Source organism: Serratia rubidaea, from assembly GCF_016026735.1.
Taxonomy (GTDB): Bacteria; Pseudomonadota; Gammaproteobacteria; order Enterobacterales; family Enterobacteriaceae; genus Serratia_B; species Serratia_B rubidaea.
The window spans coordinates 1373147-1429086 of record NZ_CP065640.1 but is presented as its reverse complement, the minus strand read 5'-3'; the positions used below and the strand labels follow the sequence as shown (position 1 = coordinate 1429086).

Below are 55940 nucleotides of genomic sequence, written 5' to 3'. Positions count from 1 at the left end.
AGGGCGCCGTGCGCGCCCTCGCGAGTTTATGGCTGCTGCTGACTGAGCGTTTGCCCGTCTTTCGCCGTGGCCTGCAAAGTTCCCCGCACGGAATCCCGGAACGGCCCGTCGCTGTTTAACAGCCCCTGCAACTGCAACTGCAGGTTGCCGTCGCCCTCCAGCGGCACCGGCTGCCAGCCCCACTGCTGCAGGGTGTTGAGCGGCACCGAACGACCGGACAGCGACAGCGAAAACGGTTTGCCTGGCAGCTGCATCACGCTGGCCTTGGCATCCAGCAGGCCATCCGGCATAAAGGCGCTGAGTTCGGTAACGGCGATCTGCCGCGGGTCCGCCGTCAGCGCCAGCGAGGGCCTGCGGACGTCGATTTTATTGAACGTCGCTTCGTTGGCGCTCAGGTTCAGCGAGCCGGACCAGATCCCCCACTGACCATCGCGTGCCAGCAGCAGGCTGCTGCCGTAGCCGTTCAGCGCCGTTAGCTGGAACGGAAACGCCGGATTGATATCGATAATCAGGTTGCGGTTGGTGGTCAGCTTGTTGACATATACCTGCGACAGCCAGGCCGGCAGCGGCCTGAGCCACAGCTCGCGCCAGTTCTGCGGCAGAGTATACTCCAGCGCCGCGACGGTGACGTCGTCCAGCTGCAAGCGTTTGGTGGCGCGCAGCCAGCTGCCGCTGGCGCGCAGCAAACCGCCTTCCCAGCGCGAAGTAAACTGCTCGATGGCAACGCCGGCCGGCGACAGCCGCGTACTGATAATCGGATCCACCAGATGGAAGCGGCCGTTGATGATATCGCTGGCGTTGGCATTGAACGCGCCGTCCTCGCTGCGCCAGTTCCCCTGTTGCAGGGTGACGTTCTGCAGGGACAGGTCGAGATCGTTAAACGCCCACGCTTTACCTTCCAGACGCGCATCGATCAGATCAAAGCGTTTCAGCGTGATTGGCGGCAGGGTGGTTACGCGCTGCCAGAACTGCTCCAGCGACAGCGGGGTTTGCAGGCGCACCTTGTTCAGGCGCAGGCGTTCTACCAGCCAGCTGCCGTCGGCGGCGCGCGTCGCCTTGCCGGTGAGATCGCCCTGGGCGAGGTTGGCGCCGAAATCTTCCAGCAGCAACTGATGGTCTTTGATTTGCCCCTGTATCAGCGCCTGTGAGGCGGGAATGTCGTTCAGGGTCAGCGAACCGGCGCTGAACTGGAAGCGGTTGTTATTGCCCAGCAGTTCGCCGGGCTGAGGCCGCCATGGCGTTATCCCGGCGTTGACGCGCTGCGCGTTGAGCCGCCAGTCGGCGTCGCCGGCGTGCACGGCCATATTGCTCAGCTGCAGCACGTCTGCCTGGAGCGGCAGCGCCGCAGCGTCAGGCTGCACATTGAGCGTGCCGTCGCGCAGCGTCACGCTGTGGAAGTAGCGCGGGTTAGTGATCTGCCGCAGGCTGAGGCCGAGATCGACGCGCTTGGCCGCCAATGCCTGCGGCTGGTTGGCGCGCGCCAGCGTGACCTCTTCCAGGCTGACCTGCGTTGGGTTATCCCAGGAGTGGGTGATTTTGCCAAGAGAGAGGCGGTAGTCGCCGCGCTCGCTCACCCAGTCGCCGATCTGGCCGGCGGCCCAGCGGCTCTGCCCGACCAGATACAGCAATACGATGATGATTGCCGCCGCCACCAGCAGCCATAGCAACAGTTTCCCGATAAATTTCATCGCCTGCCCACCCCAGCGCTCAAAAAAGATACCCCGTTTATGCCGTAATTGGCCGGCTATCTCAAGGGTAATGGTCTGAGTGGCAATAAAAAACGGCCGCAGGCGGCCGTTTTAGACGATAAGCGTGGGCTATGCGGCCCGACGGCAGGATTATTCCTTCTCTTGCGGGAACACCAGGTTCAGTACGATGGCGGTGATCCCGCCGGCGGCGATGCCGGAGGAGAGCAGGGTTTTCAGCCAGTCTGGGGCGAACTGCAAAATCAGCGGCTGCTGGGAAACGCCCATACCGACCGCCAGCGACAGCGCCATAATCATGATGGCGCGGCGATTAAGCTTCTCACGCGAGACGATGCGCACGCCGGACGCGGCGATGGTGCCGAACATCACGATGGTGGCGCCGCCCAGTACCGGCTCGGGAATATGCTGCACAAAGCCGGCGACCGCCGGGAACAGGCCCAGCGCGATCAGCATCAGCGCCACCACAAAGCCGACGTAGCGGCTGGCGACGCCGGTCAGCTGGATCACGCCGTTGTTCTGGCCGAAGCAGGAGTTCGGGAAGGTGTTGAAGACCGCCGACAGCATGGAGTTCAAACCGTTGGCCAGCACGCCGCCCTTCAGGCGTTTCATATACAGCGGGCCGCGCACCGGCTGCTCGGAGACGTCAGAGGTGGCGGTGATGTCGCCGATGGTTTCCAGCGAGGTGACCATAAAGATCAGCATCAGCGGCAGCAGCAGATTCCAGTCGAAGCCCAGCCCGTAATACAGCGGGGTAGGGATGGTGATGGGCGCGGCGTTGCTGACGGGCTGGCTGGCGGGCAGCATATCGAGCGCCCAGGCCAGCAGATAGCCGACCGCCATGGCGATCACCAGCGAAGCGACGCGCAGATAGGGATTGCGCTGACGATTGAGCAGAATGATCACCGCCAGCACCGCGCCGGCCAGCAGCAGATTTTTGGGCGCGCCGAAGGTGTGATCGTTCATGGCGGCGTAGCCGCCGCCGATGGAGGTCAGGCCGACCTGAATCAGCGACAGGCCGATGATCATCACCACAATGCCTGAAACCAGCGGCGTAATAATGCGGCGCGCCAGGTGCAGGACGCGCGACAGCAGAATCTCGGTGCAGGAGGCGACCATCAGGGTGCCGAACAGCGCCGCCATCATGGTCGGCACGTCTGCGCCGCCGTTTTTCAGCGCCATGCCGCCCATAATCAGCGGCGATACGAAGTTAAAGCTGGTGCCCTGAATCGACAGCAGGCCGGAGCCGACCGGACCCCAGGTCTTGATTTGTAAAATGGAGGCCAGACCGGAGGCGAACAGCGACATGCTGATAATGTGCTGAGTATCCTGCGCCGGCAGCCCTAATGCCTGGCAGATCAGCAGCGCCGGCGTGATCACGGCCACGAACATCGCCAGCAGGTGCTGGCCGGCGGCAAACAGCGTTTGCGGCAGCGGCGGGCGGTCTTCCAGACGGTAGATCAGTTCACTTTTGGGCGAGGCGGCGGAGGCGTTTTGCGCGGGTTCAAGCTCGGCGGATTGCATGGTCATGGTGTGGCACTTTTCCGAAACGGCAAAGCAGGCATTTTAATCGTCTGGGCACTAAAAGCAAACGGTTGCTCTTTGCTTTTCTTCCCCTATTATTTTTATTAATGTCGCATTTTCATGCATTTTTTCTTGTCTTCTCAGCGTTTTTTCCTTCTAATCCTGCATTCATCAAGTTTAAAAAACTCAGTGGTTTTATATAACTTATTAATAAAATTGGATTTTTCCCCTCACACGGAGTACCTAGATGTTTCATCTTGATACTTATGGCACGTTGGTTGCCGCAACTCTGGTTTTGCTCCTTGGGGGCAAGTGCGTTAGAAGCATTCCTCTGCTCAAAAAATACACCATTCCCGCCCCCGTCGCCGGTGGTTTACTGGTTGCGCTGTTATTGCTGATTTTAAAACAGACCGTTAACTGGGAAATCAGCTTCGATATGTCGCTGAAAGATCCGCTGATGCTGGCCTTCTTCGCCACTATCGGCCTTAATGCCAACTTGGCGCGGCTGCGCGCCGGCGGTAAGGCGCTGGTTATCTTCCTGTTTGTGGTGCTGGGGCTGCTGGTGGTGCAGAACGCCATCGGCATCGGTATGGCGAAGATGCTGGGGATGGACCCGCTGATGGGCCTGATCGCCGGTTCGATCACCCTGTCGGGCGGCCACGGCACCGGCGCCGCCTGGAGTAAACTGTTTATCGAGCGTTACGGCTTTGAAAACGCCACCGAAGTGGCGATGGCCTGCGCCACCTTCGGCCTGGTGCTGGGCGGCCTGATTGGCGGCCCGGTAGCGCGCCATCTGGTTAAACGTTCCACCCCGGAAGGTTCGCCGGATGACAGCGTCCAGCCGAGCGGCTTTGAGAAGCCGGAGAGCGGCCGCCTGATCACATCCTTGGTGATGATTGAAACCATCGCGATGATCGCCATCTGCCTCAGCCTTGGCCAGCTGATTGCCGGCCTGCTGAGCGGCACGGTGTTCGAGCTGCCTAACTTCGTCTGCGTACTGTTTGTCGGGGTGATCCTCAGCAATACGCTGGCATTTACCGGCTTTTATACCGTGTTTGAACGTGCGGTATCGGTGCTGGGCAACGTCAGTCTGTCGCTGTTCCTGGCGATGGCGCTGATGAGCCTGCGCCTGTGGGAGCTGGCGTCGCTGGCGCTGCCGATGCTGGCGATCCTGGCGGTGCAGACGCTGGTGATGGCGCTGTACGCGATTTTCGTCACCTACCGGGTGATGGGCAAAAACTATGACGCGGCGGTGCTGGCTGCCGGGCACTGCGGCTTCGGGATGGGCGCTACGCCGACCGCGATCGCCAATATGCAGGCGATTACCGATCGCTTTGGCCCGTCGCATCTGGCGTTTCTGGTGGTGCCGATGGTTGGGGCGTTCTTTATCGATATCGCCAACGCCATCATTATTAAGCTGTATCTGCTGCTGCCGGTCTTCCCGGCGATTGGCTGAGTCAGGCGGGGGATGTTACCCCGCAGGACGGCAAAAGGGCGCCTTATCGGCGCCCTTTTTTATGCGTTGGAGTAGCGGGCTTTTTCCGGCAGCCAGCGCTCGATCAGCGCCTGAGCATGGTCGGGATAGTGCTGGTGGATATGGCGCGCAACCCGCTGGACTTCCGGGATCATCGCCTGGTCGCGCAGCAGATCGGCGACTTTGAATTCGGCACTGCCGGTCTGCCGGGTGCCCAACAGCTCGCCGGGGCCGCGGATTTCCAGATCGCGCTGGGCAATCACGAAGCCGTCGTTGCTGTCGCGCAGCACCTGCAGGCGTTTTTGCGCGGTTTTACTCAGCGGCGTTTTGTACAACAGCACGCAGTGCGAGGCGACCGCGCCGCGGCCTACGCGGCCACGCAGCTGGTGCAGCTGCGCCAGACCCAGCCGCTCCGGGTTTTCAATAATCATCAGGCTGGCGTTCGGCACGTCGACGCCGACCTCGATCACCGTGGTGGCGACCAGCAGCTGCAGTTCGCCCTGCTTGAAGGCCTGCATCACCGCCTGTTTTTCCTGTGCTTTCATCCGGCCGTGCACCAGCGCTACCTTCAGCTCCGGCAGCGCCGTCTTCAGTTCTTCCCAGGTGGCTTCCGCCGCCTGCGCTTCCAGCAGCTCGGACTCTTCAATCAGCGTACAGACCCAGTAAGCCTGGCGCCCTTCCTGCAGGCAGGCGTTTCTGACGCGTTCGATAATGTCCGCCCGGCGGGTATCCGGGATCGCCACGGTGGTGACCGGCGTGCGTCCCGGCGGCAGTTCGTCAATGACCGAGGTATCCAGATCGGCGTAGGCGGTCATCGCCAGCGTACGCGGGATCGGCGTGGCGGTCATGATCAGCTGATGGGCATGGAAGCCCTGCTCTTCACCTTTTTCCCACAGCGCCAGACGCTGGTGGACGCCAAAGCGATGCTGTTCATCGATGATAACCAGCGCCAGCCCGTTAAATTGCACCTGTTCCTGGAAGATAGCGTGGGTGCCGACCACCATGGAAACCTGGCCGCTGGCGATCGCTTCCTGCTGCGCGATACGCGCCTTGCCTTTTTGTTTCCCGGCCAGCCAGCCGACCTCAATGCCCAACGGCGCAAACCATTGGCGGAAGTTATTCGCGTGCTGTTCCGCCAGCAGCTCGGTCGGCGCCATCAGCGCCACCTGTTTGCCGTTAGCAATAGCGCGCAGCGCCGCCAGCGCCGCCACCAGCGTTTTCCCAGAGCCGACGTCGCCCTGAACCAGGCGCATCATCGGGAAATCTTTTTGCATATCCGCTTCGATATCCGCCACCACGCGCTGTTGCGCACCGGTCGGCGCAAACGGCAGCTGGGCCAGAAACGCCTTTTTCAAGGCGTCGTCCGGCAGCAGCGGCTGGGCGTGGTAGCTCTGCGCGCCGGCACGTACCGCCAGCATGCTGAGGTTGTGCGCCAGCAGCTCTTCCATAATCAGCCGTTTCTGCGCCGGGTGCTTGCCCAGCTCCAGATCGGCCAGCTGGATATCCGGCGGCGGACGATGCAGCGTATGCAGCGCCTGCGGCAGGCTCATCAGCCCGCCGCTCAGTTCCGGCGGCAGCAGTTCGGTAATGGCGCAGGTGTCCAGCAGCTCCAGCGCCTGATCGGTCAGCTTACGCAGCGTCGCCTGGCGTACGCCTTCGGTGGTGGGGTAGACCGGCGTCAGCGACGCCTGCAGCTCAACGTCGTCATGCTCGCCCTGCAGGCGGTATTCCGGATGAATAATTTCCGCACCGTGGTTGCCGCGTTTGATTTCCCCGTAGGCGGTGACCCGGCGTCCGGTCGCCAGGCTGTTTTTCATCGCCGCGTTGAAATTGAAAAAGCGCATGGTGAGGATGCCGGTGCCGTCGCTGATTTGGCAGGTCAGCATGCGGCGGCGACCGAAACTGATATCGCTGCGCAGCACTTCGCCCTCTACCGTGGCGAAAATGCCCGGCAGCAGGTCGTTGATGGGGTACAGACGGGTGCGGTCTTCATAACGCAGCGGCAGGTGCAGCAGCAGATCCTGAATGGTGTCCAACCCGATTTTCGCCAGTTTGGCGGCCTGGCTGGCGCCAACGCCGGTCAGCGTGGTGAGCGGAACCGCATCCAGCAGGCGGCCTTTCATCTGCGCACCGTGGCTTGCATGGTGGCCCACCATTCGGCGTCGGCGACCACTTCGCCGTTTTCATCGATATGCGGGCGCGGCAGGCCTTTGCGCTTGGCGACGTTGGCCAGCACCGGGTAGCCGCCTTCAAACAACAGACGCTGCTGCTCTTCGTCATCCAGCATGCTGCGATCGCGGCGGTACATGCCGGCGTTCTGGCGCTGCCGCTGTGCTTCATACAGGATCAGGGCGGAAGCCACGGAGACGTTGAGCGACTGCACCATGCCGATCATCGGAATGATAATGTCCTGGTCGGCCAGCTGCAGGGCTTCTTCGGTGATGCCGGTTTTCTCCTGCCCCAGCAGAATACAGGTTGGCCGGGTGTAATCGATATCGCGGAAATCCACCGCGCGGTCGGAAAGGTGGGTCGCCAGGATCTGCATGCCCTGGCCCTTCATATGCTGCACCGCATCGCCAATGGTCGGGTGCGTTTTTACGTTGACCCAGCTGTTGCTGCCGGCGGCGGAAGAAACCAGCGTGCGCATGCGGGCGGTTGGCCAGACGGCGTGAACCTGGTGCACGCCGACGGCGTCGGCGGTGCGGATAATTGCGGAGACGTTATGCGGTTTGTGAACCTGCTCCAGACAGACCGTCAGATCCGGTTGCCGGGTGGCGAGCATTTCACAAATCCGCGCATAGCGTTCGGGGCTCATAGGCGCTAGTTTCGGTTACGGTTAACTTTAATCACATCCGGCATGATACGGATTTTACGCATGATATTTGCCAGATGGATGCGATCGCGAGTGGTCAGGCGAATAAAGGCGCTGTAGACCCGGCCGTCTTTCTCTTCGGTATTCAGGCTTTGAATATTGGACTCGGCAGCATTGATCGCTGCCGTCAGGTTGGCCAACGCCCCCTGATGATTGAACATGTCCACTTTGATCTCGGCGATGAATTCCTGCTCGGTTTCCTTATCCCACTCGACCGCCATGAATTTTTCCGGCTCTTTCTGGTAACCGCGAATGTTACGGCAGGATTCATGGTGGATCACCAGCCCTTTGCCCGGGCTGACGTGGGCGATAATCGGGTCGCCCGGGATCGGCCGGCAGCACTTGGCAAAGGTGATCAGTACGCCGTCGGCGCCTTTGATCGCCAGGTTGCGCACGCCGGAAGAGGCGCCGAGGCTGGATTGGTCACCCTGCAGGTTTTTCGCCACCACCACGCTCATGGCGTTGCCGAGGCCGATTTCCGCCAGCAGATCGTCCAGCGTCGCCAGCTTCATGCGCTCCAGCTCGTGCTGAATGTTTTCCTGCGGGATTTCGGCCAGCTTGCGGCTGCCGCCCAGCGCATGGTTCAGCAGACGACGGCCGAGGTTGACGGAGTCGTCGCGCTTGAGGTTTTTCAGCATCTGGCGGATTTTGGCGCGTGCTTTCGAGCTGACGACAAAGTTCAGCCAGGCAGCGTTTGGCCGCGCCCCCGGTGCGGTGATGATTTCCACCGTCTGGCCGCTGGTAAGCGCCTGTGACAGCGGATAAGGCTGGCGATCGACGCGGGCGCCGACGCAGGCGTGGCCGATATCGGTATGCACGGCGTAAGCGAAGTCAACCGGCGTGGCGCCGGCCGGCAGTTCGACAATACGGCCTTCCGGGGTGAAAACGTAAATCTCATCCGGGAACAGATCGGATTTGACGCTCTCGATAAATTCGAAGGAGCTGCCGGCGCTTTGCTGCAGTTCCAGCAGGCTTTGCATCCAGCGCTGGGCGCGGATTTGCGCGGTGGTGCCGCTTTCGCCCTGTTCCTTGTACGCCCAGTGCGCCGCCACCCCCATTTCCGCCATCTGATCCATATCTTCGGTACGGATCTGCACTTCGACCGGCACGCCGTGCGGCCCGATCAGCGAAGTATGCAGCGACTGATAGCCGTTGGCCTTGGGAATGGCGATGTAATCTTTAACCCGTCCCGGGCGCGGTTTGTATAGGCTATGCACCTGGCCCAGCACGCGGTAACAGGTATCCACTTCCTTGACGATCACCCGGAACGCGTAGATATCCATAATTGAATGGAAGCGCTGCTCTTTCAGGTGCATCTTGCAGTAAATGGAATAGAGGTGTTTTTCCCGTCCGCTGACGCGGCAGGCGATGCCGGCCTCGGTCAACCGTCCTTCAATTTCGGAAAGAATCTTTTGGATCATTTCCTTACGGTTGCCGCGCGCGGCTTTGACCACTTCCTTGATGACGCGGTAGCGGTTGGGGTAAAGCGCCTCAAAACCCAGCTCTTCCAGCTCGGTTTTCAGGTGATGGATGCCCAGGCGGTGCGCCAGCGGGCTGTAGATTTCCAGGGTTTCACGCGCGATGCGCCGGCGTTTGTCCGGGCGCAGCGAACCGAGGGTGCGCATATTGTGCGTACGGTCGGCCAGCTTGATCAGCACGACGCGGATATCCTGCACCATCGCCATGATCATCTTGCGGAAGTTTTCCGCCTGCGCTTCTTTTTTATCCTGGAACTTGAGCTTGTCGAGCTTGGATACGCCTTCAACCAGTTCGGCAACGCTTTTGCCGAACAGCTGTTCCATATCCTGATAGGTAGCCGGGGTGTCTTCAATGACGTCATGCAGCAGGGCGGCCATCAGCGTCTCGTAATCGAGACGCATCTCCGCCAGGATGCAGGCCACGGCGACCGGGTGAGTAATATAAGGCTCACCGCTGGAGCGTGTCTGGCCCTCGTGAGCATCACGTGCGACGAGGTATGCCTGTTTGAGGCGCTTAATTTGCTCCTCAGGCAGGTAACGTTGAATCAGCTGGTTAAGGCTTTCAAACAGGTACAAGGCAGACTCGCTATTTAATTAACGACGGCCTTCAGCAATCGCGGTAACCGCCTGAATTTCTGCGGCTTCCTGCTCTTGCTGCTCCTGGCGCTCACGGACGTCGAGGATCTGGCTGTTGATCAGACCTTCTTCGATTTCGCGCAGCGCGATAACGGTGTACTTATCGTTCTCTTCAGGAACCAGCGCGTCTTTGCCGCCGACCTGGATTTGACGTGCCCGACGAGCAGCGACCAACACCAGGTCAAAACGGTTACCAATTTTCTCTACAGCGTCTTGAACAGTTACGCGTGCCATATTTGTGCTACTCCACAGGTGACGAAAAGACTGGGCATAATACTGAAACTGTCTTCAGTCTGCCAATAGTTTGCTGATTAAAGCGTCATGTCGCAGCATTTGCCGACCTAAACGCAAGCGCTCGGCGCGAATAATGGTTTTCAGATCGGACAGCGCCAGATCGAAATCATCGTTCACGATTAAATAATCATACTCCGCATAGTGCGTCATTTCCGCTACCGCCTGCGCCATGCGCTTGGCGATCACCTCATCGGAGTCCTGCCCGCGGCCGCGCAGGCGGCGGCCCAGCTCTTCCTTCGACGGCGGCAGAATAAAGATGCTGCGCGCCTGCGGCATTTTGGCGCGAATTTGCTGCGCGCCCTGCCAGTCGATATCCAGGAAAACATCGACGCCGGTCGCCAGCACCTGCTCGATAGCCGCGCGTGAGGTGCCGTAATAGTTGCCGAACACTTCGGCATGCTCAAGGAAGGCATCCTGCGCAATCATGCGGCGGAATTCGTCGTGCGACACAAAGAAATAGTGTTCGCCATGATTTTCACCCGGGCGACTGTCGCGCGTGGTGTGTGAAACCGACACCTGCGTGTCGTACAGCGGTTGGGTCTTTAACAAAGCCTGAATCAGACTTGATTTACCTGCGCCGCTGGGTGCAGAGACAATATAAAGCGTGCCTTGAGCCATGATGATGTTCGTTGATAGCGGTTGATGTGCCAATTACAGCAGATGTGTATTTTCTCCGCACAGTATACACGGCTAACGCCGCTGATGCAGCGTTTGCACGCATTTTGCCCGCGGCTTTGGGGGAAAAACACGGCAAAAATTGCAAACTGCCTTGCGTATCGCGTTATTTTGAGGGTTTTGCGCAAAAGAAAATTTATTTTGCCATGCGTTTCGCAGCCGATGAGTTTATGCGTCGCCGCCGTGCGGAAAAGCGGTTTTACTGCATCGCATCAGGGAGGAAGGAATGAAAGGACACCTTTTTTACGGCGCCGTGTTTTTTATTCTCGCGATGGTCATCTCCGCTTGCGTGCAGGCGGAAACCTGTCCGCACTGGCCGGCGGAGCGGCTGCGCAACGAACTGAATGCGTTGGAAGAGCAGCTGGCGCGTTGGGATGCGGCCTATTACCAACGCGGGCAAAGTTTGATTAGCGACGAACTCTATGACAGCCTGCGGCAAAAGCAGCAGTTTTGGCGGGTTTGCGCCGGGCGGGCGGGGGAGCCGCCGCTGCCGCTGTTGCCGGCGGGAAAAATGCCCCATCCGGTCGCTCATACCGGGCTGCGCAAGCTGACGGACCGTCGGGCGGTTGCCCGCTGGCTGGCGGAGCGCCGTGACGTGTGGCTACAGCCGAAGATCGACGGCGTGGCCGTAACGCTGGTGTACCGGCAGGGCAAGCTGGCGCAGGCGATCAGCCGCGGCGACGGCCGGCAGGGGGAAGACTGGCTGGAGAAGGTCAGGGCGATCCCCGGCGTGCCGTCAACGCTGGCGGGCGCGCCGGACTTTTTGGTGCTGCAGGGGGAACTGTTTCTGCTGATGACCGGTCATCGCCAGCAGGCTTACGGCGGCGTCAACGCGCGCGCCAGCGTTGCCGGCGCACTGATGCGTAACCGGCCCTCGGAACGGCTGGCGCAGCTGGGGATTTTCATCTGGGCCTGGCCCGATGGCCCGCCCGAGATGTCGCAGCGGCTGGCGCAGTTGGCGGCGTGGGGCTTTACGCTGGTGCGGGACTATACCCGGCCGGTGAGCTCGGTAGAGGACGTTATCCGTTGGCGTGAAAGGTGGTTTGCCAATCCCCTGCCTTTTGTCACCGATGGCGTGGTGCTGCATCAGGCTCGTTCGCCGTCCGGGCGCTACTGGCGTAATAAGCCGGCGCTGTGGGCGGTAGCGTGGAAATATCCGCCGGCAGAACAGGTGACGCGCGTGGAGCGGGTGATGTTCCGCATTGGCCGCACCGGCAAAATTACGGTGGTGCTGGCTTTGGATCCGCTGCAACTGGACGATAAATGGGTGCGACGCGTTAACATCGGTTCGCTCGCCCGCTGGCGGTTCTGGGACATCGTGCCCGGCGATCAGGTCGCCGTCAGCCTGAAGGGACAGGGGATCCCCCAGGTGACCCGCGTGGCGTGGCGCAGCGTGGAACGGCCTGTGCTGACCGCGCCGGATGCCGAGCGCTATCACGCGTTCAGCTGCTTTACCCCGCAGGCAGGTTGCCGGCAGCAGTTTATCGCGCGGCTGGTGTGGCTGAGCGGCCCGCAGGGGTTGATGATGAACGGCGTCAGCGAAGCCAGCTGGCGCATGCTGGTCGAACACGGACGGGTGAAAGAACTGGCGGACTGGCTGACGCTGACGCCGGAAAGCCTGCGCACGCTGCCGGGGGTGGGTGATAAGCAGGCGCAGCGTCTGCATCAGCAATTTATGCTGGCGCGGCGGCAGCCGTTCCAACGCTGGCTGCTGGCGTTGGGGGCGCCGCTGTCGGCCGAACAACTTGCCGGGGTGACGGGGTGGCAACAGACCAAAAGGCTGCCGACGCATATATGGCAGCGGCAGGCCGGCGTCGGCGATAAACGGGCGGCACAGTTGGTTGCGTTCTTCCGCCAGCCGGCGCTACAGCGCGTGGCAAACAGCCTGCGGCAGCAGCATATCGCCGGCTTTGCCGACGATGCGCTCAGTGATCCGGATGTTGATAATTGAACACGGGCAACCCGAGCCGGAAGCGCAGGGCAAGCAGGCGTGCTCCCAGGCCGGCAAACAGCGTAATCAGCACCACGACGTTATGCGGCAGGTCGAAGTGCTGCAGGCCGATATACAGCCAGGCGGCAGCGAAAGCGATACCGCCGTAAATCTCTTTCTGGAATACCAGCGGGATGCGGTTGCAGAACATATCACGCAGCACCCCGCCGAACACGCCGGTGATCACCGCGGCAATGGCGGCGATAATCGGGCTGTGGCCCATATCCAGCGCCACCTGCGCGCCAATAATAGAGAATACGATCAGGCCAACGGCATCCAGCACCAGAAACAGCCGGCGCAGATGACGCATCAGCGGGGCGAGCCAGGTGGTGACGATGGCGGCAATGGCGACAATCACGATGTATTCTGGGTGTTTAACCCAGCCTAGCGGATAATGGCCAAGCAGGACATCGCGCACCGAACCGCCGCCGATGGCCGTGGCGGAGGCGATGATCAGCACGCCGAACAGATCCATCTGACGACGCCCGGCGGCCAGCGCGCCGGTCATGGCTTCGGCGGTGATGCCAATAATATAAAGAATGCTCAGTAACATGAGGAAATTCGCTGTGCGGCTAGAATAGAACTTTTAACTGAAGGGTAATGACCATCTGATTATGCCGCCACTGAGTTTTTCTCACCGATAGCCATTCGGATTACTATAACTAATGCCTTAGTGCGTATTTTTCTTTGCTTACAGCATTGTTGTCGGTTGTTATTAAAACTCAGGCATAAATTATTTCGTGCTGCTTTCCCGGGGAAACTATTTACACAATAGCCCACGCCGTGCGGCGTGGGCCTGCCGTTACTTCGCCTGCGCCAGAATATTGCCCTCCCAGCCTTTCTGCGCGTAGTCATTCAGGTGCTTGATTTGCCGTACCGGCTGGCCTTGGCTAAAGTTGATATCGTGCAGCGATACCCAGACCTGCGAGGCCGCGAAGGTTGATTTGAAATGGTATTCGCCGTGGCTCAGGTCGGAAATGGCGGTCCAGTAAGTGCCGATGCCTTTATTTTGTTCCGGGCGCTTGCTGTATTTTTCATACATATCGGACACTTTCTGTTCGTCAGGTTCTGCCGGCGAGCCGATGGGGTAAGCCACATTGTTAATCACCGATAAAATAAATCCCTGAGCCTGATTCTTGTTATCCGGCTGCGGTAGGTTTTGCAGATCGTAGCTGGCGCGCACCAGGCGCTCATCCGCTTCCAGCCCGCCGGGAATGTCGCTGCGTTTGGCATTCTGATATTTAGCCAGATTTTTCAGCTGTTGTGCGTAAGACGGCGGGTTGGTCATCACCCGGTAGTTTTTGTCGTGATAAACATTAACTTTGCCGTTATCAATCTCGATAATCGCTGAATCACCGCTAACGTCTTCAATGGCGATATGTTTGGTGTCGGAGGCGTAATCGATCGGCAGGCGCGCGGCGACCAGGCGCACATCGTTACGGATCGCATTTACTGCCTGATCGACGGTTGCGTAATTGTCCAGAATGTAGCTGAGCCAGGCGCGGCTTTCGAGAACCGGTTTATCCTGATTGTCCTGTTGAACCTGGCTGCCGTTCATATAAAACAGCGTGTGCCCCGCCAACCCTTTTTCATTCATGCCATCCATCGGGAATACGCCGTCGGCATAGACCACTACGCTGCCGTAACGGGTTTGCCACTGTGCGGCATTGGGATTGTCGCCGCCGTTATGCGCCACGCCGCGCGGGGTGATCACCAACGCGGGATCGACCGGGCCGAAGAAATCCAGATTACGGGCGCTGACCATATAGCCGGGGTACATATTCATAAACGCGCGGGTGCAGGCCTGTGCGCCGGTGGTCAGGCTGGCGCTGAGTATCGCGCCGGCCAGCAGCGCCGATGCGCTGGAAGCGAATTTTTTCATGTTATCTCCTTACCGTTATGTGAGGGGTACCCGGGAAGAGTAAGGCGTTGGCCGCGCGGTCAAGAGTGAGTTAATGGGGGAAAATCCCCCGAACCGGACAGGAACAGCCGTGGGAAAGATTCGATTTTCTTTAGCTCAGATAGAGGCGTTCGCCAGCGTGTGCGAGAGCGGTAATTTAACGCGGGCAGCTAAACGCCTGGGCAAGGACCGCACCACCGTCGGCGAACTGGTCGAGTATCTGGAGCTGGATTTAGGCTATGCGCTGTTCGATCGCCATACGCGCCCGCTGCGGTTAACGGATGCCGGGCAGCGCCTGTATCGTCAGGCGCGGCTATTCCTGCAGGAAGCGGAAACCTTTTGCCAGCTGGCGGAGCATATTCCGCAGCAGGTTCGCCAGCGCGTGGTGCTGTGCTATGACGCGTTTACGCCAAGGCAGTTTTTGAGCGCGCTGTCGGCGGCGCTGTATCAGCAGGGTATTGCGTTGGACCTGCGCATGATGGAAAGGGCAGAGGCGGAAGATCTGTTGGCCGACGGCGCGGCGCACCTTGGCGTCTATCAGGCGCTTAACCGCAGCATCAGCGATCGGTTTAAATGGCGAGCGCTAGGGGCGCTGGAGATGGCGGTGTATGCCCGTGAGGGGTTCTTTCCGGACGCCTGTCCGATTCCGCTGATTGCGCTGGCTGCGCACACTCAGCTTATCCCGTTCAGCGACCTGCCGGATGCCATGGCTAAGCGCTTACAGATCTCTGACCGCATCAGGGTAATCAATGAATTGCCGCTGCTGCAGGCGGCGCTGAGCGCCGGGCAGGGCTGGGCATTTTTACCGACGCATTTTCAGGCACAGCAATGGCCGGCGGTAAGCCGGCTCGACACCGAGCTGGGCCAGAGCGGCCTGACGCACCCGATGGTCGCGCTCTGGAAGCCGGGCGCCGATGATGAGTTGCTGCGGTTGATTGAACAGGTGCAGCGGATATACCGCGAGGAATCTTAGGGGGGCGGTGGAGAATGTTGCCGGGATCGCCGCTGATTTTATCCTGAAATAGCAGATATTCGTTGTGATCCCATTGCCACTCGGTGATGAAAGATTTAGGTTATGCCTGAATGTATTACGATCACATTAATTATGAATGGAACATGTTAGGGAAATCGTTAACAAACCCTGTAATGCTAAAGGGTTTGTCAATTTATTAGTGCTGGTGGGGATTATCATGGGATTAGCCGATGTTGCTCTTTGGTTTAATATAATTGTCACGTGTTCTTTGCTCATCGTTGTTTTTTATGGCGTGAGGAATACGTTAAGATCTAGTAAAAAAAACGAGTCTATTATGAATAGTGGTCAGGAGGTGGAGGCCATAGTGATTGATGCAAAGCCACATGATAACCAAACTGCAGATGGGCGTCTGTTTATTTCATTATTAATCGAGTTTACCATTGGAGATGAAAAAATATCCACCAATAAAGATATTAATATTTCGGCATTTTATGCTGAAGAATATAAACCAGGTAAATTGATTACTATAAAATACCAAAGGAGCAATCCGCAGAATATCATTGTTGTTGGCAATGTTAATAACTAGTATTCTGTTGTATGTGGGCATGGGTGCTAAGCCGGTGGAACGAACATTAACAGAACATGTCTGTATATATCTGACATTTACTGGGAGGTAGAGTGAGTTTTATTAGTCAATATTCAGGGCTGATCATTATGGCAGCGCTTGCCTTAACGTTTTTGATGATTTTTGGAACGCTAAGAGGGCTGAAGGGACAGGGAGATGATCTTAGCAAAATAAAACACTGGTTAAGTAAAGACAGATGGAAAGGTGAGATAAAAGAAGCATTATTGGTAAGTTGGCGGCAGACTAACGCAACTAATAATCTTGACTATTATTTTGTCTTCACCTTTGAGATGAATATTGATGGGGAAAATAAACAGTATAGTGCTGCTTCAGTCGTTAGGGTATCAGAGGTTCCTAAATTAAAACCAGGCTTACCGATCATCATTAAATATGATGGGGTTCCGCCAGGAAAAATTTCAGTAATGTCTGTTGATTATGGGTGAGTAATTTCTCACATAAGAAGGTTTTTATGGGTTTTATCTCAGAGCATCCGTTTATCTTTGCGTGGTCAGTTATCTTTATTCTTGTTTTTATTTCTATAAGGGGACTTAGAGGTCAAAAGGACGACATTAAAGAAATTAAAAATTGGATTGGTAGAGATTTATGGAAAGGTAGTGTCACCACTGCCAGACTCATCTCATGGAAACAGCTGCAGGCGACACACAATATTGATTACTTCTACTCGTTTACTGTTGAAAGCGAGTTGGACGGTAGCTTAAAGCAGTACAGCGCTGCAGGAGTGGTTAAAGCTTCGGAGGTTGGCAAATTGCGGAAAGGGTTAGTCGTGACGATAAAGCATCAAGGCGTACCCCCTAAGAAAATCGCCGTTATTGGCGTTGATTTTGACTGAGCAATAACGTGTTAATACCGCATTTTACTGTCTTCAGTAAGCTGCATCGCTATATCGTACACTGTTTACCAACTGCTTGAATAACATACGTAGCGCATAGCGTTATCCTTATATTACAGGTGGCCGGTGCTGCGGGATGCGGTTATTGACCTATGTTATCGATAGTTACGCGGAGCAAAACACCCGATCTTTATAGTGTTATAAATAAACGTGACGATATTCATCATATTCTGATTCTATATTTCACTATCGTGCCCTATCCTGATATAAAGGCGATTCTTTACTATCGCATTACCGTTGTCAGGCAAAGGACTACCGTCATGTTAGATCGCATTACCGTTCAGCTACCCATCCCCGGGCTGCTTTTCTGGAAACTCTCCGGGCGCGAGGCGTTATCGGAGCCGTTTGAACTGAACGTAACGTTGCTGAGTACTGATGCACGTATCGATCGCAGCAGCCTGTTGGGGCAGCCGATTACGGTGACTATCCCGACGCGTTCTCTGATGGGTAAACGCTACCTGAACGGCAAGATAACCCGCGTGGCGGTCAATGCGGTGGAACTGTCCGGTACCCGCTATGCGGAATACCGCCTGACGATGGAGCCGGATCTGTGGCCGATGAAGCGCGACCGTAACCTGCGTATTTTCCAGGGCCAGACGGTGCCGCAGATCGTGAAGAGTCTGCTGGGCGAAAGCCAGGTGAATGTGGAAGATCGGCTGACGGGCAGCTATCGCCCATGGGAATACTGCGTGCAGTATCAGGAGAGCAGCCTGGCGTTTATCAGCCGTTTGATGGAGCTGGAGGGCATTGCCTATCACTTCAGCCATGAGGCGGACAAACACACCCTGGTGTTGACGGATGCCCCGCTGCAACAGCAGCCGTTCAGCGGTTACGAGAGTATTCCCTACCATGTTACGCCTTCCGGCGGCAGTACCGACGAAGAGGGCATCAGCCAGTGGGCGCTGGAAGACAGCGTCACACCGGGCATCTACAGCCTGGACGACTACGATTTCCGCAAGCCCAACGCCTGGCTGTTCCAGGCGCGTCAGAATCCGGCCTCGCCGTCACCGGGCAGCATCGATGTTTACGACTGGCCGGGACGCTATGTGGAACATGGCCACGGCGAGTTCTATGCCCGCATCCGTCAGGAACGCTGGCAGGTGGATCACCAGCAGATACAGGGAACTGGCACTGCCGTTGGGCTGGCGCCGGGTTACACCTTTGCACTGCTGAACGCGCCATTCTTCAGCGATAACGGCGAGTATCTGACTACGGCGGTGCACTACCAGTTTGAAGAGAACCGCTATGCCAGCGGCGACAGCGGGGGAAGCGTTCACCGGCTGGACTTTTCGGTGATCCCATCCTCCGTCGTATTCCGCCCGGAGCAGGCGACGCCTTGGCCGCGTACCTACGGCCCGCAGACCGCGAAGGTAGTGGGGCCGCAGGGCGAATCCATCTGGACCGATAAATACGGCCGGGTGAAGGTGAAGTTCCACTGGGACCGTCTGGCGAATGGCGATGACACCAGTTCGGGCTGGGTGCGCGTTTCCAGCGCCTGGGCCGGTCAGGGGTTTGGCGGCGTGCAGATCCCGCGCGTTGGTGACGAAGTGGTGATCGACTTTATCAACGGCGATCCGGACCGCCCAATCGTGACGGGCAGGGTATATAACGAAGCCAGCATGCCGCCGTGGGCGCTGCCGGCAGCGGCCACCCAGATGGGCTTTATGACCCGCAGTAAAGACGGGCATCTTGATAATTCCAGCCATCTCTATTTTGAAGATAAACCCGGTGCCGAAATGCTGTCGATGCATGCGGAAAAAGATATGCGGGTTTCGGTAGAGAATAATAAAGATGTGACGATCGATGGTACTCGCACCACCACCATTCTTAAAGAGCAGAAGGATGACGTAACGGGGGATGCGGTCTTTAATTATCACGCTACCCGCACCACGACGGTGGATAAAAAGGAAACGAAAACCTTTAAAGACGGTGAAAAAACGACGATCACCAATGGCCGCGATCTTGAGATCACCAGCGGTGGTGATCTGGTCAAGGTTAAAGATAAGCGTGATACCACCATTACTGGCGATGAAACACATCATGTAACCGGCAAGATCACGCAGGATTTTGATAGTGGGCAGGTCACTAATATCAAAGCTGGTGGCAAGACGGAAACCATTACTGATGGTGGGTTAACCGTTAATGTCAATGGTGGTGACTGGACGCAGGATGTTACTAATGGTGAAATACATATCTCTAGTCCTAATCTAATAAAAATAAGTAGTACTTCTAAAGTTTTTATAGATACACCGGACTTTGTTCATAATGATAAAAATAAAGAAATAAAATCTAGCAAAGTTAATGAGTTTATAAAGGATCATACTTCGTTTAAATCGGTAAATGCAGCTGTAACGGGGGTTAGTGTCTCATTAAATGGATCTGCAATCAGTTGGACTCCCCTGACTATATCGACATCTCTAACTAGTGTAGTTACTGAACCTATGAATTATGTACGATCTCTTAGTCGAATAGAAAATTCATTGCAGAACGTTGCTCTTAGTGCAATACATATTTTTATATGAAAGGAGGATATGTGAGTTTTATCTCAGAGTATGCATCTATGGCTGTTTGGATAGTTGCAATAATTATTGTGTTTGTCTCTTTTAAAGGGATTAAAGTAAATAAAGAAGGACAGGAGGAGATAAAAAACTGGAGTAGCCAAAACTTATGGAATGGAGATGTGGCCTCTGCTAAATTGGTCTCGTGGAAACAGTTACAGGCAAAACACAATATTGATTATTTCTATTCGTTTACTTTTGAGTGCGATTTAGATGGTGGTACAAAAAAATATAATGCTGCGGCAGTTGTCAAGGTGTCAGAAGCAAGTAAGTTAAAGAAAGGATTGAATCTAACAATAAAGTATCAAGGGGTTCCTCCAAAAAAAATAGCAGTTATTGGTATTGATTTTGAGTGAAATAAAAATTTCAATTTTTATATTATTACTAATAAAGGTTAGACAAAATCATATAGCCGCAAGTTTATCGTAAATGAAAGGCTATATCTTGAAAATTATCAAACCCTGCATCTTGGCATATTAACGCTGGCAGGGTAATAATCACCTTATTGGTGGAACTGGAGGAGTTGCTGGGAATTCTACTAGGCTTAAAATTTTATTTATCATAGTAATATTAATCTAAGTCAGATTTTACTAACTCTGATTTTATAGGATAGGCTATGTGGGATATGGTAAGCACAATATTTAAGGTTTTATTAGGTGTTGTTGCTGTATTTTCTATTGGGCGTTTTTTATATTGTGATATTATTCCCCAGTTTAAAAATGGAGCAATGCAAAGCGATGTTATAAAAAATGGCCTTGCAGTTAACGCCGATATTATTTCATCCAGCCAAACAAGTTATTGGGGGGGAATAAACCTATATATAAATTAACGTTTAGGTTTAAAACTATGGATAATGTAGAAGTTGAGTCGAGTCTAACAAAAGCGCTTTCTTTCGAAGAGATAGAGCGGTTTTCTCCCGGTAATGGAACAACAATAAAGTATGATCCAAAGAATCCGAAGAGAATAGCATTGTTTGATAAGCCTCTAATATTAGGTGATAACTAATCAATGCGTGAAATGAGTATTTGGTCTTATATCTATCAATAGTATATGTTATTATAAACTTTATCTCCCTTAACGTCTTTAATAAAAACAATTTAATATAATAGCATGAGGAACATGATGGGGAAATTTTCAGAAATTTTCGGATGGGGGGTGTTTTTTGCGATATTAATATTTTTTGTCATTTATTTTTTTCAAGGTTATATTTTGCATTTGATGATAAAAAAAGATCCTGTTTATTCTGTGGCACATATCGTAAAGTATTTTCCTAGAGCACCGAATGATCTTGGGAAATTGGATATAGTGATGACTTACACATTTTCTGCCAATAATATTAATTATACTAAAGATAATCAGACGCTAAATATCGACACTACGGACCTTGATGAGTATTATGTTGGTAAGGAAATACCCATTGTATATTATCGTGTCAACCAAAAATATAGTAAAATCGATTACTATCACGCAAGTTTGAAGAGATAATGAATGTCCTGATGTTTGAATAATAAGTTGAGTAACGAAGGATAATAAATTTAAATGTCGTGGGGATAAATATATACCATAGGAGTTATAAATGACTGACTCAGCGCTATGGGCTACAATTTTTAGCATTTTTCTTATTGGGTGGGTTATATACATTATATTTAAATCTAGTTCTGATGATAAAAAATACAGAGCTGAAGGTATAAAGATTGAAGCAAAAATTATTAATAAAAAAAACATCGGGGCATCTGGGACTGGGAACATGAAATTCTATATGGAGTTAGAGTTTCCAACTAATGATGGCATTGTTATAACCCATGCTAAACGTTTCTTCACACCAGAAGATATGGTAAAAATCTTGAGGAATAATACGGTTGCCTTGTATTACCTACCTGAAGATCCCGAAAAAGTTTATCTGGTTCCTGGGGATATGGAGTGATAGTGATCTCACCTTCTGGGAATTGGAAAGCGATAAGTTTCAGTTTATCCTTATATTTGTATGCGTAAGTATTGAAATGAGAATTTCTCGAACTTATTGCATAATACAGAGCTTCCCCATTAAGATTAGGAAAGTATGGATTTCATTATTAAATTTATACATATTATAATTGTAGCATTCGTTATTATTGCAATAGGTTATTCCCTTGTCAGAAACCGTATAAGTAAGACTGTTGAAAAAGAGATACTGAATAATCCATGTTATACTGAAGCAACTATCGTAGATATTACCCCCGGGACTCCATCAAATATTGGCATTGTTAGTATCCATGTTGGTTACCGCTTCACAACAGAAAATGGGGATACTTTTGAAAAGGATGATGAACTAATAAACATTAAAACAATGGATTTACAAAAATATCAAGTGGGATCCGGGATACCTATTGTTTATGCCAGAAATGAACCATCAAAAAACATGTTGAATATGAGGGATGCGATGAAAGATTTCAAGCGAAAGTAATTAATTATTATCTGGTAAAGGCTATTTATGTTTGATTTCATTAAGTCTATGACTGAAAGATCATGGTTTGCCTATGTTGTCTTGGCTATTATGATTATGCTTGGGTTATATTACTTGTATTCATTTGTTCAGGATAATTATCAACGCATTACAATGGAAAGAAATCAAGAAGAAGCAAGAAGAAATGGCATCCAGGGAACAGCTGTTATTATAAGTTCAAATTTAACACCTGAACTTCAGGATGTTCTTGTGAAAAAGAAGAAAAGTCTTGATTTAACAATTAGTGTGACAGGACCTGATGACATTTCTTTTGAAGTAAGAACAACACATTTGGTTAATCCGTTGATGCTGGATGATTATCGTATGGGGAAAAAATTGGTTGTTAAATTTGTGCCAGGAGATAAAGAGAAAACAGTAATTATTGATAATAATAAAGTCAAATGATGGTTTTAGGATGGATTATACCTGATTATTTTTGGGTTACATTAATAATAGCAGTTGTTATCATTATTGTAATAGCTTACTGCTATAAAACTGGTGCCACTTATGACCGATTCAAAAAAGATGGGGTTCGTACAGAGGCTAGAATTTTGAATATGGAGAAAATAGGAGCGACAGGAACGGGAAATACAAAGCTTAAGATGGATATTGAGTTTGATACTGACTTAGGACGGGTTACTACAACAGCTAAAGAATATATTTCCCCTCAGAATATGGTAAAGATAATGAGGAATAATACGATTTATATTTATTATATGCCTAATAACCCAAAGGAAATATTTTTGGCTCCATTTGAAATGAAGTGATAGTGTGTTTTTATGTGCGGTGGCATGACTAATTTTAATACTGACTTTTCTAATGGTTAAAAATGAATATTTCTTATTTTACAACTTACCCTTTATTGGCTATATCTTTCATCGCCATGGTTTTTTTTGTATATGCACTAATTCGTGGAGGGAGTGGGGTTAAAATTAGTCCACAAGATGCCGTTGATACACAAGGAGAGATTGTTTCGATAAGAAGTTCAAGTGGCGAAAACTCTGCGTTTGTTAACGTTTTGATTACAGTTAGGTTTAATACTTTTGATAAAAAAATCATTACAAGTGAAGGCAGGGCAGTTATTGATGTAACGAAACTAACAGAATATAAAAAAGGTGATTCAATACCATTGACATATTCAAGGGTTGATCCTAAAAAAATCAAGATAAAAATAAAATCCCCATTGGATAAATAGTGTCTTTGTATGAAAAAGAATTGGGAATATAATTGCGGAAAGTAAAATGAGCAATGCATTTATTATAATAATGGTAATAATCGCGCTGGTGTTCGGAGTTTTCCCCATGGCACGCTTCCTCTATACGAATTTTATCCCATATTTAAAGGATAGTTTTTCTCAGGATGCAGTTTTAAAAAATGGTATGGTTACGGATGCTGAAATTGTTAATACAGTTCAAACAAGTAGTTGGGATGGTAATAAACCTGTTTATAAACTTACGTTCCGGTTTAAAACAAAAGAAGATGACCTTGTTGAATCAACAATAATGAAGCCTTTAACTTTCAAAGAGATTGAAACCCTTAAAGAAGGCTATATAACTACAATAAAGTACGATCCTGAATATCCGAAAAAAATAGCCTTGCTTGATAAGTCATTGATTCTTGTGGATTAAATGATTCGTGGTATAGATAATAGATGTTTGAAATAAAAACCAGTGCTACTGGCAGGTTGGATATGTATGGTTACTATCCCAGCTAAAGGAAATATTGCCGATAAGGATAAATGATGGCTATCCTGGAAGCCGGCAATATTATATTAACGTTTACCATTATCTTGGTATGTTATTATTTTGCCAACAGAGTTATCAAGGGTTCCCGTCGGCGTGAACAGGGGATTATTGAACAGGGCGCAGATGTGTACGTTACTATCCTGTCGCTAAAGCAAAGCGGCCTGTTTATTAACAATAACCCTGTTATTGAGATGGACTTACGGCTAGAGAATCCTGAAAGCCAAGCCGTCTGGATGCTGGAAAAACACCGTGAAACCGTGCCGCAGATCGCCCTTTCGGCTTATCAACTGGGATTGGTATATCAGGCAAAGGCTAATGGTAAAAATGATTTTGTCTTTATTAAGGATAACTCTGGGAAACCCGTTGCTGTTAGTTATTGATGTTATTTATCAATAGCTTTCCCCATATGTTTTTAGAAAACACAGTGAGCTGTTGATCGTTCTCGTTAATGGTTAAGCCAAGTTGAATATGACAGTTTATTTATTTTTTATCTCGTGGAATGTCGCGCATGGTTTTTCTGTTAACTTATCACCTTGAGAATGATATTCTCCATGCAAACGATTAGCGGATGATTATTTCAGGCATGGTAAAACCCTCCGATGAAAATTATCAAACCCCTGCGCCTTAGCGTATTAAATCGCCCTTATCGCTGGCAGGGCCATAACCACCTTGGCGTTTCGGTGATGGCGCTGGCGGATATGGGGGAGGCGCCGCAGCTGCGGCCGGAAGTCGAGCTGTGGCAGCTGGCGGCCAGCGAGCTGCAGACCAGCGGCGGGGTGATTGATATGGCGATCCCCAAAGCCCGGGCGGAATTTCTGGCCACGGGTTATGCCTACAGCCATCACCAGTCGGATAAAACCGCCGTTGCGGCGCGTATCGAGATCGAAGGTCTGAGCAAAACCCTGGCGGTATATGGCGATCGCTACTGGGCCGGAGACCGGGCAACGCCGCCGCAGCCCTTTGAACAGATGCGTCTGGACTGGAGCCGCGCCTGGGGCGGTGAAGGGCATGAGGAAAACCCCCATGGCGTTGGCCTGCATCCGGTGGCGGTCGGCGGCTATCAGCTTCGTCCGTTGCCTAATATCGAATCGATGCATGAGCGCATCACCTCTGCCGGTCAGCAGCCGGAACCGGCGGGTTTTGGCGCGCTGGATCTGCTGTGGCCGCGACGCTTTAAGCGCATGGGTAAAAAATATGACGCCCGCTGGCTGAAGCAGGATTTCCCCGGCTTTGCCCGGGATATCGACTGGCGGGTGTTTAACGCCGCCTCGCCCGATCAATGGTGGCAGGAGCGTGATGCGCTGCCTCCTCAGGCGCGCTGGCGCATCTGGAATATGCATCCGGAACGGCCGCTGCAGGAGGGCACGCTGCCGCCGTGGCAGGCCCGCTGCTTTATCAACCGTCAGCGCGGCGATGAAACGCTGTTTGAAGAAATCGCGCTGCGCGCCACCACCGTCTGGTTCTTCCCGCATCTGCAGCAAATGATCCTTATCTGGCAGGGCAACACCCGCATCAACGAAGATGACGCTGCCGATGTGTTGCAACTGATGCCTGCGTTGGAGGGCGTCGGCGCTGCCCGTTCGATCAGCCACTATCGCAAGGTACTGAGCCAACGGATGGATAAAGAGCGCGGCGCGCTGTTTGCCTTCCGGGAAAAGGACCTGGTTCCGGAAGCGGCCATCGGTCCCTGGATCGACAGCGAAATAGAACAAAGCACCAGCCCGATGCGCGACAATATGAAAAATCGCGCCAATCTGTTGCGTGAACAGCATCGGGCACGGCTGGAGGCCCAGGGCGACAGCGTCGATGACCTGCTGCCGGCGTTTGAAGAGCCGGAGATCCCGCCGCTGGATGAACTGCCGGCGTTTATCGACAAGCTGGAGCAGCAGGCGGAAGCGCAGCGTCTCGACGCCGAGGAACGCAAGCGCGAGATGGAGGCCCGCTTCCCCGAGGCCGCAGAGGATGAAAACGCCCCCCGGGGACCGGAAACGATGCAGCGTATGCAGGATATGCTGCACCAGAATAAGGACGCCCTGAGCGAGAAGAAGCTGGCGCAGAGCCAGGCGGCGCTGCACCAGATGTACCTGATGTCGGTACAGAGCCAGCCGCCGGCCCGGCGTCTGAAGGGCGACCTGGCGCAGATCATCCGCAGCCGCGTGCAGCGCACCCTGGAACAGGGGGGCGATTTCAGCGGTATGGATCTGACCGGCGCGGACCTTTCCGGTATGGATTTGCGCGGCGCTAACTTCAGCCAGGCGCTGCTGGAGTGTGCCGATCTCAGCCACAGCCGGCTGGATGGCGCCTGTTTGCGCGAGGTGATGCTGGCGCGCTGCGAACTACACCACAGCTCGCTGCGGGAATGCGATCTGGAGGGCGCCAGCCTGGCGCTGGCCCAGTGCTGCCACAGCGACTTCAGCGGCGCGCGCTTTAAAGAGACCCAGCTGCAGCAGACGCTGTTCGACGATTGTATCTTTGACGATGCCGTGCTGGATGGCCTGCTGTTGCGCGAGACCTGGCTGACCCGCTGCCGTTTCCGGCGGGCGCGGCTGGATAGCTGCATCTTTATGGAGCTGACGCTGCCGGCGCCCGATTTCAGTTCTGCCCGGCTGCATAAAACCACCTTTATGAAAACTACGCTGGAGGCGGCCAGCTTCAGCGGCGCCAGCCTTGAAAGCTGTTCCTGGGTAGAGAGCCACGCCGAGCAGGCGCGGTTTGACGGCGCGACGCTGGTGACCTGCGCCGCGGCCTCGGAGAGCGTGCTGAACGGCGCCGATTTTAGCAACGCTACCCTGAAGCAGTGCAACCTGCGCCAGACGCCGCTGCGCGGCGCCCGTTTCACGCTGGCGAAGCTGGAAAACAGCGACCTCAGTGAAGCCTGCTGCCAGGGGGCCGATTTTACCCGGGCAAATCTGGTCGGCAGCCTGTTTGTGCGCAGCGACTTCCGGCAGGCCAATTTCAGCGATGCCAACCTGATGGGGGCCATCTTGCAAAAGAGCCTGTTGGGCGGCGCCCGTTTTAACGGCGCCAATCTGTTCCGGGCCGACCTTTCGCAGGCCATTACCGACGATGCAACCAGCCTGAACGGCGCCTGGACCAAACGGGTTAAAACGTTGCCAGGCCGTGACGGAGAAACAGTATGACCAATCTTGGCGCAGCGGATCTGCAGCAGCGGGTGAAGGGCGGTGAAGCGATTAGCGAGCTGGTGCTGGATGGGCTGGACTTGCGCAACTGCGACCTGTCTGGCGGCATCTTTCAGGAAGTCTCGTTAAACGGCGCCGATCTGCGCGGCGCCAACCTGCATGAAGCGGTGTTCACCGAATGCGAGCTGAACGACGTGCAGGCCGACGGGGCGCAGCTGACGCAGACGGTGTTTAACCAGTGCGCCATGGCGAACCTACGGGCCGCCAATACGGCGCTGCGCGAGTGCGTCTTTAACGATTGCGAGCTGACGGCCAGCGATTTTTCTGACGGTCAGCTTGATACCACCCAGTTTATGCGCTGCAAGCTGCAGCAAAGCCGTTTTAGCCGCAGCGCGCTGGATCGCAGCACCTTCTTTGAAACGCCGCTTGATAAGGCGCAGTTTACCGAGTGCCGCCTGCAGATGACCACGTTTTACGGCATTGATTTACGCGCGGTCGAGCTCGACGGCGCCAGCTTTGAGCGGGTGGTGTTCTTTGAATGCGACCAGCGTAATAAAAGCTATGTCCGCCAGCAGTTTACCGGCTGCCAGTTTACCGATAACCGCCTTGACGAGGCGGACTTCAGCGGCGCGCAGCTGACCCAGTGCAATTTTAAAGGCGCTTCGCTGCAGCGGGCGAACCTGCGTCAGGTCGATGCCCGTCAGGCGCTGTTTATGGAGGCCGATCTGAGCGGCGCCCAGTGCCAGGGCAGCCAGTTCGATCAGGCGATCATGGTCAATGCGCTGCTGAGCGGCGCCGACTTCAGCCAGAGCCGGCTGTTTCAGAGCATTTTGCAGCAGGCCGTCGCGGTGGCGACCCGTTTCCGCTTCTGCGATCTGACCTATAGCGATTTTTCCGGCTCTGACCTGCGTCAGGCGGATTTTACCGACGTCCGTTTTTCCCGCACCCGCTTTCACCGTGCCCGTCAGGACGGTGCGCACATCCCGAATCGCAAGGGGATGCTGGAATACGATGAAGAATTACTGGCCGCCGAAGCCTGGAGCGCTCAGCGCCAAAGCCGCGGTTAAGGAGAGGTGATGAACAATATCAATCATAAACTGGCTCAGGCGGCGCTGCCGCCGCTGCAGGCCGCTGGCCGGGTAACCCACTGTTTTGCCGACGGCAGCCTGATGGTGGAGTGTGAAGGCCGCGGCTGGCACTGCCGCCGGGCGGCGAGCTGCCTGATTGCCCCGGCGGTCGGGGACAGCGTGCTGATCGCCGGGGCGGCTGACAAGGCGTGGCTGCTGGCGGTGCTGGAACGGGCCGATGAAGGCAGCGCTGAGCTGTCGCTGCCGGGGGATCTGCACATCCGCAGCGCCGGAGAACTGAGCCTGAGCGGCGCCACCCTGAAGGTGGCGGCGCAGCAAGGGGACTGCCACATCGGCGAGATGAACTACAGCGGCGATAAGCTTTCCGCCTGGGTCAGCCTGACCCGTATGGTGGGCAAACGCGCCGAGTCGGTATGGCAGACGGTGACCCAGGTCAGCCAGAACCTGTTCCGCCATACCCGCAATACCGAGCAGGTGCGCGCCGGACAGGTGGATATCCGCGCCGATGGTTACGCACGTCTGCACGCGCACAACACGGTGATTACCTCTAAAGCGATCACCAAAGTCGATTCAGAACAGATTCATATGGGCTAAGGAGGCCGCGATGTTTGCCAACTGCCAACTGATGGGCGTCGATCTGGCCTTTCCGGACGTGTGCCTGACCCCGATGCCCGCGCCGACGCCGATCCCCTATCCGGATATCGCCATGGGGCCGACGGCGATCCCCAACGCGCTGAACATTCTGTTTATGGGCATGCCGGCGCACAATATGGCGACGGTAACGCCGCTGACCAACGGCGATAACGCGGGCGTCGCCACCGGCGTGGCGTCCGGTACGGTGATGGGACCGTCGCGCCACCTCACCGGATCGTTTACCGTCCTGCTGAAGGGCACGCCGGCCACCCGGCTGACCAGCGTCAGCCTGCAGAACTCCACCAATACGGTGGGGATGCGTATTGTGCCCAGTCAGTTTAAGGTGTTGATGCTGGCGCCATAAGGCGCGGCATAAAAAAACGGCTTCCGCAGAGCGGAAGCCGTGATAGCGGTGGTCGGCGGTAGGCCAGCCAGTGCGCGATTACTCGATGTTCTGAATCTGCTCGCGCATTTGCTCGATCAGCACCTTCAGCTCAATCGCGGAGGTGGTGACGTCGGCATTGATGGATTTGGAGGCCAGCGTGTTTGATTCGCGGTTGAACTCCTGCATCATAAAGTCGAGACGACGGCCAACGGCCTCTTTTTTCTTCAGGATATTGCGCGTTTCTTTTACGTGCGCCTCCAGGCGGTCCAGCTCTTCGGCCACGTCGATACGCTGCGCCATCAGCACCAGTTCCTGTTCAAGACGGGTGTTTTCCAGTTGTACCTGCGCTTCTTCCAGCTTGCTCACCAGACGCTCGCGCTGCCATTGCAGAATATTCGGCATCTGCGCACGCACCTTGACCACTTCTTCACCGACGGCGTCCAGACGCTGTTCGATCAGCGCTTTCAGCGCGGTGCCTTCGCTTTCCCGCGCGGCGATAAAGTCATCCAGCGCGCCGTCCAGCGCCTGCAGCAGCTGGGCGCTGATGGCGTCCAGATCCTGCTCCTGCGCGGACATCACGCCCGGCCAGCGCAGCACGTCGATTGGGTTGATTTCCCCTTCGTCGCTTTGCATTTTCACCCAGTTGGCGGCTTCCACCAGCTGCTTGGCCAGCTTTTCGTTCAGGATCAGCGAGCTTTGCGCGCTCGGGTCCAGCTCAAAGCGCAGGTTGCACTCCACTTTACCGCGCGTCAGGCGGCCGCGGATGCGTTCACGAATCACCGGCTCCAGGCTGCGGAACTGCTCCGGCAGGCGGATATAGGTTTCCAGGTAACGTTGGTTAACGGAACGCAGCTCCCAAGCTGCGCTGCCCCATTCACCCTTGATTTCACGCCGGGCGTAGGCGGTCATGCTGCGGATCATTGTGCGTACCCGAATTAAGAAATGATGGTTCGATTATAGCGTTGCCGCCGCAGGCAAGATAGGCATAACGTCACGATGCGGCAAGATCGCCGCGTCGCGCGCTTATCGCGTCGCGTTGCTGCAACCGGCGATATTTTGGGTATAATGCGCAGCCAATGATGATTTAACGTCGGAGAAAGCCCCATGCGTCCAGCTGGCAGAGCACCACAACAAGTTCGCCCCCTGACACTCACCCGTCACTACACGAAACACGCTGAAGGTTCAGTGCTGGTTGAGTTTGGCGATACCAAAGTTCTGTGCACTGCCACGGTTGAAGATGGCGTACCGCGCTTTCTGAAGGGCCAGGGGCAAGGCTGGATCACCGCAGAATACGGCATGCTGCCGCGTTCGACCCACAGCCGCAACGCCCGCGAAGCGGCGAAGGGCAAGCAGGGCGGACGCACGCTGGAGATTCAGCGTTTGATCGCCCGCTCGCTGCGTGCGGCGGTCGATCTGAAAAAGCTGGGTGAGTTCACCATCACGCTCGACTGCGACGTCCTGCAGGCGGACGGCGGCACCCGCACCGCCTCCATCACCGGCGCCTGCGTGGCGCTGGCCGACGCGCTCAATGCGCTGGTCGCCGCCGGCAAGCTGAAGGCTAACCCGATGAAGGGCATGGTGGCCGCCGTTTCCGTCGGCATCGTAGACGGCGAGCCGGTCTGCGATCTGGAGTATGTGGAAGATTCCGCGGCGGAAACCGATATGAACGTGGTGATGATGGAAGATGGTCGCATGATCGAGGTGCAGGGCACCGCAGAAGGCGAGCCGTTCAGCCATGACGAACTGCTGGCGTTGCTGGCGTTGGCCCGAGGGGGCATCGACACTATTTTCCAGGCGCAGAAAGCGGCGCTGGCAGAATAATTTTTAAGGCGACTGAGAAGTCGCCTTTTTTACGCCCGGCGATCGGGCGCAGTATCAATCAGTATCAAGACGAGGAGAAGCAGTGATGAAAGCCTACCAGCGCCAGTTTATCGAGTTTGCGCTTAACAAGCAGGTATTGAAATTCGGCGAGTTCACCCTGAAATCCGGCCGTACCAGCCCATATTTCTTCAACGCCGGCCTGTTCAATACCGGGCGCGACCTTGCGCTGCTGGGGCGTTTTTATGCTGAAGCGCTGGTGGATGCCGGCATTGACTTCGATTTGCTGTTCGGCCCGGCGTATAAAGGCATTCCGATCGCCACCACCACCGCCGTCGCGTTGGCCGAACATCACGACCGCGACGTGCCTTACTGCTTCAACCGTAAAGAGGCGAAAACCCACGGTGAAGGCGGCTCGCTGGTCGGCAGCCCGCTGCAGGGTCGCGTGATGCTGGTGGATGATGTCATCACCGCCGGTACTGCAATTCGTGAATCCATGGAGATTATCAACGCCAGCGGCGCCAGCCTGGCCGGCGTGCTGATTTCCCTCGACCGTCAGGAGCGCGGCCGCGGCGAGGTATCAGCGATTCAGGAAGTCGAGCGCGATTATCACTGCAAGGTCATCTCTATCGTCACGTTGCAGGATCTGATTGCCTATCTGGCGGAAAAACCGGAAATGGCGGAGCATCTGGCGGCGGTGCGCGCCTACCGCGAGCAGTACGGCATCTAACTTGCGCGGCTGATGATATAACAACGCCGGGCATGCCCGGCGTTGTCTTATTGCAGCTGTGCCGCCAACAGCGGCCAGCGTCCTTCAAACTCTTCCGTCGGGCGGTAGCGGAATTCGGAACGCACATAGCGTGACAGCATGCCCTCGCAGAACGCCAGCAGCTGGCTGGCCAGCATGGTTTCATCCACGATAAAGCCTTTGCCTTCCCGCAGTTTGCGTTCCTTCAACACCTGGCGCAGCTGCGCTTCGATGCGTTCAAACAGCTGGTTAATCCGGCCCTGCAGGCGATCCTGTTCAAACATCAGCGCGTGGCCGGTCATAATCCGCGTTAATCCCGGGTTGCGCTCGGCAAAGCTGAGGACGAGCAGCAGAATCAGCCGCAGGCGGCTGAAGGTCTCTTTTTCATCCTGCAGGATCAGGTTGATACGCGTGATCAGGCTGTCTTCGATAAACTCGATCAGGCTGTCGAACATCCGCGTCTTGCTGGGAAAATGCCGGTACAGCGCGGCTTCAGAGACACCGACATTCGCAGCCAGTTTTGCCGTGGTGATGCGCTGGCTGCCGTCGCTGGATTCCAGCATCTGGGCTAACGCCTGCAGTATCTCCTCGCGCCGATTCCTTTTGGTATTTTCTTTTTCTGCCATGTCTGATAAGACCCTTGCTAAAACGGCTTGGACTTTGGAAACCCGGCACCGGCCGCGCCAGACGCTATTCTGTGCGGCTTATGTGATAGCTTTTTTACGGTGTGGGGTCAGCGGTCTTTATGACCGGTTTTCTTCGCATTGCCTGGCCTGCGGCGGTGATATGCCCCATGGTGTGGGCACTCAACGCTGCCGGCTGCCGGGAACCCCGTCGCTGAGCTCTCCATAGCCTGCGGCGGACGAGGTTTCAGGCGGCTTCCGTGCCGGCCATCCTAATGCGGTCGTGCTTATTGGCGGCCCGAGTGGCCGAAGCCGCCTTCACCGCGTTCGCTGCTGTCGAATTCTTCGACCAGGTTGAATTCAGCCTGCACTACCGGTACGAAGACCATCTGTGCGATACGTTCGCCCGGCTCGATGGTGAACGCCTTTTGCCCGCGGTTCCACACGGACACCATCAGCTGCCCCTGATAGTCGGAGTCAATCAGGCCGACCAGGTTGCCCAGCACGACGCCGTGCTTATGGCCAAGGCCGGAGCGCGGCAGGATCACCGCCGCCAGATTGGCGTCAGCGATGTGAATGGCCAGACCGGTCGGCAGCAGGGTGGTTTCCCCCGGCGCCAGCTCTACCGCGGCGTCCAGGCAGGCGCGCAGATCGAGGCCTGCAGAACCCGGCGTGGCGTAAGTCGGTAATGGAAAATCCTGACCGATACGCGGGTCGAGAATCTTAACGTCGATTTTTTTCATCATAACGGCTGACTATCTCGTCTATTAAACGTTGGCCAAGGAGTGCTTTATCGCTAAGCGCCAGGCGCTTTTCCCCATCCTGCCAAAAAAGGTGTAAGGCATTGGTATCACTGTTGAAACCCTGCCCTGCAAGCGATACATCGTTGGCGCAGATTACATCCAGTTTCTTGCGCGCCAGTTTTTGTCGCGCGTATTCTTCCACATTCTGGGTTTCGGCAGCAAACCCAACGACAAACGGTCGATTTTTGTTCATGGCGGCAACGCCGGCGACGATGTCGGGGTTTTTTACCATCTTGATGGTGATCTCATCACCCTGTTTTTTAATTTTTTCATCGGCCACCAGCGCAGGACGGTAATCCGCTACGGCGGCGCAGGAGACAAAAATATCCTGCTGCTGCGCCCGTTGCTGCACGGCCTGCTCCATCTCCAGCGCGCTGATGACGTCGATGCGAGTCACCGACGGCGGGGTCGGCAGATCCACCGGCCCGGCGATCAGCGTGACCTGTGCGCCGCGCGCCGCGGCGGCGGTGGCGATGGCAAAGCCCATTTTGCCCGAGCTGTGGTTGCTGATAAAGCGCACCGGGTCCAGCGCTTCGCGCGTCGGGCCGGCGGTGACCATCAGCTTCAGGTGCGTGAGGTCCTGCGGCGTTGAGAAGTGGCGGTTCGCCAGATCGACCAGCTCCAGCGGATCGAGCATCCGGCCCGGGCCGACGTCGCCGCAGGCCTGGCTGCCGCTGTCCGGCCCCCACATCAGCATGCCGCGCGCCTGCAGGGCGCGCAGGTTGGCCTGCGTCGCCGCGGCGCGGTACATCTGTTGGTTCATCGCCGGCGCGGCGGCGATGGGGGCGGCCGTCGCCAGGCACAGGGTGGTGAGTAGGTCGTTGGCCATGCCGGCGGCGACGCGCGCCAGCAAATCCGCCGTTGCCGGCGCCAGAATCACCAGATCGGCCCACTTGCCCAGCTCGATATGGCCCATGGCGGCCTCTGCGGCGGGATCCAGCAGATCGTCCGACACCGGATGGCCGGAAACCGCCTGCAGCGTCAGCGGGGTAATGAACGACTGCGCAGCCTGGGTCATCACTACGCGTACTTCGGCGCCTCTGTCGCGCAGGCGGCGCACCAGCTCCGGGCATTTATACGCTGCGATGCCGCCGCTGATGCCCAGTACGATATGTTTGCCGGAAAGTCCCGTCATCGTCATTGTCCGATTGAAAACCGAAAGATGCGCCATTTTAGCATACTCGCCGCGCGGATGAGCGTTTCTGCATAACCTGGTGGTCGTTACATTGAGCTTTGCGCAGTACATCGCAAGCTTATCAGGCCGCCGTCGTTAACCCCCGCCCCGCATGGCATGATGTCTGCGCAGGGAGGACGAATCATGAATAATCAAAGTCTGGCGCCGTGGCCGGGAGAGCTGGCGCCCAGGGAAAAGTTGCTGCGTGACGGCGCGGCGGCGCTGTCGGATGTTGAACTGCTGGCGATTTTTTTACGGACCGGGTTTCCCGGCGTGCACGTGATGTCGCGTGCGGAACAGCTGCTGCGGCAGTTTGGCTCGCTGCATCGGCTGGTGTCGGCGGATTATGCCCAGCTATGTGCTCAGAAGGGCGTGGGGGATGCCACCTACAGCCAGCTGAGCGCCACGTCGGAGCTGGCGTTTCGCTGCTTTTCCAGCCGCTTGACGCAGGAGGACGCGCTGCTGAACCCGCAGGTTACCCGCAACTATCTGCAAAGCCTGCTGACGCATCGCGAGCGGGAGGTTTTCCTGGTGCTGCTGCTGGATAACCAGCATCGGGTCATCCGCCATCAGGAAATGTTTGCGGGCAGTATCAGCAGCGTGGTGGTTCACCCGCGGGAAATTGTGCGCGAAGCCTTGAAGGCGAACGCCGCCGCCATTATTCTGGCGCACAATCATCCTTCGGGGCGGGCCGAACCCAGTCAGGCAGACCGTCAAATTACCGAGCAAATCGTCAGCGCCTGCCAATTATTGGAGATCCGGGTGCTCGATCATCTGGTTATCGGCAGGGGGGAATGCGTCTCTTTTGCTGAGCGCGGCTGGCTTTAGGAAAAAATTTCGCGATCCTTGAGGGATCTTTAGCTGTTCGGGACTTGAGCACTTACGCTTCAGAGCGTATACTACGCCACCTTTGAGAATCTTGGGTTTGGCGTTAAGAGCCTATCTCAGCAGGTTTCTGACCTGATGTGTGGTTTCTGACCTGATGACGAGAGTCTCCTCAGTATGAAGTTTGCTGAGATGGGCTCTAAAGCCTGACGAGGCGGCCATACCCTATACGAAGCTCGAGCTGATTTGATTTTTGGAGAATAGACATGTCCCGAGTCTGCCAAGTTACTGGCAAGCGCCCGGTGAGCGGTAACAACCGTTCCCACGCAATGAACGCGACCAAACGCCGTTTTCTGCCAAACCTGCACTCACACCGTTTTTGGGTTGAGGCTGAGAAGCGCTTTGTAACTCTGCGTGTATCTGCTAAAGGTATGCGTATTATCGATAAGAAGGGTATTGAGACGGTTCTGGCCGATCTGCGTGCCCGTGGTGAGAAGTATTAAGGAAAGGAACTGAATCATGGCTAAAGGTGTTCGCGAGAAGATCAAGCTGGTTTCTTCTGCTGGTACTGGTCACTTCTATACCACCACGAAGAACAAGCGTACTAAGCCGGAAAAACTGGAACTGAAGAAATTCGATCCAGTTGTCCGTCAGCACGTAGTCTACAAAGAAGCTAAAATTAAGTAATTCTTAGTTTAGTGGATTAAGTAAAACCCGGCTTCGGCCGGGTTTTTTGCTTTTTGCCCGCCGTACCCGGCCGTGCATCACCGTTGTTCCGCCCACGGGGATTCACAGCGCCGCCGCCAGGCAGTAATCTGGACGTTGTAGGGCAACCGAATGCGAGAGGAGCGCGCCGTGCCAGAATTACCAGAAGTTGAAACCAGTCGCCGCGGTATTGAACCGTATCTTGTCGGACACAGCATCCAGTACGCCGTGGTGCGCAATGCGCGTCTGCGCTGGCCGGTCTCCGAACAGATCCTGGCGTTGAGCGACCGGCCGGTGCGCAGCGTCCAGCGTCGCGCCAAATACCTGCTGATTGAACTGGATGCCGGCTGGATTATCGTCCACCTCGGCATGTCGGGCAGCCTGCGCATGCTGGCGGAAGAGAGCGAGGCCGGCAAGCATGACCACGTCGACCTGGTGATGAGCAACGGCATGATTCTGCGCTATACCGACCCACGCCGTTTTGGCGCCTGGCTTTGGTGTGAGGACCCGGCAACCAGCAACGTGCTGGCCCATCTGGGGCCGGAGCCGCTGAGCGAGGCGTTTGACGGCCGGTATCTGTTCGAGAAGTCGCGCAATAAGCGTACGCTGATTAAGCCCTGGCTGATGGATAACAAGCTGGTGGTGGGCGTGGGGAATATCTATGCCAGCGAGTCGCTGTTTACCGCCGGGATCCTTCCGGACCGCCCTGCGGGATCGTTGAGCCTGCCGGAGGCCGAGCTGCTGGCGACAACGGTTAAGGCCGTGCTGCAGCGCTCGATCGAACAGGGCGGCACCACGCTGCGTGATTTTCTGCAGTCGGACGGGAAACCGGGGTATTTTGCGCAGGAACTGCAGGTCTACGGACGCGCCGGCGAACCTTGTCGGGTCTGCGGCACGCCGATTGAGAGCGCGAAGCACGGGCAGCGCAGCACCTTCTTCTGCCGCCGCTGCCAGCATTAAGCGTTAGCTGGACGCCAGTTTGTCCAGCAGCGCCTTGGTGACGACATCCGGCAGGAACGGCGAGATGTCGCCGCCGTGGCGCGCCACCTCTTTCACCAGCGAAGAGGAGATAAACGACCACTCTTCCGACGGCATCAGAAAAACGCTTTCCAGGGTGGGCATCAGGTGGCGGTTCATATTGGCCAGCTGCAGTTCATATTCGAAATCCGACACCGCCCGCAGCCCGCGCACCAGGATATTGGCGTTTTGATGCTCGGCAAAGTGCGCCATCAGCTCGCTGAAGCCCAGAACTTCCACGTTATCCAGATGCGCCGTTACCTGCGTCGCCAGTTCAACCCGTTCATCCAGCGTAAACAGCGGCTTTTTGCTCGGGCTGGCGGCAATGGCCAGAATCACGCGATCGAACATCCTTGACGCCCGGGTCACCAGATCCAGGTGGCCGTTGGTCATGGGGTCAAACGTTCCGGGGTAGATGGCTTTGCTGGTCATGATTTACTTCTCTGAATAGTTGCGGCCCAACGCCCACAGTGCGGCGTACTTATTAAAGGTATATTGCGCGTTGACCACGGCTAACAGCAACCCCTGTTTACCGTCGAGAAAGCCGGCGCGCAGCAGCCAGGTCTTGCAGAAGGCGCCAAGCGTGTGGGTGAGGATGGAGAAGTAACCGCAGCGCTTGCCGGCGGTATGGCGCTGCGTCGCCCATTCCTGCGCGTAATGAAGCTGCTTGCGTTGAAAGGCAAAAAAGTCGCGGCAGGTCAGATGCAGCAGATCGCCCTGTAACGGCACGATGCGCGCGCCGAGCGTATTGAGCGACTCGTGCACCAGATCGTCGTTGTAGCGGTAGCGTTCACGCGCGTACAGGCGGTTGACGCGGTCCGGATACCAGCCGCTATGGCGCATGAAACGGCCAAGAAACAGGTTGCGTCGTCCCAGGCTGTAAACCCGATCGTCATCCGCGGCGCTGAGCACCTGCTCGATGGCGCGACGCAGCTCCGGCGTTACGCGTTCGTCAGCGTCGATCATCAGCACGTAATCGCAGCCGGCGTAGCTTTGCGCCAGCTGACGCTGTTTGCCGAAGCCCTGCCAGTTGCGGTTGACGAAGACTTTTGCGCCCAGGTTTTCGGCAATGGCTACCGTATCATCCTGGCTGCCGGAGTCCAGCACGATGATTTCATCCGCCCAGCTGACCGACTGCAGGCAATCCGGCAGCAGCTCGGCTTCGTTTTTGGCGATCATCACGACCGACAGGCTTTTGCGGTTTTCCATCAGTGGCTCCGGGGCGGCAGATAAGGCTCCAGCAGGTGCAGCAGGCGCTGCAGCGCGCCCTGGTTCTGATACAGCACTTCAACGGCGTGGCGGCCGTAGTAACGGCGATAATCCTCATCGGTCAGCAGCGTCTCCACTTCTTTGACCAGCGAGTCGGTATCGGTGACGGTAATCAGCCCTTCGGCCTGAGAGAGCTTGCCGCAGATATCCTTAAAGTTAAAGGTATGCGGGCCCATCAGTACCGGAATGGCGTGCGCCGCGGCTTCCAGCGGGTTATGCCCGCCGCGTTCCACCAAGCTGCCGCCAACGAAGGCCAGATCGGCAATGCCGTACAGCAGCATCAGTTCGCCCATGGTATCGCCGATCACCACCTGGGTGCTGCTGGAGGGAATTTCACCGCTGCTGCGGGTGGTGTAGCTGAAGCCGGCCTTTTGCGTTAACTCTTTGGCGGTCTGGAAGCGTTCCGGATGGCGAGGCACCAGGATCAGCAGCAGGTCAGGGTGCTTTTCCAGCAGCTTACGGTGCGCCGCCAGCAAAATAGTCTCTTCCCCTTCATGCGTGCTGGTGGCGATCCACACCGGACGCCGCGGCGCCCACTGGCGGCGCAGCGTCACCGCCCGGGCCGCCAGCTCCGGGGTAACGGAAATATCGAACTTCAGGCTGCCGGTCACGGTTAACTGGGAACGCTTCAGCCCCAGTTCGATAAAGCGGTCGCCGTCTTCCTGATTCTGCGCGGCGATAAGCGTAATGCGGCGCAGCATATCGCGCATAAAGCCGCCGATTTTTTTATAGCCGGCGGCAGAGCGGGCGGAAAGGCGCGCGTTGGCGATCACCAGCGGGATCTGGCGCTGGTGCAGCGCGTTGATCATGTTCGGCCACAGTTCAGTTTCCATGATGATGACCAGCTTCGGATTAACCTGATCAAGGAAGCGGTGCATGGAGCCGGGCAGATCGTAAGGGAGGTAGACGTGGTGCACATCTTTGCCGAAGGCGGACTGGACACGCTCTGAACCTGTCGGGGTCATTGTGGTCACAGTAATCGGTAAAGAGGGGTAACGGTGGCGCAGGGCGCGCACCAAAGGAATGGCGGCGAGCGTTTCGCCGACGGACACGGAATGCAGCATGATGCCGCCGGGAACCACTTTCCCGGCGCAGAAGCCATAGCGTTCAGCCCAGCGCTTGCGGTAGGCCGGCGCTTTGCGGCTGCGCAGTAATAAGCGAAGCCAGATCAGGGGCTGAATGAGGTAGAGGAGTACCTGATATAAACGCAGCAACATTCTATCAATTTCATTTTTATGGGTTATTCGGAATAGTACCATAATCGGCAGGGAAAGGCGCTAATTTGGTGGCTTCGGGCACCAGTTTCAGACAACAGACGGGTGGTTTCGTCGATAGGGTTGATATGAAAAATATTTTAATTATTCGCCGCGATAACATTGGCGATCTTGTTTGCACTCTCCCTCTGATTGAAGGTGTAAAAATTGCATACCCGGATGCCAAGCTCTATTTGTTAATTAATAAAATCAGCCAGGACGTCGTAGAAAATAACCCGCATATTGAGAAGGTTTTTGTCTATAAAAAGGCAAAGCACAAGGCGAAGCATGAAACGACGCTGGGCGTTTATTTCGAGCGCCTGATGATATTCCTGCAGCTGCGGCAGATAAAATTTGACGCAGCGATTCTGGCAAATCCCGTTCCCTGCAAATACAGCCTGCGGCTGGCGAAAATGGCGGGCGTCAAACATATTATCGGCGCCGACCTCGGTTCATCGGAAATAACCCGCTCGTTCAAACCGCAAGATTTTCACGGCAAACATCAGGTGGAACATACCTTTAGCTATTTGTCGGCGATCACCGATCGACAAATCGCCATTCCCCCGGTGCGGGCTTACTTAAGCGCGTCAGAGCGGCAGCAAGCGCAGCAGCGTATACAAATCGCCTTGCCGCAGGCGGAGCGCATTTATGCGGTGCATATCAGCAGCCGCATGGCTAACCGGCGCTGGCCGCTGGAGCGCTACGCCGAGATTATTCGCCGTTTGACCGATGATCCGCGCAATGGGGTGCTGATATTTTGGTCGCCGCAGGGCACGCTGGCGCCGGATGATATCGGTGACCAGCAGCGCGCTCAGCAGCTGCTGGAGCAGTGTGGCAATGCGCGCGTCGCGCTCTACCCGACGGCGTCGGTGCGTGAGCTGCTGGCGGCGTTTGAGCGCTGCCACCTGGTGCTATGCAGCGACGGCGGGCAGATGCATCTGGCCGCAGCGGTAAACAGCACGCAGGTGGTGTTCTTCGGTGATACCGACAAGGAATCCTGGCACCCGTGGTCGGGTAAGTACGCGATTTTGCAAACGGCGTCGGGCGAGTGCGCCGACGTAACGGTCGATGAGGTGTGGCAGCAGATCGGCGCGTTGACGGCGTAGGCTTCTCGGCTGCCGGCGAGGCAGCCGAGCGTTCTGGCTACGGGCGTTTTACCAACGAGAGATACTTGTCGATAATATGCTCGTAGTCGAATTTACGATACATCGCCGGGACGATCTCGGGGGGAGTCTCCCACGCCAACCGTAATTTCTCTGCAAGGGATTGCGCGCTCATTGCGGACATATAAGGGGCTAATTCGCCGCTCATGATTTCAGCCACACCGCCGGGGCTTTGCGTGCTGACGATCGGCGTATGGCAAATCAACGCTTCGATCAGCACCGTTGGTAGCCCTTCGCTATCGGAACTGAGCGCTACAATTTTTGCGCCCTTGATGGCTGGCAGCGGATTTTGCTGGAAGCCGGCAAGGAGCACCTTATCCTGTAGCTGCAACGCCGCTATCTTCGCCGTAATCGCCTGCGTGACAGACTCTTCTCCCTGGCCGATAAGCACCAGTTTGCCCGGCAATTGGGCAAGTGCAAACGCCTCTAATAACCGGTCGTGACGTTTAACCTGGTGAAAACGCCCGACGTGCAGGATGTAATCTTCACCGGCGAAGGGATTGACCGCGGCCGCGCGCCGTTCGATCTCCGGAATATCGAACGGGTTATAAATGGTGATGAGCTGCGCGGGCTTGATACCCATCTGCTGAACCACATCTTCACCTACCGCATCGGATACGGTGATGAGTTGACGATTCTTATAGACATGCTGCATTTTTCGCCGTTTGAGCCAGCGGCTCAGGCCGGTTTTATTGCCCAGATACGAACGTGAAAACATGCCGTGAATGCAATGCCAGACGTTATTGGCGCGCAGTATTTTGGAACGAACGACAATACGGTCGGTTTTATGCAGGTTGGAGATGACCAGTGTCGGTTGTCCGACGCGGGCGAAAAGCTCGCTGAGCACGGCATCAAGCGAGGCTGCACGTCTGGATAGCTCGGTCAGTTTGCGTAACGGGCCGGTTCCGCGGTCTGCATCAACGATAAAATCAATGCCCGCAGGGATTTCATAATCGCGCTTATTGCTTAATGACAGCAGGGTGACGTGATAGCCACGCTGCTGAACGCCTTTGGCGAGGGCCAGAGTAACGTTTTCAGCGCCGCCGCCCGGTAGCCCGTCGATAATAAACAGAATATGTTCTTTCATGATGGCAACACGCTCTGATACAGCGAAACCAGTTGCTCGGACAGGCGCGCCGGCGTTGCCGGCATAATGCGCTGCCGGGCCGCTGCGCCCATGGATGAACCCAGCGCCTGTCGAGGTAAATCGCGCACTGCGGCGGTTAACGCCGCGACGTCCAGCGCATCACTGACAAAACCGTTTTGGCCGGCGGTGATAAACTCGGCGCCGCCGCATGTGGTGCTGGTGATCACTGGCAGACCGCATGACATGGCTTCCAGAATAACGTTGGGGAACGGATCGTACAGCGTAGGCAGCAGTAGCCCGTCGGCGGCCTGATAGAAAGGCAGCGTCTGTTTCTGCACGCCCATAAAGCGGATGCGGTCGCCGCAGCCTAACGATTGGGCCAGCGCGCGATAGCGTTTTTCCGCCTTGTCTTTACCCACCACCAGCAGATAACTGTCGGTGGCCGCGACGGCGCGAATCGCCGCCGCCAGCCCTTTACGCTCAAAACCGGAGCCGACGAAGATCAGGCAGTGGGCCTGCTGCGGGATCTGGTATTGCTGGCGTAGCAGATGCCGCTGCGCGTCGTCGGCGGGCAGGAATTTCTGGTTATCGATGGCGTTGTAAATTACCCTGATTTTATCGGCGGCGACGCCGAAATCGTCGATGATTTCCTGTTTAATCATTTCTGCGTTGCAGATCACCGCTTTCAGTTCGGGGGCGGCGTACATCGCCCGTTCGGCGCACATTACGTAGCGGTGGTAACGGTTGGAGAACAGCCATTTACGCCGCCATTCCGGCAGCAGGCGCGCACGCTGCAGCAGCCAGCGGCGGTGCACGCCGTCGCCGGCCCGGTAAATATCGCAGCCGGCGATGCGTTCGTGACTTTGCACCAGATCGAACCGTTCCTGCTGCCACAGCGCGCGCGCCGCCTCGGCAAAGCCGCGCTCGCGGCTGATGCGGCCGAGTTTAAACGGATTACACAGGTGAATATGCCAATTGGGGTTGGCGTCTCCTTGCCATTCGCGGGTAATGACGTTGAGTTCGAGGTCCTGTTGCTCCAACGCTTCTAAGGCGCGGGAAACAAAACGCTCAGCCCCGCCGTCCGGGCGGTATTTTTGACGAACGATCGCCAAACGCAATGCGGTCATGAAAGCTGGCTCCGCGCGGCAGTGATGACCGCGTCTGTAGGAATAAGGTTAAGGTAACGCTCATCGGTACCGGTGTTCACCGCATCCGGGTCGGGCAGTGGCCCGTAGTCTCCGGCCCAGATAACCTGGCCGATAACCTGCCATGGGCGCCAGAACGTCAGCTTGGACGGGCCAAACAGCGCGATGCAGGGGGTTTTCAACGCGGCGGCCATATGCATGGGCACGGAGTCTACGCCGATAAATAGCCCGGCGTGATCGATGATCGCCGCCAGTTGCCGCAGGGTGAGCTGACCCGCCAGCGACACTACGCCCTGTTGGGGGCAGTGCGCCAGAATGTTTTCCACCATTTTCCGCTCTTTCTCATCGGGGCCGGAGGTAATGACCACGGTATGGCCATCGCTTTGCAAGGCGGTGATGAGCGCGGCCATTTTCTCTTCGCTCCAGCATTTAAAGAACCAGCGGGAGGTGGGCTGAACGACAATATAGTCATTCTGTACGCCGCGCTGCTGCAGCAGCGCTTCGGCGGCCTGCCAGTCCTGAGCGGCATAGCTCATGGTGACCTGCGTATCGCTGAGCTTCAGACCGAGCGGCTGCAGCAACGAGAGGTTCTGCTCCACCGTATGTAAGGCGTCATGGCCCTCGACGGAGACGAGCTGGGTATGGCAGTGGCGCCAGAGAAAGCCGCGGCGTTTGGGGAAATCAAAACCCAGACGGATGCGCGCGCCGGTCAGGCGCGTAATCAGCGCGCTGCGCCACTGATCGGCGAGGTTCACCACCAGATCGTAATGCTGCGCCTGCAGTTGGCGGATCAGGCGCCATTCGTGGCCGAGATGCGCCTTGGCGCCCTGTTTTTTCCATTGGCGGTCAATGGCGAATATCCGTGACACCGCTGGATTGCTGGCTAACATATCCTGCGTTTCCTGGTACAGCAACACGTCTATCTGCGCCTGCGGATAGTTTGCTTTTAGCGTATTGATGACCGGCGTGGTCAGCAGCATATCGCCGTGGTGGCGCAGCTTAATAACTAAAATACGCTGTACAGATGTTGCTGGGATCGGTGCTGACGCGTCGTTCATCGTGACTCGCTATATGGGAAACCAGCGAATGATTCTAAATGACCCTCTCGCATGTGGCTACTGTTGCGGATTTTTCGTGTGAAACGTGGAAAAATAGCGCGACAAAAGAGACAAATCTGTTGCGCCGTTGTCCAAAACTGACGGCGAAGTCGTTTGCCCACGGCAGGCGGGTTGCGTAACATGTTTGTATGTTATTGATATCAGGCGCGATATTTATGAATAAACCGGCATTTCTCATCACGATAGATACTGAAGGCGACAACCTGTGGCAGAACCACGATCGTATTACGACTGAAAATACCCGCTTTTTACCTCGCTTTCAGGCGCTGTGTGAGAAATATGCGTTTAAACCGGTTTATCTCACCAACTATGAAATGGCGGTTGACCCGCAGTACGTCGAGTTTGCCCGCGATGTGATTGCGCGCGGCGCCGGTGAAGTGGGTATGCATCTGCATGCCTGGAACAGCCCGCCGCTGACGCCGCTGACCGACGATGACTGGCGTCACAAACCGTATCTGATTGAGTATCCGGCCGACCAAATCCGCGCCAAGGTCGATCATATGACCAAGCTGCTGGAGGATGCCTTCCAGACGAAAATGCTGAGCCACCGCGCCGGGCGCTGGGCTTTCAACGAATATTACGCCGAGCTGTTGCTGGAATATGGTTATCAGGTCGACTGTTCGGTAACGCCGCGGGTCAACTGGCAGTATTCGCCGGGCAATCCTCAGGGCAACGGCGGCACCGACTATCGTGCGTTTCCTGCGCACGCCTACTTTATCGACCCGCAAAACATTGCGCGGCCGGGCCAGTCCGGCCTGCTTGAGGTGCCGATGAGCATTCAGTACAAGCATTCCGGCGTGATGAACGCGATTAAACAGGGTTATGACCGGCTGCGCGGCAAGCGGCGATCGCCGTCAGTACACTGGCTGCGCCCGAGCGGCAATAACCTGGACCAGATGAAGCGGGTTGCCGAGCGCTCGTTGGCGGAAGGGCATGATTACGTTGAGTTTATGCTGCACTCCTCGGAGTTTATGCCCGGCGGCAGCCCGACGTTTAAAAATGAGCAGGATATTGAAGCGTTATATCGCGATCTGGAGCAGTTCTTTAGTTGGATGCACGGCATCGCCGTAGGTAAAACGTTGGCGGAATATTACCAGGACGTAGTCAGTAAAAAATGAGAGAGAAAAAGAAATTTAAAATAGGGCTGAGCGATTCTTTGCTCGGACTGTCGTTTCCCCAGGCGCTGGCGACGCCGGAAAAGCAGCGAGCGTTATCAACGATAAATTTTGACAGTATTCTGGTGTATTCAACGACGGCGTTGGGCGATTATATGTTCAACTCGCCGGCATTACGGGCGATTCGTCAGCGTTACCCGTCAGCAAAGATCACGCTGGTGGTGCATCCAAAATATAAGGATCTGATAACAACGCGCGATTTTTACGATGACGTTTTGTTCTGGACCAACAAAGCCAGCGATATGTTTACGCTGGTCAGCCAGGCGAAAGAACGTAAGCCGCAGTTGGCGATTTTACTGCATTCACATTTGCCGTATGACGTCGTCAGCGCCGCGATGGCCGGGTGCCGGTATATTGTACGTGATAACTATGCCAAACCGGTCGGCAGGATGAACCGCTGGTTGACTTACGGGTTGGATGAATTCGATGAGCACGTCATTGCGCGTAAGATGAAGCTGGTTAGCGCGTTGGGGTGTGAAACAGATAATGTGGCAATGGCTTTGCCCTGTGCCTATGAGAAGCAGCCAAAGCCGGAAGGCGTGATACGCATCGGCTTCCAATTGGGTGCTTCAACGCTTGTTCGCTGCTGGCCGCCGGAATATTACGCTGAACTGGCGCAGCGGCTGATAGCCAGCGACAGCCGCATCGAAATCGCGCTGATCGGTTCTGCGCCTGAAAAAGGGTTGGCGGAGGCGTTGATGCAGCATGTTGAACCGGCGCTGCGGAATAAGATCACCAGCCATGTGGGGAAAACGACGTTGCCACAGCTGTTGGGGGTTATCGCCTCGATGGATTTATTGGTGACCGGCGATACCGGGCCATTACATCTGGCGATAGCATTGCGGGTGCCGACCTTGAGTCTGTTTGTGACCGAAAACCCGTGCCGCAGCGGTCCTTATCAGGATAAAGACCGCCATGAATATATTTACTTGCCGCTGGAGGATCCGCGGGTGATCGATGAACAGGCCCCGCTGAGAGCGATATCCGTCGGCGAAGTTTTTGACTGCGTTGAGCGTATGCTGACGCATTGAAAACAAAAGAGCGCTTATTGCGCTCTTTTTTTCTGGCTTGGAAACCTCTTTAGACCTTTTTTTCTTTACTCTGGTAGAGAGGGGGGCTAGGCGGCGTCGGCTGTAGGGTGAGATAGATAACCAACATCAGCGTCAGGTTGGTGACGTAACGCTGGTCGATGAATAATGTATCCACCATACCAATAAGAATCGTTGGCAATATAAGCAAAATCAGCATAGCGTTCGTATCCATGTGTCTGCGGGCCAGATACACAAGCGAGAAAAAGCATAATAATGCGATTATGCCCGCAATACCCTGCAGAGAGCCCGCCTCAATAAAATCATTATGGAGGTGATACGCGATGTTGCGCAGGGCTTCCGGATTTCCCCCTTCATGGCTGTTGATATATTGGGTTGCGTTGGCAAACCTGACATCGGTGCTCTGCCCGCCTGGAGATTGGAGCATCGTATGTATTCCCGCTTTCCACATACTGATGCGCGAGCCTAGTGATGTGTCGCCATTACCTTTTTGGTAATTACTGATTTCATTGATTATATCGGTAAGCCGTGCCGTCGCTGTTGAAAATAAATGGCTGGCCGCAGTTGCCATGACGACGACAATCAGGCCGGATAGCAAAATGGTTTTTAGTGTCAGATGGTGACGGCGGCAGAAAAAAAGTAGTAAAAACAGAGGGTAACTCAACAGGGTTGCACGCGTTTCTGTCAGGAAAATCACCCAAAGACTTAATAGGATAACAATGGTTATCGCTACGTATTTATACCGCCATGATGTTTTATGGATAACATATACAGTTAATAAAGATTGTAGCATGTAAATATACGCGGTTATCGTGGATACCGTATTAATTTGCAACCGCATATCGGGTGATTGTGCGTGCAGGTAGAGTCCGATACTCGACGTATAAAAGAAACCGAAGATCAGTAGTCCCTTGGCAAAAACTTTTACTTTATGACTTATTTGGTGATGTAACGAACCAAGCATCATGATGAGCACGGCGCCGCATAACAGACGTGTCGCGCTGGTGAGATATTCATTATGCGTTTCTAACATGCCGGATGCGGGAAAACGCCATAGCCAAACGGCTTGGCTTAATCCGATACAGAATACAGCCATGGAGGTCAACGCGGCATCGCGGGAAATTACCCATGACTTGCTGATGGCAAAGGCGGCTGTAGCGAATAAAACGGCCAGATAAAACGCATTTCTCGTAATCGTGCTATCGGTCAAGCTAGTTGATGCAGCGATAATGGTGAACAATAAAGCAATGGCAGCCAGATTGGCGGTGCTTAATTTACGAAGCATGCAAAACTCCGTTCTAACTCTTTGACAAAGAGAGTGTAGTCAAACTTCGTATTAGCATGATGCATAGCGTTATTACTTAACGTCAGATAACGGTTTTGTGTAATGACGTTGAGAATCTGTTGGGCGCAGTCTGCAGGATCCAATGTGAGAGGCGGCGCCATTTTCTGCGTTACCGTATTGAAGACCTGGTGTGGAAAATCAATGCTGATACCTGTTAGCGCATGGTATTGCTCAAAGGTCAGGGCTGGTGCAATGCCTACGCCGCATTCGCCGTCGGGGATGACTTCTGGCTGCCCATCAATCAGCGGGAAAATCACCGGTACGGTGTGGTATAACGCTTCCATACAGGAGAGCCCGAAAGGCTCCGTGACCGGAGAGCTGATGTAAAAATCGATACGGTCGAAAAATGACGTCAGATCCTGTTGAAAGCCCAGAAAATGAACGTATTTCTCAACGCCCAGTTTGGTAACGAGTTCACGTAGCTTTGCTTCATCAGGCCCTTTGCCGGCGATGTACAGTTCAGCATCAATACTTTTTTGCCGCAGGGTATGCAGCGTCAAAATAGAGACGCCGATACCTTTAAGAGAGACGAGACGAGAAGCCGTACCCAACACTACACGCGTTGTCGGCGCTACGGTTTTGGGAGAGATTGTGGTTGGCGGCGGCACGCAGTTGCTGACGATTTCTATTGGGCAAGTCAGCTTGAAACGCTCTTCTAATACGCGTTTGGAGGCGAAGCTGACAGCGATACAGCCGTCCACTTTTTCGAAAAATCCTAATGTCTTCGCATTCAGCGGGAAACGCCAAGAGCAGCCATGATCGTAATAAATCGTTTTGCTATTGCGTATCTTACGCGCCAGATTGGGCACAAAGTCCCAAAAAATCACCAAGTCGGCCCGCTGTCTTTCGATTTTTCGCAGTAAAGCGGACTTGCGAAGAAACACTGGATACTTCAGAGCACGATCATTGATGATGCGGTTGGCGAACAATACGGGAGTGTCGCCCAGTTCGCTGGCTATTTCTGGCCCGATCTTATTACTGATGCAAAGTATGCTATCACTGCCAGCCGTTGCGTTATGTAAGAACTGCAGGAAAATTTTCTCAGCGCCGCCCATTTTTTCTAAATTGATCACGTGTAGCCGCTTCATGGCCGTGGCTCCTGCAACAGGGTCAATATGTCATTCGCGGAAATAGTGCTCATCATGTTGTTCGACGATTTTTTTGCCATTTGGTTCTGCCCATAACCACCGATTAATCCCGGATCGGTTGGGCCGAACAGCGTAATATTCGGTCGATCGAGCGCGGCGGCCAGATGGCTGAGACCGGTATCCACTGATACCACGCTTTTGGCGCCGGCCAGCACCTGTGCAACCTGCTCCAGGCTGAGCTTCGGCAGCACTTCGACATGCGGGAAGCCTTCCGCCAGGCGCAGCGCGCGCTGGTGTTCGTGCTCGGCGCCCCACGGCAGCTTGATGCGCAGCCCGGTCGGCGCAACCAGCGCGATCAGCTCGCGCCAGTTCTCTTCCGGCCAGTGCTTCTCATCGCGGGTGGTGGCATGCAGAAACACCAGGTATTGCCCGGCGTCCGCCGGTGGCTGAGTGAGAAAACGGGCGGCGATGGCGTAATCGCCATAGGTGTCGGGCTTGGCGTAGCCGAGGCTTTTGGCGAATAGCTCGCGGGTGCGCTCCACCGCGTGCTGCTGCTTATCGATGTGATGACGATGGTTGTAGAACCAGCTGGCGAACGGCTCGCGCGCGCTTTTGCAGTCTTGCCCGTGCTTGCTGCCTTTGGCAACGCGGGTCACCAGCGCGGCGCTTTTGATCAGCCCTTGCGCGTCAATCACCACGTCGTAGTCGCGCTCTTGCAGCTGACGTTTAAAGTCGCAGCGCTGTTGACGGGTTTCACTACCGAACCAGTTTTTGCGCCAGCGGCGAATGGCAACCGGAATCACCCGATCCACCGCCGGGTGCCAGCTGGGGATCTGGCGAAAACCTTCTTCCACCACCCAGTCAAAGCGAATGCCGGGGATGGCGTTCATCGCATCCGTCAGCGCCGGCAGCGTATGCAGCACATCCCCCATGGATGAGGTCTTGACGATCAGCACCTGCATGGTTACTCCTCGCTGTCGGCCAGTAGCGGCATTAACGCGTCTAACACCTGTTGCGGCTGAATATCAATCAGGCTCTGATGATAGCCTTGGTCAGCATCGCCTTTACGCACCTTGTGGTAGCCGCTGATCAGGCGGATAACTCTGGCCTTGTCCGACAGCGGCGGCGTGAAGTCCGGGCTGCTTGGCCCGTACAAGGCTATCAGCGGTTTGTTCAACGCCGCTGCAACGTGCATTAAACCGGAGTCATTACTGACGACTGCCTGACAGGAGGCCAGCAGGATGACCGCCTGCTCCAGCTGGGTTTCGCCGGCCAGGTTGATGCAGTGGCCGCGAGACGTATCTGCCAGAGCCGTGCGGATCTGTTCACCGGCCTCGCGATCTTTGGCGGAACCGAACAGGGCGATCTGGTAACCCTGGTCGATCAGCATCTGCGCCAGCTGGGCGTAATGGTAGTGCGGCCAGCGCTTGGCCGGGCCGAACTCTGCACCAGGACAGAAGCCAATCAACGGGCGGGCGTCGGTCAGGTTGAAGGAGGCGGTAGTCTCCGCAATATCTTCATCGCTGACCTGCAGCTGCGGCCATAACAGCGGTTGCGGCAGATCTGCGGCGCTGCGGATGCGCTGTTTATCATAGGCCAGCGCCACATAGCGCTGGACCATTAACGGGAAAGCGGCTTTATCCAATACGCGGATATCGTTCAGCAGGCCGTAGCGCATTTCGCCGCGCCAGCCGCAGCGTTGCGGCACCTGAGCGAAGAACGGCACCAGAGCGGATTTGAACGAATTCGGCAGTACATAGGCGCGATCGTAGCGGTTGGCGCGCAGCGCGTGACCAAGACGACGACGTTCGCCGAGCGCCAGCGCGCCGTGCCCGAGGGGCATCGCCAGCGCCTGGCTGACTTCCGGCATCCGCGCCAGCAGCGGCCGACACCAGGCCGGAGCCATCACGTCGATCTCTGCTGACGGGTACTCGGCCTTCAGGGTGCGGTAAAGACTTTGCGACATCATCATATCGCCAACCCAGGAAGGGCCGATAACCAGTATTTTCATACCGTGCAGATTCCCTTCAGCTTAAGCAGTGCGGTTGAGCCAGGCCATATACTCTTTGACGCCTTCGGCGACCGTTTTAAACGGTGCGGTGTAACCCGCCGCGCGCAGATTGGTCAGATCGGCCTGGGTATAGGCCTGATAGCGGCCCTTCAGCTTTTCCGGGAACTCAATATATTCCACCGCGCCTTTTTGGTGGAAGTCCACCACCGCGTCGGCTACCGCCTGGAAGGTTTCCGCCCGGCCGGTGCCGCAGTTGAAGATGCCGGAGACGCCGTTCTGCCAGAACCACAGGTTAACCGCCGCCACGTCGCCGACGTAGATGAAGTCGCGCTTGAAGTTTTCGCTGCCGGCGAACAGTTTCGGGTTCTCACCGCGGCCGATCTGGCCGTTGAGGTGGAAGGCCACGCTCGCCATGCTGCCCTTGTGGCCTTCACGCGGGCCGTAGACGTTGAAATAGCGGAAGCCGCACACCTGAGAGTCGGCCTCCGGCAGAATTTCACGCACGTACTGGTCGAACAGGAATTTGGAGTAGCCGTAAACATTCAGCGGCTGCTCGTACTGGCGCTCTTCGATAAAGTTTTCGCTGCGGCCGCCGTAGGTGGCGGCGGAAGAGGCGTACAGGAAAGGAATCTGGCGATCCAGGCAGTAGTGCAGCAGATCTTTGGAGTACTGATAGTTGTTATCCATCATGTACTTGCCGTCCCACTCGGTGGTGGCGGAGCAGGCGCCTTCATGGAATATCGCTTCGACATCGCCGAAATCGTCGCCGGCAACGATGCTGGCGATAAAATCTTCCTTATCCATATAATCGGCAATATCGAGATCGACCAGATTGACGAATTTGGTGCCGTCTTTCAGGTTATCGACCACCAAAATGTCATGATAACCTTTATCATTCAGTGCTTTAACGATGTTGCTGCCGATCATGCCGGCGCCGCCAGTGACGATAATCATTGGGCTTACCCCTGTTTATTCTGCCTGGTAGGGCACGATACCCCACGCTATATGACGCCTATAATAGCATTTCATGCCGTTGCAAACATCGGACGGGCTCCGATTCTCCTTAGAAGAGATTGCGGCGGTAACTGGTCGGTCTCTGCCGTGATATCTGCTGCATTTTTCATATTCTCTCCGGCGGATTATCGTCAGTCCGGTTACAAATCAGTAAAATATGTTGAAAATGAGCCAATCCTGGAGATAACAGAATGTCCGCGTCGTTTTATCAGCAGTTGGAACAACAACTTGCCGACACCCGTGCCGAAGGGTTGTTTAAGCAGGAACGTATTATCACCTCCGCGCAGCAGGCCGATATCGCCGTGGCGGATGGCAGCCACGTTATCAATTTCTGCGCCAACAACTATCTTGGCTTGGCGAATCATCCTGCGCTGATCGAGGCGGCGAAAGCCGGTATGGACAGCCACGGTTTCGGCATGGCGTCGGTACGCTTTATCTGCGGCACCCAGGACAGCCATAAACAGCTGGAGCAGAAGCTGGCCGAGTTTCTCGGGATGGAAGACGCCATTCTCTATTCCTCCTGCTTTGACGCCAACGGCGGCCTGTTTGAAACGCTGCTGGGGCCGGAGGATGCGATTATTTCCGATGCGCTGAACCATGCCTCCATCATCGACGGCGTGCGTCTGTGCAAGGCCAAGCGTTACCGTTATGCCAACAACGATATGAACGAGCTGGAAGCGCAGCTGAAACAGGCGAAGGCCGACGGTGCGCGCCATATTCTGATCGCCACCGACGGCGTGTTCTCGATGGACGGCGTGATTGCCAACCTGAAAGGGGTGTGCGACCTGGCGGATGACTATCAGGCGCTGGTGATGGTGGACGACTCCCATGCGGTCGGCTTTGTCGGCGCCAATGGCCGCGGTACGCATGAGTATTGCGAAGTGATGGATCGCGTCGACATTATCACCGGCACCCTGGGTAAAGCGCTGGGCGGCGCTTCCGGCGGCTACACCGCGGGGAAAAAAGAGCTGGTGGAGTGGCTGCGCCAGCGCTCGCGCCCTTATCTGTTCTCCAACTCGCTGGCGCCGGCGATCGTCGCCGCTTCGATCAAAGTGCTGGAACTGCTGGCTGAAGGGGATGCCCTGCGCGATCGCCTGTGGAGCAACGCTCGTCTGTTCCGCGAAAAAATGACCGCCGCAGGTTTTACCCTGGCCGGCGCCGATCACGCCATCATCCCGGTGATGCTGGGAGACGCGAAACTGGCGCAGGACTTTGCCAATGCACTGCTTAATGAAGGCATTTACGTAACAGGTTTCTTCTATCCGGTGGTGCCGAAAAATCAGGCGCGCATCCGTACCCAAATGTCCGCCGACCATTCACCGGAGCAAATTGAACGCGCCGTTGAGGCGTTTACGCGTATCGGCAAAGATCTTGGCGTTATTGCATAAGGTAAAACCATGAAAGCACTGTCTAAACTGAAAGCGGAAGAAGGGATTTGGATGACCGATGTGCCACAGCCGGAGCTGGGGCACAATGACGTCATGATCAAAATTCGCAAAACCGCGATCTGCGGCACCGATGTCCATATCTATAACTGGGATGAGTGGTCACAGAACACCATTCCGGTCCCGATGGTGGTGGGCCACGAATACGTGGGCGAAGTGGTGGCGATTGGCCAGGAAGTGAAAGGATTTACTATCGGCGACCGCGTGTCCGGCGAAGGGCACATCACCTGCGGGCACTGCCGCAACTGCCGCGGCGGCCGTACGCACCTGTGCCGCAATACCACCGGCGTGGGCGTCAACCGTCCCGGTTCGTTCGCCGAATATCTGGTGATCCCGGCGTTTAACGCCTTCAAGATCCCGGACAATATCTCCGATGAGCTGGCGTCGATTTTTGACCCGTTCGGCAATGCGGTGCATACCGCGCTCTCGTTCGATCTGGTGGGTGAGGACGTGCTGGTGTCCGGCGCCGGGCCAATCGGCATTATGGCGGCGGCGGTGTGTAAGCACGTGGGCGCACGCAACGTGGTGATCACCGACGTGAATGAATACCGTCTGGAGCTGGCGCGCAAAATGGGCGTCACCCGCGCGGTGAACGTCAGCCAGGAAAACCTGAGCGATGTGATGAACGAACTGGGCATGACCGAAGGGTTTGACGTCGGCCTGGAGATGTCGGGCGCACCGCCGGCCTTCCGCACCTTGCTGAACGCCATGAATCACGGCGGCCGCATTGCCATGCTGGGGATCCCGCCTTCCGATATGTCGATCGACTGGAACCAGGTGATTTTCAAGGGGCTGTTTATTAAAGGTATTTACGGCCGTGAAATGTTTGAGACCTGGTATAAGATGGCCGCGCTGATCCAGTCTGGCCTGGATCTGACGCCGATCATTACCCACCGTTTCTCGATTGACGAGTTCCAGCAGGGCTTCGACGCCATGCGTTCCGGGCAATCCGGGAAAGTGGTGCTGAGCTGGGATTGATGTGATAACAACAGGGCGGAGCAGGCTCCGCCCTGGATTATGACTGTTTTTCTGACGTGCGCGGCCAGCTTGGCCAGTGCTGCTTGATAAAGGTCACCACCGGCGACTGCGCGATGCTTTCGCCAATGACCGCCAGCGCCGTACCGGCGTGCACTTTTTCCTGCGTCTTCGGCGCCTTCACTTTGCACTGCTTGATGCCGTTTTTGAACGGATTTTTCGGCTGCGTCGGACGCGGCGGTTTGCTCGGCGGCAGATAGCCGCCGCCCTGCGGCGCATTCAGCAGCGAGCTGGGTCTGACCAGCTCAATATCGCCAGGCAGTGTCGCCAGCATTTGCTTGAGCACTTTCACCGTGGCCGGCCGCGGGTGGCCGATGGCGATGGTGGAGCCGTTGCGGCGCGCCAGCTCGATGGCGCGGTTGAACTGGTGGCGAATATCGCTTTCGCTGGCGGTATCGTCAAGGAATACCCGACGTTTGATCACCTTGACCCCGGTGCCCGCCGCGGCGCGGGTGGCCTGGCTGTTGCCGATGGTCATGCTGTCGAGGAAGTACAGGTTGTAGCTTTCCAGCGCCTGCATCACCTTCTGCATGGCCGGCAGGCTGGAGGTCATGGCGCTGCCCATATGGTTGTTCATGCCCACCGCATAGGGCACGTTGCTTACCGCGTTGCGGATAATGCGCTGCACCTCTGCGCTGCTCATGGAAGGCCGCAGGGTATCGCGCTCCAGCGGCTGTTTGCTGAGCGGCTCCATTGGCATATGGATCAGCACCTCGCGGCCCTGCGCATGGGCGCGGGTCGCCATCAGATGGGCATGCGGGGCATTGGGCAGCACCGCCACCGAGATCGGCAGCGGCATTTGCAACACGGCGTTTTCTTCATGAGGGCGGTAACCGACGTCATCGATCACAATCGCCAGTTTGCCGGCCTGTGCGGCGGTGGCCAGCAGCAGGGAGCCAATCAGTACGGCGCTTCGTGTTTTGAGGTAGTGCAAAGCTATCTTCCCAACCACGGCAGTGGGTTAACGGCCTGACCCTGGCGACGAATTTCGAAATAGAGCGACGGCGTTCCCTGGCCTCCGCTGGTACCCACCAAGGCGATCGGCTGGCCGGCACGCACCTGCGCGCCCACGTTCACCAATGCGCTCTGGTTATAGCCGTACAGGCTCATATCACCTTTACCGTGCTCGACCACTACCACCAGGCCGTAGCCTTGCAGCCAGTCGGCCATCAGCACGCGACCGTCGGCGATCGCCTTGACTTCACTGCCTTCCGGCGCGGCGATAACCACGCCTTTCCAGCGTAACTCGCCCTGCAGCTGTTCGCCGAAGCGGTGCAGGGTGTTGCCGCGTACCGGCCAGTAGGCCTGACCGTTAGGCCGCCCCAGGCCGCCGGTGCGCGCCATCAGCGAACGTTCGCTTTCGCTAGGCTTGTAGCTGGTGCCGGTTTTCTTCGCCTGCTGCTCTTTCTTGCGTACTTTCTCGCGTACGCGGGCGGCTTCACGCGCTTCGCGCTCGGCGCGGGCGCGGGCCTCGCGTTCGGCGCGGGCGATTTTGTCGCGCAGGCGGCTTTCGTTCTGGCGCAGTTCACCCAGGCGCTGCTGATCTTTTTCCAGCGAGCTTTCCAGGGCGCTCAGGGTTTTCTTACGCGCGCTGCGCGCCTGCTCCAGCTTCTGCTGTTGGGCTTGCTGTTCGCTCAGCAGGGATTTTTGCTGCTTCTGCTTGGCGACCAGCGTGGTTTTTTGCTGCGCCAGTTCCGCGCGGGTTTGCTTCAGCTCTTCGATATTTTTCTGGCGCGCTTCGTTCAGATAGCCGAAGTAAGCCAGGATACGCTCGCTGCGCTGGCTCTCTTCACCGCTCAGGATCAGCTGTACGGCGCTGTGCTGCCCCTGACGGAACGCGGCGTCCAGCTGTCTGGACAGGATGTTTTGCTGTTGGGTCTGCTGCTTTTGCAGCTTGGCGATTGAGGCGTTAAGGCCGGAGATATCTTTGCCTAACGTGGTCAGC

The 55940-nt window shown here is 55.8% G+C and carries 59 protein-coding genes (1 of these 59 cut by a window edge); 33 read left to right on the top strand and 26 right to left on the bottom strand.

Annotation, left to right across the window (positions count from 1 at the left end):
* Window positions 1-26: 26 nt before the first annotated feature.
* Together I6G83_RS06645 and I6G83_RS06640 are read right to left on the bottom strand one after the other, a co-directional pair.
* Window positions 27-1688: an AsmA family protein gene (locus I6G83_RS06645; RefSeq protein ID WP_054306932.1), complete on the bottom strand. Its 1662-nt coding sequence runs from the start codon at window positions 1686-1688 to the stop codon at window positions 27-29.
* Window positions 1689-1838: 150 nt separating this feature from the next.
* On the bottom strand, window positions 1839-3233 hold the full coding sequence (locus I6G83_RS06640; RefSeq protein WP_054306931.1) for a nucleobase:cation symporter-2 family protein: 1395 nt from the start codon (window positions 3231-3233) through the stop codon (window positions 1839-1841).
* A gap of 241 nt (window positions 3234-3474) precedes the next feature.
* On the opposite strand from I6G83_RS06640, the gene gltS reads away from it, so the two are divergent.
* Window positions 3475-4683, top strand: a complete 1209-nt coding sequence (gene gltS, locus I6G83_RS06635) for a sodium/glutamate symporter (RefSeq protein WP_015962391.1) — start codon at window positions 3475-3477, stop codon at window positions 4681-4683.
* Between the two features lie 59 nt (window positions 4684-4742).
* Here gltS and recG read toward each other — a convergent pair whose 3' ends face one another.
* From recG to gmk, 5 genes are read right to left on the bottom strand one after another with little or no spacing between them, the layout of a single operon-like run.
* A complete protein-coding gene (gene recG / locus I6G83_RS06630; protein ID WP_054306930.1) occupies window positions 4743-6824 on the bottom strand; it encodes an ATP-dependent DNA helicase RecG in 2082 nt (693 codons plus the stop codon).
* Entirely contained in the window at window positions 6821-7516 is a 696-nt protein-coding gene (gene trmH / locus I6G83_RS06625) for a tRNA (guanosine(18)-2'-O)-methyltransferase TrmH (RefSeq protein WP_071823862.1), read from the bottom strand. Before trmH ends, recG begins: the two co-directional genes overlap by 4 nt.
* A 5-nt stretch (window positions 7517-7521) precedes the next feature.
* Window positions 7522-9627, bottom strand: coding sequence for a bifunctional GTP diphosphokinase/guanosine-3',5'-bis pyrophosphate 3'-pyrophosphohydrolase (spoT, locus tag I6G83_RS06620; protein ID WP_015962388.1), 2106 nt, complete (start codon window positions 9625-9627; stop codon window positions 7522-7524).
* 18 nt (window positions 9628-9645) lie between these two features.
* Complete coding sequence (gene rpoZ, locus I6G83_RS06615) at window positions 9646-9921, bottom strand: DNA-directed RNA polymerase subunit omega (RefSeq protein ID WP_015962387.1); 276 nt, start codon at window positions 9919-9921, stop codon at window positions 9646-9648.
* Window positions 9922-9975: 54 nt separating this feature from the next.
* The gene (gmk, locus tag I6G83_RS06610; RefSeq protein ID WP_015962386.1) at window positions 9976-10599 is read right to left on the bottom strand and encodes a guanylate kinase; all 624 of its coding nucleotides are present in this window, start codon (window positions 10597-10599) and stop codon (window positions 9976-9978) included.
* An 11-nt stretch (window positions 10600-10610) separates the two neighbouring features.
* Between gmk and I6G83_RS06605 the strand changes: the two genes are divergently transcribed.
* Together I6G83_RS06605 and ligB are read left to right on the top strand one after the other, a co-directional pair.
* A complete protein-coding gene (locus I6G83_RS06605; protein ID WP_062779319.1) occupies window positions 10611-10886 on the top strand; it encodes a hypothetical protein in 276 nt (91 codons plus the stop codon).
* Window positions 10883-12607, top strand: a complete 1725-nt coding sequence (gene ligB / locus I6G83_RS06600) for an NAD-dependent DNA ligase LigB (RefSeq protein ID WP_082394684.1) — start codon at window positions 10883-10885, stop codon at window positions 12605-12607. The genes I6G83_RS06605 and ligB overlap by 4 nt, the downstream gene beginning before the upstream one ends.
* On the opposite strand, the gene I6G83_RS06595 is transcribed toward ligB, so the two are convergent.
* Both I6G83_RS06595 and I6G83_RS06590 read right to left on the bottom strand, forming a co-directional pair.
* A complete protein-coding gene (locus I6G83_RS06595; RefSeq protein ID WP_015962384.1) occupies window positions 12582-13199 on the bottom strand; it encodes a trimeric intracellular cation channel family protein in 618 nt (205 codons plus the stop codon). The genes ligB and I6G83_RS06595 overlap by 26 nt on opposite strands.
* Before the next feature lie 249 nt (window positions 13200-13448).
* Window positions 13449-14528 (bottom strand): linear amide C-N hydrolase, encoded by a 1080-nt coding sequence (locus tag I6G83_RS06590; RefSeq protein WP_054306929.1) that lies wholly within the window; start codon window positions 14526-14528, stop codon window positions 13449-13451.
* Between the two features lie 109 nt (window positions 14529-14637).
* Here I6G83_RS06590 and I6G83_RS06585 point away from each other — a divergent pair, with 109 nt between their 5' ends.
* From I6G83_RS06585 to I6G83_RS06495, 19 genes are all read left to right on the top strand, one after another.
* Complete coding sequence (locus tag I6G83_RS06585; protein ID WP_062779316.1) at window positions 14638-15519, top strand: LysR family transcriptional regulator; 882 nt, start codon at window positions 14638-14640, stop codon at window positions 15517-15519.
* A 217-nt stretch (window positions 15520-15736) separates the two neighbouring features.
* Window positions 15737-16105: a hypothetical protein gene (locus tag I6G83_RS06580; RefSeq protein ID WP_072186157.1), complete on the top strand. Its 369-nt coding sequence runs from the start codon at window positions 15737-15739 to the stop codon at window positions 16103-16105.
* Window positions 16106-16197: 92 nt separating this feature from the next.
* Window positions 16198-16587: a hypothetical protein gene (locus I6G83_RS06575; RefSeq protein ID WP_072186155.1), complete on the top strand. Its 390-nt coding sequence runs from the start codon at window positions 16198-16200 to the stop codon at window positions 16585-16587.
* 26 nt (window positions 16588-16613) lie between these two features.
* Window positions 16614-16994 (top strand): hypothetical protein, encoded by a 381-nt coding sequence (locus tag I6G83_RS06570; protein ID WP_072186156.1) that lies wholly within the window; start codon window positions 16614-16616, stop codon window positions 16992-16994.
* Window positions 16995-17314: 320 nt separating this feature from the next.
* Window positions 17315-19576, top strand: a complete 2262-nt coding sequence (locus I6G83_RS06565) for a type VI secretion system Vgr family protein (RefSeq protein ID WP_062779314.1) — start codon at window positions 17315-17317, stop codon at window positions 19574-19576.
* An 11-nt stretch (window positions 19577-19587) separates the two neighbouring features.
* Window positions 19588-19968 (top strand): hypothetical protein, encoded by a 381-nt coding sequence (locus I6G83_RS06560; protein ID WP_099050061.1) that lies wholly within the window; start codon window positions 19588-19590, stop codon window positions 19966-19968.
* Window positions 19969-20228: 260 nt separating this feature from the next.
* Window positions 20229-20441 carry a hypothetical protein gene (locus tag I6G83_RS23530; RefSeq protein ID WP_232238950.1) on the top strand — a complete coding sequence of 71 codons (213 nt, stop codon included), beginning with the start codon at window positions 20229-20231 and terminating at the stop codon, window positions 20439-20441.
* A gap of 290 nt (window positions 20442-20731) precedes the next feature.
* Window positions 20732-21097 (top strand): hypothetical protein, encoded by a 366-nt coding sequence (locus I6G83_RS06550; protein ID WP_232238949.1) that lies wholly within the window; start codon window positions 20732-20734, stop codon window positions 21095-21097.
* 91 nt (window positions 21098-21188) lie between these two features.
* Window positions 21189-21536 carry a hypothetical protein gene (locus I6G83_RS06545; RefSeq protein WP_054307627.1) on the top strand — a complete coding sequence of 116 codons (348 nt, stop codon included), beginning with the start codon at window positions 21189-21191 and terminating at the stop codon, window positions 21534-21536.
* Between the two features lie 135 nt (window positions 21537-21671).
* Window positions 21672-22055 (top strand): DUF3592 domain-containing protein, encoded by a 384-nt coding sequence (locus I6G83_RS06540; protein ID WP_054307626.1) that lies wholly within the window; start codon window positions 21672-21674, stop codon window positions 22053-22055.
* Window positions 22056-22082: 27 nt separating this feature from the next.
* The gene (locus I6G83_RS06535) at window positions 22083-22499 is read left to right on the top strand and encodes a hypothetical protein (RefSeq protein WP_054307625.1); all 417 of its coding nucleotides are present in this window, start codon (window positions 22083-22085) and stop codon (window positions 22497-22499) included.
* Window positions 22496-22861, top strand: a complete 366-nt coding sequence (locus I6G83_RS06530) for a DUF3592 domain-containing protein (RefSeq protein ID WP_232238948.1) — start codon at window positions 22496-22498, stop codon at window positions 22859-22861. Before I6G83_RS06535 ends, I6G83_RS06530 begins: the two co-directional genes overlap by 4 nt.
* Before the next feature lie 62 nt (window positions 22862-22923).
* Window positions 22924-23289, top strand: a complete 366-nt coding sequence (locus I6G83_RS06525) for a DUF3592 domain-containing protein (protein WP_152972243.1) — start codon at window positions 22924-22926, stop codon at window positions 23287-23289.
* 46 nt (window positions 23290-23335) lie between these two features.
* A complete protein-coding gene (locus I6G83_RS06520) occupies window positions 23336-23722 on the top strand; it encodes a hypothetical protein (protein ID WP_054307624.1) in 387 nt (128 codons plus the stop codon).
* A 110-nt stretch (window positions 23723-23832) separates the two neighbouring features.
* The gene (locus I6G83_RS06515) at window positions 23833-24219 is read left to right on the top strand and encodes a hypothetical protein (RefSeq protein ID WP_232238947.1); all 387 of its coding nucleotides are present in this window, start codon (window positions 23833-23835) and stop codon (window positions 24217-24219) included.
* A gap of 219 nt (window positions 24220-24438) precedes the next feature.
* Window positions 24439-26979 carry a DUF2169 family type VI secretion system accessory protein gene (locus I6G83_RS06510; protein ID WP_054307623.1) on the top strand — a complete coding sequence of 847 codons (2541 nt, stop codon included), beginning with the start codon at window positions 24439-24441 and terminating at the stop codon, window positions 26977-26979.
* The gene (locus I6G83_RS06505) at window positions 26976-28046 is read left to right on the top strand and encodes a pentapeptide repeat-containing protein (protein ID WP_054307622.1); all 1071 of its coding nucleotides are present in this window, start codon (window positions 26976-26978) and stop codon (window positions 28044-28046) included. The genes I6G83_RS06510 and I6G83_RS06505 overlap by 4 nt, the downstream gene beginning before the upstream one ends.
* Before the next feature lie 9 nt (window positions 28047-28055).
* Window positions 28056-28661, top strand: a complete 606-nt coding sequence (locus I6G83_RS06500; RefSeq protein ID WP_054307621.1) for a DUF3540 domain-containing protein — start codon at window positions 28056-28058, stop codon at window positions 28659-28661.
* Between the two features lie 10 nt (window positions 28662-28671).
* Complete coding sequence (locus I6G83_RS06495; RefSeq protein ID WP_062779311.1) at window positions 28672-29064, top strand: DUF4150 domain-containing protein; 393 nt, start codon at window positions 28672-28674, stop codon at window positions 29062-29064.
* A gap of 78 nt (window positions 29065-29142) precedes the next feature.
* Here the strand turns inward: I6G83_RS06495 and I6G83_RS06490 are convergent, their stop codons facing one another.
* Window positions 29143-30006, bottom strand: coding sequence for a YicC/YloC family endoribonuclease (locus tag I6G83_RS06490; RefSeq protein ID WP_015962370.1), 864 nt, complete (start codon window positions 30004-30006; stop codon window positions 29143-29145).
* Window positions 30007-30189: 183 nt separating this feature from the next.
* Between I6G83_RS06490 and rph the strand changes: the two genes are divergently transcribed.
* Together rph and pyrE are read left to right on the top strand one after the other, a co-directional pair.
* Complete coding sequence (gene rph / locus I6G83_RS06485; protein ID WP_015962369.1) at window positions 30190-30906, top strand: ribonuclease PH; 717 nt, start codon at window positions 30190-30192, stop codon at window positions 30904-30906.
* Window positions 30907-30991: 85 nt separating this feature from the next.
* Complete coding sequence (gene pyrE, locus I6G83_RS06480) at window positions 30992-31633, top strand: orotate phosphoribosyltransferase (RefSeq protein ID WP_015962368.1); 642 nt, start codon at window positions 30992-30994, stop codon at window positions 31631-31633.
* A 47-nt stretch (window positions 31634-31680) separates the two neighbouring features.
* On the opposite strand, the gene slmA is transcribed toward pyrE, so the two are convergent.
* The 3 genes from slmA to coaBC all read right to left on the bottom strand — a co-directional run bounded on the left by slmA (window position 31681) and on the right by coaBC (window position 34212).
* Window positions 31681-32277, bottom strand: a complete 597-nt coding sequence (gene slmA, locus I6G83_RS06475; RefSeq protein WP_015962367.1) for a nucleoid occlusion factor SlmA — start codon at window positions 32275-32277, stop codon at window positions 31681-31683.
* Between the two features lie 284 nt (window positions 32278-32561).
* The gene (gene dut, locus I6G83_RS06470) at window positions 32562-33020 is read right to left on the bottom strand and encodes a dUTP diphosphatase (protein ID WP_015962366.1); all 459 of its coding nucleotides are present in this window, start codon (window positions 33018-33020) and stop codon (window positions 32562-32564) included.
* Window positions 32998-34212, bottom strand: coding sequence for a bifunctional phosphopantothenoylcysteine decarboxylase/phosphopantothenate--cysteine ligase CoaBC (coaBC, locus tag I6G83_RS06465; RefSeq protein WP_054307453.1), 1215 nt, complete (start codon window positions 34210-34212; stop codon window positions 32998-33000). The genes dut and coaBC overlap by 23 nt, the downstream gene beginning before the upstream one ends.
* A 183-nt stretch (window positions 34213-34395) precedes the next feature.
* On the opposite strand from coaBC, the gene radC reads away from it, so the two are divergent.
* The 4 genes from radC to mutM all read left to right on the top strand — a co-directional run bounded on the left by radC (window position 34396) and on the right by mutM (window position 36741).
* Window positions 34396-35079, top strand: a complete 684-nt coding sequence (radC, locus tag I6G83_RS06460; RefSeq protein WP_054307451.1) for a RadC family protein — start codon at window positions 34396-34398, stop codon at window positions 35077-35079.
* A gap of 263 nt (window positions 35080-35342) precedes the next feature.
* Window positions 35343-35579 carry a 50S ribosomal protein L28 gene (rpmB, locus tag I6G83_RS06455; protein ID WP_015962363.1) on the top strand — a complete coding sequence of 79 codons (237 nt, stop codon included), beginning with the start codon at window positions 35343-35345 and terminating at the stop codon, window positions 35577-35579.
* Window positions 35580-35595: 16 nt separating this feature from the next.
* A complete protein-coding gene (rpmG, locus tag I6G83_RS06450; protein ID WP_002442576.1) occupies window positions 35596-35763 on the top strand; it encodes a 50S ribosomal protein L33 in 168 nt (55 codons plus the stop codon).
* 168 nt (window positions 35764-35931) lie between these two features.
* Window positions 35932-36741: a bifunctional DNA-formamidopyrimidine glycosylase/DNA-(apurinic or apyrimidinic site) lyase gene (gene mutM, locus I6G83_RS06445; protein WP_054307452.1), complete on the top strand. Its 810-nt coding sequence runs from the start codon at window positions 35932-35934 to the stop codon at window positions 36739-36741.
* Between the two features lie 3 nt (window positions 36742-36744).
* Here mutM and coaD read toward each other — a convergent pair whose 3' ends face one another.
* Genes coaD through waaA form a run of 3 tightly spaced genes read right to left on the bottom strand, consistent with a single transcriptional unit; the run spans window position 36745 to window position 39284 of the window.
* Entirely contained in the window at window positions 36745-37230 is a 486-nt protein-coding gene (gene coaD, locus I6G83_RS06440; RefSeq protein ID WP_054307450.1) for a pantetheine-phosphate adenylyltransferase, read from the bottom strand.
* A gap of 3 nt (window positions 37231-37233) precedes the next feature.
* Window positions 37234-38007: a glycosyltransferase family 2 protein gene (locus I6G83_RS06435; protein ID WP_054307449.1), complete on the bottom strand. Its 774-nt coding sequence runs from the start codon at window positions 38005-38007 to the stop codon at window positions 37234-37236.
* On the bottom strand, window positions 38007-39284 hold the full coding sequence (waaA, locus tag I6G83_RS06430; RefSeq protein ID WP_015962359.1) for a lipid IV(A) 3-deoxy-D-manno-octulosonic acid transferase: 1278 nt from the start codon (window positions 39282-39284) through the stop codon (window positions 38007-38009). The genes I6G83_RS06435 and waaA overlap by 1 nt, the downstream gene beginning before the upstream one ends.
* A 125-nt stretch (window positions 39285-39409) precedes the next feature.
* On the opposite strand from waaA, the gene I6G83_RS06425 reads away from it, so the two are divergent.
* Window positions 39410-40426 (top strand): glycosyltransferase family 9 protein, encoded by a 1017-nt coding sequence (locus tag I6G83_RS06425; RefSeq protein WP_054307448.1) that lies wholly within the window; start codon window positions 39410-39412, stop codon window positions 40424-40426.
* A 37-nt stretch (window positions 40427-40463) separates the two neighbouring features.
* Here the strand turns inward: I6G83_RS06425 and I6G83_RS06420 are convergent, their stop codons facing one another.
* Genes I6G83_RS06420 through rfaQ form a run of 3 tightly spaced genes read right to left on the bottom strand, consistent with a single transcriptional unit; the run spans window position 40464 to window position 43773 of the window.
* Window positions 40464-41570, bottom strand: a complete 1107-nt coding sequence (locus I6G83_RS06420; protein ID WP_054307447.1) for a glycosyltransferase — start codon at window positions 41568-41570, stop codon at window positions 40464-40466.
* The gene (locus I6G83_RS06415) at window positions 41567-42697 is read right to left on the bottom strand and encodes a glycosyltransferase family 4 protein (RefSeq protein WP_015962356.1); all 1131 of its coding nucleotides are present in this window, start codon (window positions 42695-42697) and stop codon (window positions 41567-41569) included. Before I6G83_RS06415 ends, I6G83_RS06420 begins: the two co-directional genes overlap by 4 nt.
* The gene (gene rfaQ, locus I6G83_RS06410) at window positions 42694-43773 is read right to left on the bottom strand and encodes a putative lipopolysaccharide heptosyltransferase III (RefSeq protein WP_054307446.1); all 1080 of its coding nucleotides are present in this window, start codon (window positions 43771-43773) and stop codon (window positions 42694-42696) included. The genes I6G83_RS06415 and rfaQ overlap by 4 nt, the downstream gene beginning before the upstream one ends.
* A gap of 215 nt (window positions 43774-43988) precedes the next feature.
* On the opposite strand from rfaQ, the gene I6G83_RS06405 reads away from it, so the two are divergent.
* A complete protein-coding gene (locus I6G83_RS06405; protein ID WP_054307445.1) occupies window positions 43989-44951 on the top strand; it encodes a polysaccharide deacetylase family protein in 963 nt (320 codons plus the stop codon).
* A gap of 38 nt (window positions 44952-44989) precedes the next feature.
* Window positions 44990-46039: a glycosyltransferase family 9 protein gene (locus I6G83_RS06400; RefSeq protein ID WP_161805805.1), complete on the top strand. Its 1050-nt coding sequence runs from the start codon at window positions 44990-44992 to the stop codon at window positions 46037-46039.
* 49 nt (window positions 46040-46088) lie between these two features.
* On the opposite strand, the gene I6G83_RS06395 is transcribed toward I6G83_RS06400, so the two are convergent.
* The 5 genes from I6G83_RS06395 to rfaD are packed head-to-tail and all read right to left on the bottom strand — an operon-like array spanning window position 46089 to window position 51455.
* Window positions 46089-47342 carry an O-antigen ligase family protein gene (locus tag I6G83_RS06395; protein ID WP_054307443.1) on the bottom strand — a complete coding sequence of 418 codons (1254 nt, stop codon included), beginning with the start codon at window positions 47340-47342 and terminating at the stop codon, window positions 46089-46091.
* Window positions 47327-48490, bottom strand: coding sequence for a glycosyltransferase (locus I6G83_RS06390; protein WP_054307442.1), 1164 nt, complete (start codon window positions 48488-48490; stop codon window positions 47327-47329). The genes I6G83_RS06395 and I6G83_RS06390 overlap by 16 nt, the downstream gene beginning before the upstream one ends.
* The gene (gene rfaC / locus I6G83_RS06385) at window positions 48487-49452 is read right to left on the bottom strand and encodes a lipopolysaccharide heptosyltransferase RfaC (RefSeq protein WP_054307441.1); all 966 of its coding nucleotides are present in this window, start codon (window positions 49450-49452) and stop codon (window positions 48487-48489) included. Before rfaC ends, I6G83_RS06390 begins: the two co-directional genes overlap by 4 nt.
* A 2-nt stretch (window positions 49453-49454) precedes the next feature.
* Window positions 49455-50501, bottom strand: a complete 1047-nt coding sequence (gene rfaF / locus I6G83_RS06380; protein ID WP_054307440.1) for an ADP-heptose--LPS heptosyltransferase RfaF — start codon at window positions 50499-50501, stop codon at window positions 49455-49457.
* Window positions 50502-50522: 21 nt separating this feature from the next.
* On the bottom strand, window positions 50523-51455 hold the full coding sequence (gene rfaD / locus I6G83_RS06375; protein WP_054307439.1) for an ADP-glyceromanno-heptose 6-epimerase: 933 nt from the start codon (window positions 51453-51455) through the stop codon (window positions 50523-50525).
* Window positions 51456-51706: 251 nt separating this feature from the next.
* On the opposite strand from rfaD, the gene kbl reads away from it, so the two are divergent.
* On the top strand, window positions 51707-52903 hold the full coding sequence (gene kbl / locus I6G83_RS06370; protein ID WP_054307438.1) for a glycine C-acetyltransferase: 1197 nt from the start codon (window positions 51707-51709) through the stop codon (window positions 52901-52903).
* Between the two features lie 9 nt (window positions 52904-52912).
* Window positions 52913-53938: an L-threonine 3-dehydrogenase gene (gene tdh, locus I6G83_RS06365; protein ID WP_054307437.1), complete on the top strand. Its 1026-nt coding sequence runs from the start codon at window positions 52913-52915 to the stop codon at window positions 53936-53938.
* Between the two features lie 37 nt (window positions 53939-53975).
* Here the strand turns inward: tdh and I6G83_RS06360 are convergent, their stop codons facing one another.
* A complete protein-coding gene (locus I6G83_RS06360; protein WP_054307436.1) occupies window positions 53976-54929 on the bottom strand; it encodes a divergent polysaccharide deacetylase family protein in 954 nt (317 codons plus the stop codon).
* A 2-nt stretch (window positions 54930-54931) separates the two neighbouring features.
* Window positions 54932-55940: the 3' portion of a murein hydrolase activator EnvC gene (envC, locus tag I6G83_RS06355; RefSeq protein ID WP_015962344.1), read on the bottom strand. It continues 326 nt past the right edge of the window; the window shows 1009 of its 1335 coding nt (coding positions 327-1335); its start codon lies off the right edge, out of view — the gene reads right to left on this strand; its stop codon occupies window positions 54932-54934.

What these genes read in the sequence shown, in the direction of transcription:
- I6G83_RS06645 (WP_054306932.1), bottom strand. Translation starts at nt 1,688, where the DNA reads ATGAAATTTATCGGGAAACTGTTGCTATGGCTGCTGGTGGCGGCGGCA.
- I6G83_RS06640 (WP_054306931.1), bottom strand. Translation starts at nt 3,233, where the DNA reads ATGACCATGCAATCCGCCGAGCTTGAACCCGCGCAAAACGCCTCCGCC.
- gltS (WP_015962391.1), top strand. Translation starts at nt 3,475, where the DNA reads ATGTTTCATCTTGATACTTATGGCACGTTGGTTGCCGCAACTCTGGTT.
- recG (WP_054306930.1), bottom strand. Translation starts at nt 6,824, where the DNA reads ATGAAAGGCCGCCTGCTGGATGCGGTTCCGCTCACCACGCTGACCGGC.
- trmH (WP_071823862.1), bottom strand. Translation starts at nt 7,516, where the DNA reads ATGAGCCCCGAACGCTATGCGCGGATTTGTGAAATGCTCGCCACCCGG.
- rpoZ (WP_015962387.1), bottom strand. Translation starts at nt 9,921, where the DNA reads ATGGCACGCGTAACTGTTCAAGACGCTGTAGAGAAAATTGGTAACCGT.
- gmk (WP_015962386.1), bottom strand. Translation starts at nt 10,599, where the DNA reads ATGGCTCAAGGCACGCTTTATATTGTCTCTGCACCCAGCGGCGCAGGT.
- ligB (WP_082394684.1), top strand. Translation starts at nt 10,883, where the DNA reads ATGAAAGGACACCTTTTTTACGGCGCCGTGTTTTTTATTCTCGCGATG.
- I6G83_RS06595 (WP_015962384.1), bottom strand. Translation starts at nt 13,199, where the DNA reads ATGTTACTGAGCATTCTTTATATTATTGGCATCACCGCCGAAGCCATG.
- I6G83_RS06590 (WP_054306929.1), bottom strand. Translation starts at nt 14,528, where the DNA reads ATGAAAAAATTCGCTTCCAGCGCATCGGCGCTGCTGGCCGGCGCGATA.
- I6G83_RS06580 (WP_072186157.1), top strand. Translation starts at nt 15,737, where the DNA reads ATGGGATTAGCCGATGTTGCTCTTTGGTTTAATATAATTGTCACGTGT.
- I6G83_RS06570 (WP_072186156.1), top strand. Translation starts at nt 16,614, where the DNA reads ATGGGTTTTATCTCAGAGCATCCGTTTATCTTTGCGTGGTCAGTTATC.
- I6G83_RS06565 (WP_062779314.1), top strand. Translation starts at nt 17,315, where the DNA reads ATGTTAGATCGCATTACCGTTCAGCTACCCATCCCCGGGCTGCTTTTC.
- I6G83_RS23530 (WP_232238950.1), top strand. Translation starts at nt 20,229, where the DNA reads ATGTGGGATATGGTAAGCACAATATTTAAGGTTTTATTAGGTGTTGTT.
- I6G83_RS06550 (WP_232238949.1), top strand. Translation starts at nt 20,732, where the DNA reads ATGATGGGGAAATTTTCAGAAATTTTCGGATGGGGGGTGTTTTTTGCG.
- I6G83_RS06545 (WP_054307627.1), top strand. Translation starts at nt 21,189, where the DNA reads ATGACTGACTCAGCGCTATGGGCTACAATTTTTAGCATTTTTCTTATT.
- I6G83_RS06540 (WP_054307626.1), top strand. Translation starts at nt 21,672, where the DNA reads ATGGATTTCATTATTAAATTTATACATATTATAATTGTAGCATTCGTT.
- I6G83_RS06535 (WP_054307625.1), top strand. Translation starts at nt 22,083, where the DNA reads ATGTTTGATTTCATTAAGTCTATGACTGAAAGATCATGGTTTGCCTAT.
- I6G83_RS06530 (WP_232238948.1), top strand. Translation starts at nt 22,496, where the DNA reads ATGATGGTTTTAGGATGGATTATACCTGATTATTTTTGGGTTACATTA.
- I6G83_RS06525 (WP_152972243.1), top strand. Translation starts at nt 22,924, where the DNA reads ATGAATATTTCTTATTTTACAACTTACCCTTTATTGGCTATATCTTTC.
- I6G83_RS06520 (WP_054307624.1), top strand. Translation starts at nt 23,336, where the DNA reads ATGAGCAATGCATTTATTATAATAATGGTAATAATCGCGCTGGTGTTC.
- I6G83_RS06515 (WP_232238947.1), top strand. Translation starts at nt 23,833, where the DNA reads ATGATGGCTATCCTGGAAGCCGGCAATATTATATTAACGTTTACCATT.
- I6G83_RS06510 (WP_054307623.1), top strand. Translation starts at nt 24,439, where the DNA reads ATGAAAATTATCAAACCCCTGCGCCTTAGCGTATTAAATCGCCCTTAT.
- I6G83_RS06505 (WP_054307622.1), top strand. Translation starts at nt 26,976, where the DNA reads ATGACCAATCTTGGCGCAGCGGATCTGCAGCAGCGGGTGAAGGGCGGT.
- I6G83_RS06500 (WP_054307621.1), top strand. Translation starts at nt 28,056, where the DNA reads ATGAACAATATCAATCATAAACTGGCTCAGGCGGCGCTGCCGCCGCTG.
- I6G83_RS06495 (WP_062779311.1), top strand. Translation starts at nt 28,672, where the DNA reads ATGTTTGCCAACTGCCAACTGATGGGCGTCGATCTGGCCTTTCCGGAC.
- I6G83_RS06490 (WP_015962370.1), bottom strand. Translation starts at nt 30,006, where the DNA reads ATGATCCGCAGCATGACCGCCTACGCCCGGCGTGAAATCAAGGGTGAA.
- rph (WP_015962369.1), top strand. Translation starts at nt 30,190, where the DNA reads ATGCGTCCAGCTGGCAGAGCACCACAACAAGTTCGCCCCCTGACACTC.
- pyrE (WP_015962368.1), top strand. Translation starts at nt 30,992, where the DNA reads ATGAAAGCCTACCAGCGCCAGTTTATCGAGTTTGCGCTTAACAAGCAG.
- slmA (WP_015962367.1), bottom strand. Translation starts at nt 32,277, where the DNA reads ATGGCAGAAAAAGAAAATACCAAAAGGAATCGGCGCGAGGAGATACTG.
- dut (WP_015962366.1), bottom strand. Translation starts at nt 33,020, where the DNA reads ATGATGAAAAAAATCGACGTTAAGATTCTCGACCCGCGTATCGGTCAG.
- coaBC (WP_054307453.1), bottom strand. Translation starts at nt 34,212, where the DNA reads ATGACGGGACTTTCCGGCAAACATATCGTACTGGGCATCAGCGGCGGC.
- radC (WP_054307451.1), top strand. Translation starts at nt 34,396, where the DNA reads ATGAATAATCAAAGTCTGGCGCCGTGGCCGGGAGAGCTGGCGCCCAGG.
- rpmB (WP_015962363.1), top strand. Translation starts at nt 35,343, where the DNA reads ATGTCCCGAGTCTGCCAAGTTACTGGCAAGCGCCCGGTGAGCGGTAAC.
- rpmG (WP_002442576.1), top strand. Translation starts at nt 35,596, where the DNA reads ATGGCTAAAGGTGTTCGCGAGAAGATCAAGCTGGTTTCTTCTGCTGGT.
- coaD (WP_054307450.1), bottom strand. Translation starts at nt 37,230, where the DNA reads ATGACCAGCAAAGCCATCTACCCCGGAACGTTTGACCCCATGACCAAC.
- I6G83_RS06435 (WP_054307449.1), bottom strand. Translation starts at nt 38,007, where the DNA reads ATGGAAAACCGCAAAAGCCTGTCGGTCGTGATGATCGCCAAAAACGAA.
- waaA (WP_015962359.1), bottom strand. Translation starts at nt 39,284, where the DNA reads ATGTTGCTGCGTTTATATCAGGTACTCCTCTACCTCATTCAGCCCCTG.
- I6G83_RS06425 (WP_054307448.1), top strand. Translation starts at nt 39,410, where the DNA reads ATGAAAAATATTTTAATTATTCGCCGCGATAACATTGGCGATCTTGTT.
- I6G83_RS06420 (WP_054307447.1), bottom strand. Translation starts at nt 41,570, where the DNA reads ATGAAAGAACATATTCTGTTTATTATCGACGGGCTACCGGGCGGCGGC.
- I6G83_RS06415 (WP_015962356.1), bottom strand. Translation starts at nt 42,697, where the DNA reads ATGACCGCATTGCGTTTGGCGATCGTTCGTCAAAAATACCGCCCGGAC.
- rfaQ (WP_054307446.1), bottom strand. Translation starts at nt 43,773, where the DNA reads ATGAACGACGCGTCAGCACCGATCCCAGCAACATCTGTACAGCGTATT.
- I6G83_RS06405 (WP_054307445.1), top strand. Translation starts at nt 43,989, where the DNA reads ATGAATAAACCGGCATTTCTCATCACGATAGATACTGAAGGCGACAAC.
- I6G83_RS06395 (WP_054307443.1), bottom strand. Translation starts at nt 47,342, where the DNA reads ATGCTTCGTAAATTAAGCACCGCCAATCTGGCTGCCATTGCTTTATTG.
- I6G83_RS06390 (WP_054307442.1), bottom strand. Translation starts at nt 48,490, where the DNA reads ATGAAGCGGCTACACGTGATCAATTTAGAAAAAATGGGCGGCGCTGAG.
- rfaC (WP_054307441.1), bottom strand. Translation starts at nt 49,452, where the DNA reads ATGCAGGTGCTGATCGTCAAGACCTCATCCATGGGGGATGTGCTGCAT.
- rfaF (WP_054307440.1), bottom strand. Translation starts at nt 50,501, where the DNA reads ATGAAAATACTGGTTATCGGCCCTTCCTGGGTTGGCGATATGATGATG.
- rfaD (WP_054307439.1), bottom strand. Translation starts at nt 51,455, where the DNA reads ATGATTATCGTCACTGGCGGCGCCGGCATGATCGGCAGCAACATCGTT.
- kbl (WP_054307438.1), top strand. Translation starts at nt 51,707, where the DNA reads ATGTCCGCGTCGTTTTATCAGCAGTTGGAACAACAACTTGCCGACACC.
- tdh (WP_054307437.1), top strand. Translation starts at nt 52,913, where the DNA reads ATGAAAGCACTGTCTAAACTGAAAGCGGAAGAAGGGATTTGGATGACC.